The following is a 57,671-nucleotide window of genomic DNA, read 5'->3' on the forward strand; positions in this document are numbered from 1 at the left end:
GAGAAAAATATGCCGAGCTGATATTAAAATACTACGCCCCCACTACAAACCACATCGGTTTTCATTTTAAACCTTATGATAGTTTTATTTATTCCCCGGTTATCCGTAGCGAGATAAGAGACCTAAACCCACAAAACAAAGGTTATTATACCGTTTATTTACCCGCGGTTGATGATAAACTATTATTACAGTATTTGCATGCCATACCCAACGTAACATGGCAGATTTTTAGCAAACACCAAAAAACACCTTATACGTTTAAAAATGTTTTGGTTAAACCGATAGAAAATGAAAGTTTTAATAAAAGCTTAGAAAACTGTGCGGGCTTACTTACCGGAGGTGGTTTTGAAGGCCCTTCAGAGGCCTTGTACCTCGGTAAAAAAGTTTTGATGATCCCCATGAAAAATCAGTTTGAGCAAGAATGCAATGCAGAGGCAGCCAGGTTGTTGGGCGTTTCTGTTGTAAAAAAAATAGATTTAAACTTTGTAAACATTTTAAAAGATTGGATAAATAGCGATCAGAAGATAGCAATTGATTTCCCTAACCAAACCCAATTGATAGTAAACGATCTGATAGAAAAATTTGGCAAGGTTAAAAATCAATAGTCCAATTTAATAGATTATCGTTATAATTGTTGGTCTGCAAAACTTAGGCATGATCCAACAATTTAAAAATTTAAGTTTCTTTAACATCTTTATTTTATTTGCCTTATTGTTTGTATTAAGGTTGGGCATTTTTTGGCACCTGCCGGCCAATATAAATTCTGGTTTCAATATTTTCTTCAGCAGAATTCTTGTCCCTTTAGATTTTGATAAATTACTATCCCCCGCATTAAACATTTCTCTTGCGGCACTCGTTGTTTTAGGGCAGGCCTTAATTTTCAATAGGGTTATCAACAATTACAATATCCTAAACAAGGCCTCATTTTTACCTGCGCTGTTATTTGTGGTTTGTTCTAGCGTTTTTGAACCTTTCCTTATCCTTTCGCCCCCTTTGCTATCTAATTTTTTGGTATTGTTTATCTTTACCAAGGTTTTGAGAGAACACAAATCTGTAGATTCTGTGGCCGCTATGTTTGATCTTGGCTTGGCAGTTGCCATTGGTACTGTTTTATATTTCCCGATCGTACTTTTTGTACTTGTCTTATTTACGGCCCTAATTCTTTTTAAACCTTTCAATTGGCGAGAGTGGGCAAGCGTATTAGTGGGCTATATAACCATCGTGTTTTTTTTAGGCATTTATTATTATTACAACAATAGGCTTTTAGATTTTTATGAGATATGGAGGCCCTTATCAACAAAAATCCCCTTCTATATAAAAATCAACATAGCAGATTATATGGTGCTATTTCCAATTATCATCTGCTTAACGCTTGGTTTTATATCCCTCAGGGCCAACTTTTTTAAAAGCTTTGTTTTGGTTCGCAAATCTTTTCAGCTTTTGGCACTTGTTTTTTTGGTATCGATACTTTCCTTTTACCTTAAATCAGACTACAGGATCAATCATTTCCTTTTATGCGTGGTTCCCATATCCGTTACGCTATCCTATTACTTCATTAACGCCAAAAAGAAATGGGTATATGAATCTTTGTTTATCATGATGCTCATTTTTATCGTTTATTTCCAGTTTGTTTAACTTTTTTTAACAGAAATACAACCGTTTAACTGCTAAATTTTGATAGTTTTGTAGCCATTCTTTATCAATATCACAAAATTAAATATCATTAAAAATGAAAATTGGAGTAGTTGTTTTTCCGGGTTCTAATTGTGATCAAGATCTTATCTACGTTTTCGATAAAATAATGGGGCAAGAGGTTGTTCAGCTTTGGCACAAAGACCATGATTTGCAAGGGGTTGATTTTGTTGCCCTACCAGGAGGCTTTTCTTTTGGAGATTACTTACGCTCTGGCGCAATTGCTCGCTTTTCTCCAATTATGCAAGAAGTTATCTCTTTTGCAAATAAAGGCGGTTACGTAATGGGCATTTGTAACGGTTTTCAAATTTTAACAGAAGCGGGTTTGCTGCCAGGTGGCTTATTACACAATGCAAACAGAAAATTTATCTGTAAAAATATACATATTAAAGCCGCAACCAACAACAGTTTGGTAACCTCTAAAATAGATTTGGATAAAGCACTTAAAATTCCGTTAGCGCATGGCGAAGGTAATTTTTACGCCAGTGCAGATGAAATGAAAAAATTAAACGACAAAGATCAAGTACTGTTTAGATATTGTGACAAGGCCGGAAATATTACCACCGAAGCCAATCCTAACGGATCTTTAGAAAATATTGCTGGTGTTTGCAATGCCAACAGAAATGTTTTTGGTATGATGCCGCACCCAGAAAGAGCTGCAGACGCAATTTTAGGCAACCAAGACGGCCTAGCTTTATTTGAATCTATCTTATCAACCATTAACGCTTAAATGGCCAATTTGGTAATTGATGTTGGTAACAGCGCTAATAAGATAGCCGTTTTTGATAATGATGTGATCATCCATCAAGTTACCTCTCTGTTGCCTTTACAAAAAGATATAGAAAATTTAAAAGCTTTATTTCCCATTAAAAGCCTCATTATTTCTTCTGTTAAAAACGATAGTGATTTGATCGATGAAGACCTTACCACAGACTTTAACTACATCAAATTTAATAATGGCACAAAAATACCGATCAATAATCAGTACAAAAGCCCCAAAAGTTTAGGTTTGGATAGGTTAGCGGCAGTGATTGGTGCAAAAAGTATTTACCCCAACCAAAATGTTTTAACAATTGATGCCGGCACCTGTATCACTTATGATTTTATAGACGAAAAGGCAAATTATTACGGAGGGAGTATCTCACCGGGCATAAACATGAGGTTAAAAGCAATGAATCATTTTACGGCCAAACTGCCCCTAGTACATTTTGAGCCAACCTTTGATAAAGAATTTGGCGATGATAGCAATTCTTCTATGCTATCGGGGGTAATAAACGGCTTGCTTTATGAAGTAGAAGGTTTTATTAAAAATCACTTAAAAAAATACCCCACGTTAAAAATTATACTTTGCGGGGGCGATGCAACGTTTTTTGATACAAGATTTAAAAACAGCATCTTTGCACACTTAATTTTACACGAGCCTTTTTTGGTTCTAAAAGGTTTAAACACGGTTGTTAAATATCAGCATGATCATAATTAAAAAATATACGCTCGCATTATCGTTTATAATGGCTTTAGCTGGCGGTGCAATGGCACAATCCACTACCAGTTCTCCATATTCTAAATACGGCATAGGAAATTTGAAAGGGAGCTATCTTCCTCAAAACAAGGCAATGGGAAACTTAGCGTATGGCATAAGTAGTTTTGGCGGTTATCAAAACATAAATATATCTAACCCCGCATCTTACTCTAAGATAAGGCTTACCGTGTTTGATGTTGGTGCCAACGCCGATTTCCAAAATTTAAACAAGGGGAATGCTTCAGAAAAAAACTTTAACTCTTCTCTAAACCATCTCATATTTGGAGTACCGGTTACAAAAAAATCGGCTCTAAGCTTTGGCATTTTACCTTATAGCAACCTGGGATATGAATTTATAAACAAAACCACCGTAGATACTTTTGCGGTTAATCAAATTTATAGAGGAGAAGGCGGCTTAACAAAAGCTTACCTAGGCTATGGCTTTGATATTGGCAAACACCTAAGCTTAGGCGTTAACATGAGCTACCTTTTTGGTAATCTAAAACAAACAAGGGCGGCAGAATATACCAACTATGTAGGTTTTTTAAACTCCAAAACAGAAGAGAACAATGCGGTTGGCGGTCTCGATTTTGATTTTGGCGCACAGTACATAACCGTATTAGGTAAAAAAACCAGGTTAACCATTGGCTATACCGGTGGAGTAAAAACCCAACTCAAAACAAAATTTACCCAATTAACAAGCAGGTATAATTTAAACTCGGGTTCAGAAACACGGGTAGATAGTACCAATTTTAAAAATGAAGTTGGCGGAAAAATTACCCTGCCCGCCAACCATAACTTTGGTTTTAGTATAGAAAAGTATAATAAATGGTTAATTGGTGCCGATTTTAGAACTGCGCAATGGTCTCAATTTACCAAAAATGGTTCTGGCCAAGGGCTAAACAACACTTATGGTTTCTCTGTTGGCGGGCAGATCACACCTGATATCAATGCGGTAACCAATTACTTAAAATTGATAGATTATAGGTTTGGCATCAATTACGACAAAACGTATGTTAACATCAACAACACAAATATTGATGTAAAGTCTTTAAATTTTGGGTTTGGGTTTCCGCTAGTCTCCTCTAGGTCTGCTTTCTACAAAATAAATTTCACAACAGAGATCGGTAAAAGGGGCACATTGAACAACAATCTTGTTAAAGAGAATTTTTATAACTTTTCTATCGGGTTTACCATTAACGATAAGTGGTTCCAGAAATATAAATACGATTGATCCATTTGATGAAACCTTCTCTAAAACTTTTGCCAATTTCGCTTCTGCTGATGATTTTTGCAGCCTGTGAGAATGATTTAAGCAAAGTTAAGGAAATAGAACTCAAACAAAATAAAGGCGATGTAGAGGTAACAAAGGGGGCGCAGATCATCTATAGCGATTCTGCTTACGTAAAAGCAAAATTGAATACCCCCATTCTTTATCACTATAAAACCGCCGCACCTTATTATGAGATGCCTAAGGGTATCGAGGTGCTTTTTTTCGATAAAAACCTTAAGCAAACCACAAAAGTTACCTCTAATTATGCCATACAGAGAGAAAACCAAAAGATTATAGAACTTAAAAAACACGTGGTGGCAACCAACGCAGAAGGTAGTACTTTTGAGTCTGAAGAATTAATTTGGGACGAGAACACAAAAAAGTTTTATTCTAACTTACCGGTAACCATCACACTAAACAAAGGTTTGCCAACAGAAAAAGTAATTCATGGGCCTGCTTTTTGGGCAAATGAAGATTTTAGTTATTATGAAATTACCAAAGGCGCCGGGGTTTTCAATTTTAAAGGCGATGCCATTAATCAATAGCGACTAATATTTTTCTAAATTTTCTTTTAGATCGCTAATATTTTTTATCCCGAGTTTTTCTACCTGCTTTCTCCTCATCATAATTGCATAGGTATTATTAAAACCGATAGGTTTTAACCATTTAATGCGATAGTTTTTGTTAAACTCTTGTTGTACGTAATCATAAACTTTTTCTTTATCGCCCATTATACCAGCAAAAAGCTTCGGCTTTTGAGGGAGTATTACCAATAAACCCGTACCCGTATATTCTGGATAAAAATCAATCTGTTTGTTGGTTAGCGCATCAAAGCAAATTTTAGTGCCACCTAAACCCGTTTTGGTTTCAACCTGCAAATCAGAATTACCCTCAATTAGCATTTTATACATTTGTGCCAAAATATACTGCTCACCAAATATTTTAGAGCCAATTTTAATTGTTGCCCCATTTCCGTTTCTTGGAGATTTGTATAATCCTTTCTCTATCAAAAATTCTTTGGCAACTTGTTCGGGCAATTGGTGCAAATAATCAACTTTATAATTCAAACTAGTCATGGTGCTATCATCAATTTTATTTGATAGAAGATTTAAGATCCTTTCTAAAGTTGGATTTTTATCCAACACGTCTTGGTTAACTATTGGTGCGGCAAAATAAGGTGGAAAAATATTTTTATCGTCTTTTAAAGTAATTAAATCAAAAGCTTTTAACCGTCCATCGGTACTGTAACCACTAATTACATCCAGTTTCTTATCATAAGCAGCCTTGTACATTACCGCATCGCTAATCACAACCGTTCTTATTTTTAGACCATAAATTTTGCGCAAACCTATATCACCATCCTGCCTGCCCATAAATTCTGGGGTAAAACCCGCTAGCATTTTACCATCAAACGCAAGCGGTAAAAAATAAAAAGAAGAGCATAAAACAAAAAGAACGGGCAATAAAATTAAATGTGTTTTTAACTTTTTAAACCCGATACGTTGAACCTTAGATAATAAAAAATCGAAAGAAATAGCCAATAATGCCGCTGGTATTGCACCGGCCAAGATCATATTGGTGTTATTTAAGGCAATGCCGCCAAAAATAAACTCGCCTAAACCGCCTGCAGCAATATAAGCCGCCAATGTAGCCACACCTACATTTATTACGGTAGCGGTTCTTATTCCCGCCATGATCACAGGGAAAGCCAAAGGAAGTTCTACCTGCTTTAAAACTTGCCACTTATTCATCCCCATTGCTTTGGCTGCCTCCAAAACCTCTGGCTCTATGTTTTTAATACCCGTATAAGTATTTCTGATGATTGGGAGCAAAGCATATAAAAATAAGGCAACAATAGCTGGCTTTACGCCGATGCCTAAAATGGGGATCATCACGCCCAATAAAGCGATGCTTGGGATGGTTTGCAAGATGCCGGCAAAACCCAAAACCGAAGAAGCTAATTTCTGCCTTCTACTGATCCAAACGCCCAAAGGCAAGGCAATGATTATTGCAATGATCAAAGAGATGAAGGTAAGCCCAATATGAACCAAGGTTTGGTTCAAAAGCTTGTCTGATTCTTGACTGATAAATTGGAAAAAACTATTCTGTTGTTCCATTTTTAGTTGCTTTAAACTTTTCTATCGCTTCCATCAAACTACCATTGGTCGCTTTTTTAAGTTCCCCATTAATTTCTAGCCTGCAAAAAGGTTTTTCTGCTAGTATTTCTAAAATATCCCAAACAGACTGATGATCTATCGAAATAGCATCGTCATATCTATCAGCAGAAGGCTCTAAAAAAGGACTTAAATTCTTAACCTCAATGGCTTTTAAAGAAAGTTGCAATTTCTGGCCCCTAAAAAAATCTTTTACCAACCCGTTTCGGGGCTTTTCTAATAGCTCTGTAGGTTTTCCGATTTGGATCATTTCTCCGTTGCTCATTAAACAAATTCTGTCTCCCAATTCAAATGCTTCTTGTATATCATGGGTAACCATTACTATTGCTTTGTTTTGAAGCTCGTCTAAAGTCAAAAATTCTTTCTTGATACTTTCTTTGGTAATGGGATCTAATGCCCCAAAAGGTTCATCCATCAATAATATTGGAGGTTTAGCCATTAAGGCCCTTGCCAAGCCAACCCTTTGTTGCTGTCCACCGCTTAATTGGTTTGGATATTTATCTTTCAAATTTAATGGCAGATGAAGTTTATGGAGCATTTCCTCCATCCTGCTATCGGTTTTATCCTTTCCCCATCTTAATAGGTTAGGCACTATCGCAATGTTCTGCTCAATAGTGTAATGCGGCAATAAACCATGGTTTTGTAATACATAACCGATCCCTAGGCGTAGTTTTTCTTCGTTTATTTTTTTGATGTTTTCTCCATTGATAAAAATATCACCACTATCTGCCTTAATTAAACGATTGATCATTTTTAATGTGGTTGTTTTACCGCAACCGCTTGTCCCTAGCAAAACCAGTGTTTCGTCTTTTAATACACTAAAACTTATATTTTTTACAGCGTTTGTTTTATCAAAAGATTTACTGATATTTTTTAATTCTATCATAGAAATATTCCCATATCATGGTAATGATTGGTTACAGCAAGGTAAAGAATATTGGTTGGAATTTTTAAGGAGAAAATAGATTTGATGATTTTAGCTTAGGAAATTAAATCTAACAATTTTATGTATGTTTAATTACCAGTGATTTTATACTATTCTATGAATTAAATTCTCAAGATATAATTGTGCTTACCGTTTGGGATAAGCGCCAAAACCCAGAAAATTTAACTTTTTAAATAATTATATCCCCAACATTTCGCAGGTTTTCTCTGCGGCAATTTTTTCTGCATTCTTTTTATTGTAATCAACGCCGCTTGCCATTGCTTCGCCATCAATCAAAACCTGTACGCTAAAAAGCTTTTCACTATCGCCTTCGGCATTATCTATGGGCTCAAAAGAAATATCTTTTGCATGCTTTTGGCACCACTCTATAAGTTTACTCTTGAAATTGGTTTCGGTAAGTTCTAAGTGATGGATATCTATATGCGGCTTTATGATTCTTTGGGTAAGAAATTCTTTGGTAAAGCCATATCCCTTATCCAGATATACCGCCCCAACCAAAGCCTCAAACGCATCGCCTAAAAGCGAGCTGTATTTGGCACTAACATTAATGGCTTTAACATCAAATTCTATCAGTTGATCAAAGCCTAGCTTTCTGCCTAACTGGTTCAGGTTTGCCCTCCTAACAATTTTAGACCTCATTTCGGTTAAAAAACCTTCGTCTTTATAAGGATAAAGCTTAAAAAGTACTTCGGCAATTACAGAACCTAACACGGCATCTCCTAAAAATTCTAACCTTTCATTATTGTTTTTAGAGCCGTTCTTTAAAGTTAAAGCAGAAGATTTATGCCTAAAAGCCATTTTGTACAAGGATAGATTACCAGGTACAAAACCCAATATGTTTTTGAGTGCCTTCACGTATTTACGATCAGGAGATATATGGAGCTTATAGATCTTTGATAAAGGCATTATAGCAAAGCTTAAGGCTTAAAGCCGAAAGCAAAAAACTGAATTAAAAAATATAATATTCAATTTATAAAAATATTTATCAAACTGGCTTAAAAAAAGAGCCACTTAAGCAAATCAACCAATTAAATATAAAATATTAAATATTAAAAAAAGAGGCTTATTGAGGATAAACTATTCTTTGTATTTCTTAAAAATCACAGATGCGTTATGCCCGCCAAACCCAAACGTATTTGAAAGAGCGGCATTTATTTCTCTTTTTTGAGCTTTATTAAAAGTAAAATTCAATTTTGCATCAAAAGAAGGATCATCCGTAAAATGGTTGATTGTTGGGGGAACAATTCCATTTTTTATAGCAAGTATGCAAGCAATGGATTCAATTGCACCTGCGGCACCCAATAAATGCCCCGTCATGGATTTTGTAGAGCTGATGTTCAGTTTATAAGCATCCTCGCCAAACAGCGCACCAATGGCCATGGTTTCGCTAATATCGCCCAAAGGCGTAGAAGTGCCATGTACATTGATATAATCTATATCTGCGGTGGTCATTTCTGCATCATCCAAGGCAGACTGCATTACCAGTTTAGCGCCTAACCCTTCTGGGTGAGGTGCGGTAATATGGTTTGCATCGGCACTCATGCCTCCGCCCACAATTTCTGCATAAATTTTTGCTCCACGGGCTTTTGCGTGTTCTAGCTCTTCCAAAATAATTGTACCTGCACCCTCACCTGCAACAAAGCCATCCCTGTCTTTATCAAAAGGGCGGGAAGCTGTCTTAGGGTCGTCATTTCTGGTAGATAAGGCATGCATGGCATTAAAACCGCCAATCCCAGCTTCGTTTAATATCGCTTCTGAACCGCCAGAAACGATCATATCTGCTCTGCCCATTCTAATATAGGTAAAAGCGTCTATCAAAGCATTGGTAGATGATGCGCAGGCAGAAACGCAAGAAAAATTTGGCCCACGTAAACCATACTTCATAGAAATATGTCCCGGAGCAATGTCAATGATCATTTTTGGGATAAAGAACGGATTGAGCCTTGGTGTTCCGTCTCCCTTGGCAAAACTCATGATCTCATCCAAAAATGTTTTTAGCCCGCCGATTCCAGCTCCCCAAATCACACCAATTCTATTGGTATTTAATTTAGTGAAATCTAAACCGGCATCTTTAACGGCTTCTTCGGTAGCAACCAAAGCGTATTGAACAAATGGGTCTAGTTTTCGAGCTTCTTTTTTATCCAAATAATCTTCGGCAACAAAGTCTTTAACCTCGCAGGCAAACTTAGTCTTGAATTTTTCTGTATCAAAACGTGTCATGGGAGCGGCTCCGCTTACCCCATTAATCAAACCGTTCCAATATTCTGGAACAGTTTTACCTATGGGAGTAAGCGCCCCTAATCCTGTAACAACAACTCTTTTAAGCTCCATTTATTCAATTAAGCAATAATTACTTTACGTTTTTTTCCAAATATGAGATAGCTTGGCCAACAGTGCTGATGGTTTCTGCTTGATCATCTGGGATAGCCACATTAAATTCTTTCTCAAATTCCATGATCAACTCAACGGTGTCTAACGAGTCAGCACCTAGATCGTTTGTGAAAGACGCTTCTGGTGTTACTTCACCTTCGTCTACACCTAGTTTTTCAACGATAATTGCTTTTACTCTTGAAGCGATATCAGACATAATACTTATAATTAAGGGTTAAAAATTCTGTGCAAAGAAAAATAAATTCTATTAAATATCAAACCTTTTTGTTTTTGCTCTAATTTTGCAGCGTGTAACAAATGTTTTTAACTGGTTTTAATCACCGAAATTAAACTTTATTATCTTGATTAAAAAATTTTTAAAGCTAGAACTTGATTTCAATTTTATTTTATTGGCCATAACGTCTCAATTGAAGGATTACAGGCTATGTTACGCAATCAATAAATATACCGAAACAGCGTTTAGAAAAGATGAAGACCTTACTTTAGCTTTTAAAAATGCTCCTGTAAAGTATTTTTCCAAATATTTATATTGCCCAGAAGGCACAGAATGTGAGTTTTATCTGATAGCAAACAAAGGGAATGAAGGATATTTGATCCCCGAGATGAAGGAAACCGATTATTTTATCTTAATAAAAGAATTTATTGATGAAGAAGACCTTGACTTATTGATTTCACGGTTAAGGTTAGTTAATGAGATACAGGTGGTTATAGATATTGACCCAAGTAAATTAAAATCGAAGGAAAATTTGATTTTTTAAATGATATTTGAGTTAGTGTTAAAAATACACTACTTTTGAAAGTTAAGAAACCGATTTTTCTTAAAAATATAGACCAAAAGCATTAAAAATATATGAAAATTATCCAAAAAAAGACCAAGATAGTGGCAACGCTTGGCCCAGCCTCGTCAAATAAAGATGTTTTATTATCCATGATCAAAGCGGGCGTGGATGTTTGCCGTTTAAATTTCTCTCATGGAAAAGTAGAAGACCACCAAAAAGTAATAGATACCATAAGAGAGATCAATAAAAAATATAAAACCAACGTTGGGATATTGGCAGATTTGCAGGGCCCTAAAATAAGGATCGGTTTGGTAAAAGACGGCGGCATCAATTTAATAAACGGGAACCAGATTAAGTTTACCACTAAAGAATGTATTGGCGATGACAACCAAATTTACATGACTTATGATACTTTCCCCCAAGATGTTAAAGCGGGCGAGATCATTCTTTTAGATGATGGCAAATTGCAGCTAAAGGTTATTTCTACCGATAGAAAAGAGACCGTTATTTGTGAAGTAGTACATGGTGGTGTTTTAACCAGCCGTAAAGGCGTTAATTTACCAAACACCAAGGTTTCTATCCCATCTTTAACAGAAGAAGATTTGAGCAATTTGGAGTTTGCTTTAGAAAACGATGTTGAATGGATAGGGCTTTCTTTTGTACGTACAGCAGAAGATATCATCGATTTAAAAAGGATCATCAGCAGAAGCGGAAGATCTGCTAGAGTTATCGCAAAGATAGAAAAACCAGAGGCCATTGAAAACATTGATGCTATTATAGAAGTAACCGACGGTGTGATGGTTGCCCGTGGTGATTTGGGTGTTGAGATGCCTTTAGAAGAAGTGCCGGTTTTACAAAAAATGATCGCAAAAAAGTGTAATATCGCTTCTAAACCAGTAATTGTGGCCACACAGATGCTAGAGAGTATGATCACTACGCCACGCCCAACAAGGGCAGAGGTAAATGATGTTGCCAACTCGGTTTTAGACGGTGCAGATGCCGTGATGCTTAGCGGAGAAACATCTGTTGGCGAGTTTCCACTGATAGTTATTGAAACGATGAGCAAGATCGTTAAGCATGTTGAAGATACTTCTTACCCATACAACAAAGAGAAACAGTTAGATGAAACTTCTGCCACTTACATGGCAGATGCGGTTTGTAGTTCGGCAGTGTTTTTAGCAGAGAAAACCAATGCCGCGGGTATCGTTTCCATGACTTCCTCTGGTTACACCGCTTTCCAGATCTGTAGCCACAGACCAAAAGCAGGTACTTATATCTTTACTTCTAACCATAATTTATTGAACACTTTAAGTTTATTATGGGGCGTTAAAGGTTTCTATTATGATAAATTTGACAGTACCGATAAAACCATCAGCGAAGTAAATAAAGTTTTAAAAGCCGAAAAAATAGTAGAATCTGGCGATGTAGTGATCAATACCGCCGCCATCCCTATAGAGAAAAAAGGAAAAACGAATATGATTAAAGTGAGTGTGATCGAATAAAGCGATAAGCGTAAAGCTGAATGCCAAAAAAGCGTCGTGAAAATTAATTTTCACGACGCTTTTTTTGTTGGTGAATAGTTTATTCTTAGCCATCTCTTTTGCATTTTATTACTTACAACAGACGCAATTATTGTATTCAGTTGTTAATAGAGGCTTTGTATTTCTTAAATTACAACTCGTAAAATACAGGCATATGGTCACTTTTAACGATCCATTTATCATGCTTTCCAATAGATATTTGTTTGAGGGAATTAATTAATTCGCTGCTAGCAAAAATGTAATCTAAATGATAAGCCTTTACAAAATTTCTGTGCAAAAAAAATGTTGGTTGAAGTTCTTTTCCCGGCTCTTCTTTTTTGTAGTATCTATGATAAATACTTTCGATTTTTAATTCTTTAAGTTCTCTCACAACATCACTGTGGTTCCACCATCTGTCCCGTCTGTCCCAAATCACGTTGCTATTAAAGTCCCCGGCAATAACACACTTATCAAGCTTTGCCTTGTGTACCTGTAAATACTTCCAAAGTTGTCCGATATAACAAAAAGCAGGTAAGTTTGCTCCATAGCACCAAGTGCCAATTAAGCTGAAATCATTATTTACTTTGCAAGCAATAAAATATTTTAATCTGTTTGCTTCCCATTTTAGGTTTTCAATTTTAATTTTCTCAGTTGCAAAAATTCCAAGTCCTTTATTATTATTCTCACCCGTCCAGAGATAATTTTTTGCCCATTGCTTATACTTTATATCTTTTGCTACTAGTGGATTTTCGTATTCTTGGATTATAATAATGTCAGCATCGAAAGCTTGAAGGTATTCTAATTTTTTTTCGAAAAGCTCCGTTACAGTTCCAAGTCAATATTTTCATAAATTTGTATTCTTTTTAAAGCAAGTTAATTGTAGAGGTATTCTGAATAACGGTTTGCGAATTTGTGTTGTAATGGCTTAGAAAGCAAAAACTTGTCTGCCCGTATAAACTTATTAATTGCGATGAAATAACGTAAAGCAGTTCAGCCATTATAATACAAATTTGTGGTTACCACTAGTACTTTTTTTTCTAGAGTTCTATTGAAATGTTGACCTTTCCGCCCAGGCCTTTTTCAACGATGTCAAACAGAGTTTTTAGGGTCAGATTGCTTCCATTATTTTCAATTCTAGAAATATATTCACGTTTCCGGCTAACAAGTTCAGCCAGTTCGGATTGTGTTAAATGTTTGTCTTCCCTTGCTTTGCGCAAAAGCAAACCAATTTTGAAACTTTCAAAATCTCTTTCTAATTCGTCTCTTCGGTCGGTTCCCTTAATTCCGTAAATGTCGTTCTTGATTTTTTTCCAGCTTTTAGTTTCCATTTCTTCTTCCTTTTTGGTCGTGATATTCAGTCATTAATTTAAGAGCTTTTTCAATTTCATTCTTCGGAGTCTTCTGCGTTTTCTTCTGAAAGCCGTTCAGCAAAATAACAAGCTTGTCATTATCGAAAAAACAGAACACACGCCAAATATTAGAACCTAATTGAATTCTTGCTTCATAAAGTCCATTCGTTCCTACCAAAAATTTAAGATAGTTTGAAGGAACTCTTTCCAGAGTCTCAATAGCTTCGATTATCTTGAAAATTTTGTCTTGAACCTTTTGAGGTTGAGATTTCAAGAAACTTTCAAAATAATTTTTATAAGCTATAACTTCCCTGACTTTCATTAATCAAAGGTAACTTATAAGTTACTAAAAAACAAAATAAATTTTCAAGTTCCGTCGAGCGATTTTGTCGGTAAGTATTAGTGGTAACCAATATATTTACTCAACTCAGCATTAAACCCCAAACCGTATTATCCGTTTATATACGGATATAAATGTTTAACATCCGACTAAGTTTCTGCACTATCCCCACCTTTGTTCTGTCGGTTAGCCATGGTGGTTAGCTGTTCGTTAACAAGTATATACAATTTAATTTTTAAGACAATGACAAATTTAAAAAACAGCGTAAGGTTAATGGGTTTCTTAGGTGCAGCACCAGAAGTGAAAGAATACGCAAAAGGCAAAATCGTGGCAAAAGTAAATTTAGCAACAAAAGATGCTTACAAAAACCAAAAGGGAGAAAAAGTAGAGGAAACACAATGGCACCAATTGGTACTATGGGGAAGCCAAGCAGAGTTTGCTTCCAAATATTTAAACAAAGGAAGCGAGGTGGCCATAGAAGGGCGCTTGGTAACCAATACTTATGATGATAAGGATGGTATAAAACGTTACATTACACAGGTTGTGGTAAACGATATTGTGATTCTAGGCAGAAAGGTAGCTTAGTATTTGAATGCTAAAATTGAATTTTAGTTTTATAACCCAAAGGTTTGGAGTTCAAAACCTTTGGGTATTTTATTATTTGAATCTTTTTAAAAAATATTTATTGAGCATAATAAACAGCGAAATATTTACACAACCACACAATAAGAATTTAGATTTTAAATCTAAACCATATAATTCCAACCTTTTAAATCTTCTACTCTACCAAACTTAATATCATCTAAAGCTTTTCTCATTTTATTGGCGAAAACGCTTTCTGCTGGGTTTGGTAAAGTATAGGTTTTATCTTCATGCACAATTTCTGCAACTTGGGCAATTGTTGCGGCGGTTCCTGCACCAAAAGCATCTGTACAAGTTCCGCTATCTATGGCCTTTAAAACTTCCTCTACAGAAACTCTTCTTTCTTCTACCTGCATCCCAAAATCTTTGGCCAACTCTATGATGCTTTTTCTGGTAACCCCATCTAAAATTGTATCACGGGTTAAAGGGGTAATTAACTTTCCATCTATAACAAACATGGCATTTGCAGCACCCATTTCTTCAATATATTCATGGTTTTGGGCATCTGTCCAAATTAATTGATCAAACCCTTGTTCTGCTGCTCTTTTTGCTGGCAGTAAAGATCCGCCGTAATTACCTGCTGCTTTTGCGTAACCGTAACCACCTTCTGCTGCCCTGGTATATCCGGTTTCTATTTTTACTTTTAAGTTTTTAGAAAAATATGGGCCAGTTGGGCCCAACAACACCATAAATTTATAGGTTGTTGATGGTGCCACGCCTAAAAATGGATCGGTGGCAAACATAAACGGACGGATATATAGCGTGTAATTTTCTTTGCTTGGTACCCAATCCTTGTCCACTTTTACCAAGGCCAAAATACTTTCGATAAATAATTCTTCTGGCAGGGTTGGCATACACATCCTTTCTGCCGATTTATTGAAACGGGCCGCATTTTGATCGGGACGAAAAACAGTTATTTTACCATCTGCATGGCGATAGGCTTTTAATCCTTCAAAAAAAGTTTGCCCATAATGTAGCGCCGAAATCGCCGGACTAAATGCAATATCGCCGAAAGGCAAAATCTCAAAATTCCTCCATTCGCCATCTGCATAATCTGCGGTAAGCATATGATCGGTAAATGTTTTTCCGAAAGGTAAATTCTCTACATCTATCCCCGGCAATTTTGAAGTTGCCGCTTTTGTCACTTTTATATCCAATGTTGCTATCATGCTATTCTTCTTTAATAGTCTGGCAATTTACAAAATTGTTCAGTTATTCGCTATTGCACCAAATCAAAAATTATGTTGTAAACATAATTTATAACTTTGTACAAAAACGAGATATGCCAAGGATCATGTGTTTTGATTATGGGAACAAAAGAACGGGAATTGCCGTTACCGATCCATTACAGTTATTTGCAACAGGTTTAACCACCATTCATCCAAAAGATACGGTAGATTTCATAAAAAAATATTTATTATCAGAACAGGTAGAATCTTTTGTTGTGGGCCAACCTTTTCAAACGGACGGAACGCCTTCTGAAACTGCACAAAACGTAAAAGGATTTGTAACGATTTTGAAAAAGAGCTTTCCAGAAATCCCTATTTATTTGATGGATGAACGCTTTACCTCTAAAATGGCAAATGCCGCAATTGCACAAAGTGGTTTAAAAAAGTCGGCAAGGCAAAACAAGGATTTGGTTGATACCGTTGCTGCCGTAATCATTCTGCAATCTTATTTAGAGAGAAAGAGTTTGAATAACTAAACAACCTCTGATTATTTATTTTCGGTTATCTATTATTTATCAATTAATGAAATTTGAAAAACTAATAAACTCCATCAAAGATACCTCACAGCGTTTCCAATCAAATACTGTAAAAGCCATAAACCTCAACCTTACTTTGAGAAATTGGATGGTAGGTTATTATATTTTTGAATTTGAACAAAAGGGAGAAGACGGGGCAGAGTATGGAAGTAAGATTTTGCCTGCCATTGCCAAGAAAATAGACCTTAAAAGTTTGGCAGAAACAAACTTGAAAATATGTAGGCAGTTTTATATTTGCTATCCTTTACTATTAAAAATCGCTTTACAAAACAACAAAGAAATTTTACCCTCCTCAATTCGTCAGCCGCTGACTGACGAATTACAAATCAATAATAATCAATCACTTATAATTCGTCAGTCGCTGACTGACGAATTGAAAAATCAAGATGATAGTTATTTGTACAACCTGCTAATCACAACCTCATTTACACACTTTGTAGAAATAATTAGGATAGAAGATGCAACGAAAAGACGGTTTTTTGAACTACTCGTTTTAAAAACAACTCCATCCGTAAGAGAATTACAAAGACAAATAAATACACTAACTTATGAAAGGCTAGGGTTAACCAAAGACAGTTTAGAGGCTTTTGAACAACTAAAAAACAAAATTGAGCCAACTAATACCACTGATATTTTAAAGTCTCATTATTTTTTCGACTTTTTAAACCTAAACCAAACTCATTTAATAGAAGAAACAGAACTGGAACAAGCACTTTTACATCATTTACAAAAATTTATTTTAGAATTAGGAAATGGGTTTTGTTTTGGGGCTAGACAAAAGAGAATATTGATTGGGGATGAGTATTTTTTTATTGATTTAGTATTTTATCACAGGATTTTAAAATGCCATATCATTGTAGAACTAAAAACAGAAAAAGCAAATCACGAGCATATTGGCCAATTAAAAACATATCTACAGTTTTATAAGAAAAATATGATGCAGCCAACAGATAATCCGCCTGTTGGGTTGTTACTGGTAACCTCGCAAAATAAAACGTTAGTAGAATATGCGGTAGCAGATTCTGATAAAGAATTATTTGTAAGTCAATATTTACTACAATTACCTAAAAAAGAGCAATTGGTAGATTTCATCAATCAAGAGTTAAAATCGCTTTAAACAAATGCTCTCCCCAAACCAACTCCTAAAAAAATATTTTGGTTACGAAACTTTTCGCCCACAACAAGAAGAAATTATTGAAAAGATTTTAAGTGCTGCAGATGCTTTGGTTTTAATGCCCACGGGAGGAGGAAAATCTTTATGTTTCCAGATCCCTGCTTTGCTTTTACCGGGTACTGCAATTGTTGTTTCCCCGCTCATTTCTTTGATGAAAGACCAAGTAGATGCTTTGAGAGGCAACGGAATTTCTTCTGCTTTTTACAATAGTTCGCAAAGTTTTGAAGAGCAACAAGCAATATTGAATGCCTGCCATCATGGAGAAATAAAGCTGCTTTATATTTCGCCAGAAAAACTGCTTTCTGATACAGAAATAATTACCAAGACCTGTAAAATAAGTCTTTTTGCGATTGATGAAGCACATTGTGTTTCGGCTTGGGGGCATGATTTTAGGCCAGAATATACGCAAATGGGTTTCTTGAGGGAACGTTATCCTAACATCCCTTTTATTGCTTTAACCGCTACCGCCGATAAGCTTACGCGGAGAGATATTATTAAGCAACTCAAATTAAAAAAACCCCAAGTTTTCATCACTTCTTTTGATCGTAAGAATTTAAGCTTAGAAGTCAAAATCGGCGTAAAGCCAAAAGAAAAAATAAATGAAATTATAGCTTTTATACAACAGCGCAAAAACCAAAGTGGCATTATTTATTGTTTGAGCAGGAAAAAATGTGAAGAGGCTTACGAGGCTTTGCAAAACAACGGCATAAACGCCATGTTTTACCATGCCGGAATGGATGCCGCTGCCCGTTCTTCTGTACAAGAAAGGTTTATTAACGATGATTTGCAAGTGGTTTGCGCTACTATTGCTTTTGGGATGGGGATAGATAAATCTAACGTGAGGTGGGTTATCCATTATAATTTACCCAAAAATATTGAGGGCTATTACCAAGAAATTGGCCGAGCGGGCAGGGATGGCTTGCCCTCCGAAACCATACTTTATTACAATTACGCCGATTTGCAGCTACTAAACAAGTTTGCCGGTGAGGGAAATATGGCCGAGGTAAATTTAGAAAAGCTAAAACGGATGCAGCAGTATGCCGAGGCAGATAGTTGCAGAAGAAAGATATTACTGAATTATTTTTCTGAAAGCCCAGACCAAAATTGCGGCAATTGTGATGTTTGCAGAGACCCCCGCCAGCATTTTGATGGAACCGTTACGGTACAAAAAGCACTTTCTGCCGCTGCTAGGACAGGGGAAAAAGAGGGGCTAAGTATGCTTGTTGATATTTTGAGAGGTAGCAAAAGGCAAGAAATTATTTCTGCAGGATACGATAAAATAAAAACACATGGTGCCGGGGCAGAAATCCCAGCTTTTGATTGGCAACGTTACCTGATGCAAATGCTCAATCTGGGGATTTTAGAAATGGCTTATGATGAAAACTTTGCGCTAAAAATCACCCCATCTGGTAAAGATATTTTATTTGGAAAGAAAAAAATTGAATTAACCGTTTTAAACTCGATTAAACCAATAGAAAAAGCCCAAAGAAACAGGCAACCAAAAATTGTGAGCGATTATGAAGCATTATTTAACCACTTGAGAAAGGTAAGGAGAATTTTTGCCGAGGATGAGAATGTACCTGCCTATGTAATTTTCTCTGATGCTACTTTAGATGAAATGGTAAGGGAAAAACCAAGTACAGCAGAAGAACTATTGTCTATTTCTGGGGTTGGCGAGCATAAACTTTTTAAATACGGCGATGCTTTTTTAAATGTTATCCAAGGTTTTTCTTCTAGCCATGATACCAAAAGTACCTATCAAGAAACCCTAAAGATGTTGAGGCAAAACATCAGTATCGAAGAAATTGCGGCAATAAGAAACTTGGCCGAGACCACCGTTTACTCGCATATTGCGCAATTATATTTAAGCGGACAGGTGGATAGTTTATCAAAATATGTAAACGAAGACGAGATCAATAGCGTTAAGGAAGCAGTTAAAATAGTGGGCGATACCAAAATAATGAAACCAATATTTGAGCATTTGAAAGAAACCGTTCCTTATCATAAAATAAGAATGGCATTAGCTGTTTTAGAAAAACGAGGATGAATAAAACTGTCTGAACCATGATTTTCTTGATTTAAGGATTTTCTTGATTTCTCTACCACATTGCTCTGTGGACTTTGCGTCCTCCGCGGTTAAAAATTGTCTAGATCATGATTTCAAGATTGTTGGGTTTTCTACCACGCTGCTCTGTGCGCTTTGCGTCTTCTGCGGTTAACCTTCAACTTCGCTCAGGTTGACAGTAGTACTCCCTCTATTTAATTATGATTAAAATTACCTAGAATATGATTGTAGGATCGTATGGTTTTTTATTGCGCTATAAACCTTGTGTTCTCAGCAATTAAAAATCTACGGTTAAAATAATTATTTACGCTTCAACTCAATTACGGTAATCTCTGGCCAAATACCGATCCTACCAGAAAAACCCAAAAAACCAAAGCCGCGGTTAATGTATAAATACCTTCCAAATTCTTCCTTTAAACCAGCCCAATGCTTGTAACGATATTTTACAGGGCTCCATTTAATGCCAAAAACTTCAATCCCAAACTGCATACCGTGGGTATGCCCGCTCAAAGTGAGGTTTATTTTAGAAGGATGTATTTTTATTTGGGCATCAAAATGTGATGGATCGTGAGATAATAAAATTTTAAAATCAGCTTTATTTGTTCCTGTCAATGCTTTATTCAAATCTCCTCTTTCGCCAAAACCAACCCCCCAGTTTTCTACGCCGGCCAATATTATTTTCTGTTGTTCTTTTTCGATATCGATATGCTCATCCAATAACAATCTAAAACCTATTTCTTGATGATGCTTTTTAAGATTTTGGAGATTTTCCCTTTTTTCAACCTCGCTATTCCATTTAATATAATCGCCATAATCATGGTTTCCTAAAATCGAAAACTTGCCATAATCTGCTTTTATCTGCTTAAACAATGCAATCCAAGGAATTATTTCATCTGCTTTATTATTTACCAAATCGCCGGTAAAAACAAATAGATCAGATTTTTGGGCATTTATTAGATCAATTCCTTTTTGTACTGCCTTTTTATTATCGAAACTTCCAGAATGGACATCAGAAATTTGGGTAATGGTAAAACCATCAAAAGCTGCTGGTAAATCATCAAAAAATAAAGTTTTCTTAATTACCCGGTAAGCGTATTTTCCCCTTACTATTCCATCAATAAAAATCAGGATAACAATGATAAAAGCTATAAATGCAATTATAGAGAAGGTAACTATCCGTGTTGGCAAATAACCAACTGAAGAATGATTCCCTAAAAAAGCCAAAATTATTCTAGTAATATCTCCAATAAATAATATTAATGCGGCAACTATTTCGGCAACAAAAATGATGATAAAAGAATGCGTGGCAATCTTAAAGAAAACATCCATTCCGAAGCTTGGTATGCGTAGAATTGCTACAACAAATGAAACTGCTATTAATAAAAGCATAGCCGAGAAAACGGTTTGGAAAATGGTATCTGGAAACAATATTAGCAATCCGTTAGTAACATACCAATTTAATATTACCAATATTAAAGCGAAAACTATAATGGGTAAAAGGTTTATTTTTCTTTTCATTTATAAATTTCCTTAATCATATTATTCAAGATCCTAGTATTTTCAAGGTTTATAGCCCAGCTCTGTGAACTTTGCGCTCTCCATGGTTAAAAATTAACAAATTTACTGGCCTCTGTGTAAAATCTCCGTTAACCCTGTGTTCAAAAACCTAGTAACCATATTTAGCCCATAACCTCTTCAAGGTTTCCCTGATTTTATTTTCGGCGGTATTATTTTGTGGGTCATAAAGTTTTGTACCGCTCAATTGCTCTGGTAAAAATTCTTGATCGGTAAAATTATCTTTAAAAGCGTGGGCATATTTGTAATCTTTCCCATAATCCATATTCTTCATCAGCTTGGTTGGTGCATTTCTTAAATGAAGCGGCACCGGTAAATCGCCGGTTTGTTTTACTAAAGATTGCGCTTTTCCTATCGCTTCATAAGCAGCATTGCTTTTCGCCGATGAAGCCAAATAAGTTACCGCTTGTGAAAGTATGATCCTAGACTCGGGCCAACCGATTACATTAACCGCTTGGAAACAATTATTTGCCAACAAAAGCGCATTAGGATTTGCGTTTCCAATATCTTCTGAAGCCAAGATCAATAACCTACGGGCAATAAATTTGGGGTCTTCGCCTCCTTCGATCATTCTTGCCAACCAATAAACGGCACCATTTGGATCGCTGCCGCGGATAGATTTGATGAACGCAGAAATAATATCATAATGTTGTTCGCCGGTTTTATCGTACAGCGCCATATTCTGCTGAATGTGGCTCAAAACAAAATCATTGGTGATGGTAACCTTATCACTGTTTGCAGCATTTACCAAAAGTTCAAAAATATTTAAAAGCTTGCGCCCGTCGCCACCAGAAAGCCTGATCAGAGCTTCGGTTTCTTTTAATTCGATTTTTTTTTGTTGGAGGGTCTCATCCCCAGAAATGGCGTTATTTAAAAGCGATATCAACTCCTCTTCTGTCAAATTTTTAAGTACATAAACCTGGCATCGCGATAGCAAAGCAGAAATAACCTCAAAAGATGGATTTTCTGTAGTTGCGCCGATCAAAATGATTAAGCCTCGTTCTACAGCACCCAGTAAAGAATCTTGCTGAGATTTTGAAAAACGATGGATCTCATCGATAAAAAGAATAGGGACAATTCCGCCTTTTTTATAATGGGCAGCTTTCTCGATCATCTCCCTCACCTCTTTAACACCAGAATTTATCGCACTTAAAGAAAAAAACGGGCGGTCTAAATTCTGTGAAATGATAAAAGCCAAAGTAGTTTTACCAACCCCTGGCGGGCCCCAAAAAATCATGGATGGGATATGCCCGTTTTCAATCGCTTTGCGCAAAACGGCACCTTCGCCAACTAAATGTTGCTGCCCGGTATATTGCGCCAAACTTTTGGGGCGCATTCTTTCTGCTAAAGGGTCTGATAAAGCCAAATTGTTTTTATCTTTTAAAACTGAATTGTTTTTTGAATGGTATTGTTGTTAAACAAAGAGCTATTGCTTTTTATGTTCTCGGCAATGTCTCCGCTTGGTTTCTGCAAATAGAGTTCCACTAAATAAGTTTTGCCTTTTTTAAAGGAAGAATCTGGTGTAAACACGATGTTACTATCAATTATGGAATATTTCCCTTTAATTGATTTTTGCAGATCTTGTAGGTCATCGTTTGTAGCTTTTGGATATACCGCAATGGTTTGTGCCCAAACAGAATCTGCTAAACTATCGGCCGATAAATCTTTTAAAATATACTCATCGATATTTGAGAAAACCAAGGCCGTAGAATCTAGATTAATGGCTACTTTAATTTTATCGCCTAATAAATTTGATGATTTATTTTTGCAAGAAAAAAGGGCTAAAACAATAAAAAGGAAACAACATCTTTTTAGGTAAAACATTATTCGGCCAATAAATCGTCTATCAATTTATCAAACTCGTTCACAAATTCTACGTAATGGTTGCCCGTACCCGGGCCGCTAAAACCAGTATGTATTTTTCTTACTTTTCCTTTCTTATCAATGATGATCATGGTGGGGAAAGCCATTACGCTATTAAGCATGGGTAAACTTTTTGCGGCCTCTCCTTTTTCATTGGTAAAGCCGGTTACCAAAATATCGTAATTAACATTAAACCGTTTCTTAAGCCTTTCTAGGTTGACTTTAGATTTTTCAAAATCTTTTGTTCGCTCATAGGCCAAACCCAAAACCTCTACTCCTTTGCTATGGTATTTATCGTAAAAATTACTTAAAAAAGCAGTTTCATCCATACAATTAGGGCACCACGAACCCAACATCTGTAAAATTACCACTTTACCTTTAAACCTTGCATCGCTTAAAGAAATTTGCTTTTTCTCTAAATTTGGAAAAGTAAAGGCTATTTGTTTGGTGCTATCTTTTAAGAAAGTTAAGCTGTAAGCATCTGGCAATTTTGCTTTTTCGTTTCTTTTTGCCGTAAAATCATCAACAGAAGAAAAACCCGAATAAAACTTACCATCCGTCATGGTGCTATCCGGATTTATTGTAGCCGTAAATAAAAAAGCATGTGAACCATCAAAAGTAGAAAGCACCAATTTATTATCCTCAACCATGCCTTCTAAATACCTGTAATCTCCCGTAGATGTTAAAAACGTACCCGTAACTTTCGATTGATTTTGTACAAATTCGCCAACCGCTATTGTGGTATCAGATTTTGTAGTATCGGCTGTGTTTACACTCGTAAAAGTGGTTTCCCATCTCCCAGAAACATCTACAGTTGGTGCGCCAGCTTTTTCCTTTATTCTCCAAGGTGCATCTGCCTGGGCATAAAAAGTCATTTGGGTATCTTTGTTGGCCAAGTGTTTTGTCCAAGTGCCATCAATTTTGCCATCTATCAAGGTGCCGTTAATTTCAGAATCAAATAGCGGCATTTGTATATGTATCGAATCACCAACATGAGTAATTTCATCCACTTTAAACCTATCGGTACTGTTGATGATTTCTATATAATATTTGTTTGCGCTATCCACCACATCAAAATTAAAAGGGATTTCTGCACCAGACTCTGTAATTAAAGCCCCTCGCCAAATCCCGGGCTTTAATTTTTTAGAAGGTTTATCGCAAGAATTAAGAAAAACGATGGTAGATAAGGCAAAGAATAAATAGCTGACGGTAATTTTCATTTGAAGTTTTGAATGATGTTTAAAACATATAACGTTATTAAATATCGAAAAATATTTAGGATAAATTAACAAACTATTTATTTATCGAGATAATGTCATTTTGAAGACAAAATCAAGACAATTATCCGTACCTCATCTATTTTATAGATTAACCTATCTTTAAGGTTAATTTTTCTCGACCAATAACCAGATAATTTATGTTTGAGCTGTTCAGGATTTCCGACACCCGTTTTCGGGTGCTCTTGTAGCTCTTTAAAAATAGATTAAACCTTGTTTATATCGGCTTTATTGCCAGATTTATATAACTCTGCTAATTGTTTTTTAGTTACTTTCTCAACGTCTATAATATATCTGCCCATATATTTTCAACATCATTTATTCTTGTGGTATTTCCATTTTTGGCAGAAATATCCGCAGCTAAAATCTTTTTAACAAAATCTGGATTATAGCCTCCATCTTCTAAGCTTTCAATAGGAATCACCACAAAAGCTTTACCTTCTCCCCTATTCACAATCAATCTTTCTTCGCCGGCTATCTCAACATATTTTTTATGCTTTTTCTAAATTCACTTACGCTTACTGTTTTCATTTCTTTATATCTCTTTCAAAGATACTAAATACGTACCTATATATGTACATAGTAAAAATTTTTATAATTATGCTTTTCTACTTCCGCTTCAAGCTTTTTAATTATCTCAAAATTTCCCTAGAAATTACCACCTTTTGTATTTCAGATGTTCCCTCATAAATTTGGGTAATCTTTGCATCACGCATCAAACGCTCTACATGGTATTCTTTCACAAAACCGTACCCGCCATGGATTTGGACGGCTTCTACCGTAGCTTTCATGGCCACCTCAGACGCAAAAAGTTTTGCCATAGAACTTGCTTGGGCATAAGGCAAACCTTGGTCTTTTAACCAAGCAGCCTTTAAAACCAATAATCTTGCGGCTTCAATCTCAGTTGCCATATCTGCTAGTTTAAAAGCGATTGCCTGATGTTCTGAGATGGGTTTGCCAAAAGTTTTACGCTCTTTAGAATATTGTGTGGCCAGCTCAAAAGCTCCCGATGCAATACCCAAAGCTTGTGCCGCTATGCCAATTCTACCGCCTTCCAAAGTTTTCATCGCAAAGGCAAAACCGAAACCATCCTCGCCGATCCTGTTTTCTTTAGGTACTTTAACATCTGTAAACATCAAAGAATGGGTATCAGAACCTCTAATTCCCAATTTATTTTCTTTGGCACCAACCGTAAAGCCTTCCATCCCTTTTTCAACGATCAAGGCATTAATGCCATGGCTGCCTTTTTCTGGGTGCGTTTGTGCAATCACTAAATAGGTAGAGGCAGAATTTCCATTCGTAATCCAATTTTTAGTACCGTTCAGCAAGTAATAATCGCCCATATCTTTGGCGGTTGTATGTTGGGAGGTAGCGTCAGAACCTGCCTCGGGCTCCGAAAGACAAAATGCACCGATCTTTTCACCAGCGGCAAGCGGTTTCAAATATTTCTCTTTTTGGGCCTCATTTGCATAAGCCTCTAAACCATAACAAACCAACGAATTGTTTACAGAAACCACCACAGATGCCGAAGCGTCTATTTTAGAAAGTTCTTCCATTACCAAAACGTAAGAAATGGCATCCAAACCTGCACCGTTATATTTTGGATCTACCATCATCCCCATAAACCCCAACTCCCCAAGTTTTTTTACCTGCTCTGCCGGAAATTTTTGCTGCTCATCCCGTTCTATCACGCCCGGTTTTAATTCCGTTTGTGCAAAATCCCTTGCCGCCTGTTGTATCATCAAATGTTCTTCAGAAAATTGGAAATCCATAGTATTAAATTATAAGTGCAAACAGAATATTTTTTATTTATTTTTAAGTTGATCAGAGATATATGGGCGTTTCCCAAGCTTCGCAAGGGTCGGGCTTTCCGCTATATCTTTTTCTGTTACCCTTCCGCTCCGCTCAGGACAACAAAAAAAGGATTCCGCTTCAATCCCTAACGTAAAACTTATTTTATTTAGAAAACTAAAATCACCATAAAATCACTTTCTTATCTAGCTTCAAAAGTATCGGCTTCGTCATGTTGATCGGCCAACTGGCGGATCAACATGACTTTAAAAAGAAAAAACTGCTGATTTCTTTATAAAAAACCTCTGTGTGCTCTGCGGTTAAATCAACTCAATTTTCAAATATAATAAATATTATGCAAGCATAGCAAATTGAAAATTATTGATGCGCCTTCAATATTTTTTGCTCTATAGAAGATGTAGAGTAGCCTTCTAAAAATGAAATGGTTTTTACTTCGCCACCATTGGCCAAAACTTCTTTTGCACCAACGATCTGGTCTATGTTATAATCTGCACCCTTAACCAAAACATCGGGTAAAATACGGGAGATAAGGTTTATTGGGGTTTGTTCATCAAATAAAATAACGGCATCCACAAAGAAAAGGGCTGCTAATAACCCTGCCCTGGATTTCTGGTTGCATATTGGCCTGGTTGGCCCTTTTAGGTTTTTTGTAGAAGCATCAGAATTTAGGCCGACAATTAATTTTGTGCCCAGATCGGCGGCTTTAGAAAGATAATCTACATGGCCTAAGTGCATAATATCAAAGCATCCGTTGGTAAAAACCAACTGTTGCTTTTCTTTTTTCCAAATTTCTAACTGCGATTCAAAATCGTTTAAAGAAAAAAATATCTTTTGTTGGATGATGTTAAGGTTTTGTACCATTTAATTTTTTATGAGGTTGATAAGCCACCCCTATAACCAAGGCTAATGTACCAAAAACAATAACCACCAAGGTTTGGATAGCGTGTAAAATAGTGGCGTAAACTAAAGCTGCGCCAGCGTTGATGTTTAAAAACACCAAGCATTGCGAAACCATAAAATGAAATGCGCCGATACCGCCTTGTATTGGGGCAATCATCCCAAAACTGCCTGCAATAACGGTTAGTAAAGCATCAGAAAAATTAAGCATGGCAGTTTGATTCATCATTTTAAAGCCACAGTAAGACGATAATATATAAAAGAACCAAATAGCGATGGTATAAAAAACAAATAAATAGGGGCTTTTTATCCTTTTTAAGCTTAACAAGCCCTCCTTCAACTGCATCAAAAAACCTTTGATTTTAACAGCCATTTTATTTTGTGATGTAAATATCTTAAAAACCACAAAAGCCATCATCATTAAAAAAATTATTAAAGCTACCGCAAGATAAAGCTTTGCAAGAATTAAAGTTTTAAAATCTATACCTTTTATAAAGTGCAGGATAATTTCAAAATACAAGCCCAAACCGATCAAAACCATGATCACCAATACCAATAGGTCTATGATACGTTCGGTAATAACGGTTCCAATTAATGAGATGGTGCTAATTTCTTCTTTTTTTGAGAGCCATGCACACCTTAGCAATTCGCCCGCCCTTGGTAAAGCCAAATTTGCCAAGTACCCAATCATAATGGCATTAAAAGCATTTAAAGTTGATGTTGGCTTTTTTTGGATGGGCTGTAATAAGAGTTTCCACCTTAAGGCCCTAAAAAAATGAGGGATTAAACCCGTGATCGCGGTTAATAAAATCCAATCTTTATCGGCTTTGCCTAAATCTGCAATAAAATTAGAATGGTATTGGGTTTTGAAAAGATAATAAGTAATTGCCAAACCCAACAGCAAAAAAAAAGCGTATTTTAAAAATGCTATCGGGCTTACTCTCAATTTTATTTTATCAAACGGTTATTTTCATCGGGGAAAACCAAAACAGGCTTATACTTTTTTGCCTCTTCTATTTCTAGGTGGGCGTAAGACACAATAATTACAATATCTCCTATTTGCGCCAATCTTGCGCAAGATCCGTTTAAACAGATGGTACCGCTGCCGCGTTCTCCTTTTATGATATAGGTCTCAAATCTTGCACCATTATTATTGTTTACCACTTGCACTTTCTCGTTCGGGATCATGTTTGCGGCATCTATCAAATCTTCATCAATGGTAATGCTACCCACGTAATTTAACTCAGATTGAGTTACTTTAACCCTATGAATTTTTGATTTTAAAACTTCAATAATCATGCTGCAAATTTAAAAAATAGATTTTAATAGTATTGTTAAGAAAGCATCATATTATCTATTAGCCTGGTTTCGCCAACATAACAAGCAACAAGCGCAATCGCATCCTTCTTATCTTCTTCTTCGGTTATTTCTTTAAGCGAGTTTTTTTTACAGATCTTAAGATATTCTAGCTTAACATTGGGTATTTCTTTATAAAAACCCAAGGCATGGTTAACTAATTGTGGCAAAGGCAATACATGATAATTTTCTTTTAAAAAAGCCAAAGATCTGTTGATGGTTAACGCTTTGTTGCGCTCGTCTGCGTTGAGCCTGATGTTTCTAGAACTCATTGCCAGACCGTCTTTTTCGCGTACAATTGGGCAGGCAATAATTTCTACATCCAAATTAAAATCTTTTGCCATTTCTTTTATCACCAAGTATTGTTGATAATCTTTTTGCCCAAAAAAGGCAACATCGGGTTTAACCAAATTAAACAACTTATAAACTATCTGGGTAACGCCAATGTAATGCCCCGGCCTAAATTCTCCTTCTAATATTGCGTTTAAACCGCCAACCTCATAATCCCAAACCTCATCAGGGTTTTCATAAATCTCAGCCACTTCGGGGTTAAATAAAACATCGCACCCTGCTTCTTCAAGCATGGCTATATCTTGTTCAATGGGTTTGGGATATTTTAATAAATCGGCAAGATTGTTAAACTGGGTAGGGTTTACAAATATACTGGCAATGGTAAGATCACAAAGTTGCTTGCTTTTTTTTATCAAAGATAAATGCCCTTGGTGCAAAGCGCCCATAGTGGGCACCAAACCCATTTTGTTAGACACTTTTTTTAGAGTGCTTAAATAATTGGCAAGCTGAATTTGTGTCTTAAAAACTTTCAAAAATAGAAGGGTTTAATCAGCAAATGTGTGTAATTAGTTTTTAAAATACAAAGCATTTTGTTGCCTAATTGAAAATATCCCATATATTACTTATATTTGCACTTCATAAAATACTTCTTAACAAAAACTTAACGCAGATTAGGAGATGGGAAAAACCAAGCTTTTGTTTATCACGCATGAAATGTCGCCATTTCTTGAAATAACAAATATTTCTAAAATTACAAGAACATTACCACAAGCAATGCAAGAAAAAGGGTTCGAGATAAGGATCCTTATGCCCCGCTTTGGTAACATCAATGAAAGAAGAAACAGATTACATGAAGTAATTAGGCTCTCAGGTATGAACATTATCATTGATGAAACCGATAATCCTTTGATCATTAAGGTGGCTTCTATCCCTGCCGCAAGGATGCAGGTATATTTCTTGGATAATGAAGATTATTTCCACAGGAAGTATGTTTTTAATGATAATAAAGGCAAATTTTATGCGGATAATGATGAAAGGGCGATCTTCTTTTGTAAAGGCGCTTTAGAGACGGTTAAAAAATTAGGTTGGGCACCAGATGTGGTTCACTGCCATGGGTGGATGAGTTCTTTGATTCCGGCGTATTTAAAAACCAGCTATAAAGACGACCCTACCTTTAAAGAAGCAAAAATTGTTTATTCTCTTTATAATAGAAGTTTCGATAGTAATTTAGGGGCAGATTTTGCCAAAAAGGCTTTAATGAAAGGCATGGAAAGCAAAGACTTGGAAGATTATACAGAAGGCACCCATCCGGCACTTAATAAAGCAGCGATCAATTACGCCGATGCTATTGTTTTAGGCGATAATGCCATTGATGAAGAGGTGTTAAACTATGTTAAAAAATCAGAAAAACCGTTTTTAGATTATGATTCTACATTAGATTTGGAAAATTATTACAATTTTTACCAAGAAATTGCGTCTGATGTATTAATATCAGTTGCTTAAAGCTTTTTTAGAATTATATGAAATTTATCAAAACAGGCTTATTAACCATGTTAGTAGGTCTTTTTATTTTGGGCGGATGTAAAGATCCTTCAACCATTGGCTTAGATATAGACCCCAATATAGACATCAACTCTAAATTAATAGATACCTCTACCGTTATTGCTAAATTACTGAAGCAAGACAGCGTTGTTGCAAACGGGACCAATGTTAGTGTTTTAGGTTATTTTAAAGACCCCGTATTTGGTACAACTACAGCAGGTATGGCCTTGGCTTTCTCGCTTCCAAACGGTAGTATAAATTTTGGTACCAGCCCAGTTTTAGATTCTGCGGTTTTGGTTTTACCATTCAAAGGATTTTATGGGGATAGCACAAATACCAATTATACGGTAGAAGTAAGGCAATTGAATGAAAATTTATATGCAGAACCCACCCTGGCCTATTACAACAATAAAACATGGATAACCAAATCTACTTTGCTGGCCACTAAAAACTTTGGGGCTGCCTATAAAGATAGTTTAACCATTCAGGATATTGTTGTTGCCGGTAAAGACACCGTTAAAAGAGTTGCCCCTCAACTTAGGATAAAGATAAATTCTAGCTTTATTACCAACAATATAATAAATTTAGATTCTGCAACCTTATCTTCAAACAAAGCTTTTAATGCACTTTTTAAAGGATTGTATTTATCTATTAACAAGAACACAACCACAAATAATGGTGGATTATTCTCTTTTGATACCTATACAGCTGGAGCCGCAAGATTAGATTTGTTCTATAAAAACACCTCCTCTGCAAACGTTGTGGACACGGTTAGCAAAAGTTTAAATATCACGGGCAATGTGGGCAATGCAGTTACGGCCTTAAATTGGGATTTAAGCGGGACTGTTGTGAATACCGAACTCCAAAATACCGCTAAAAATAGTGATATACTTTATTTAAAAGGTTTAACGGGTACCCAATTGAAAGTTCAGTTCCCATACCTAAATCAAATAAAAAATCTTGGGACAAATATCGTAATCAACAAAGCAGAATTGGTTTTTAGTGTAATCTCTGGCACAGAGACCCCTTACGATCCTTTAAATAGGTTAAGGATATACAAATATGATATTGCCGAAAGGCCAACTTTTATCCCAGATGAAACACCATTTGATCCAAGGTTTATTGCGCCTCCTTTTTCTTTAGGTGGTTTTTATAACTCGGCACCTAAGGAGTACGCAATTAACATGACAGGTTACATACAAGATTTAATAAGCGGCAAAACGAAAGATTACGGAACTTTTATAACACCTAACGATTATATAGCAACAAATTCTAGTAATTACGAAATTTCAAAAGCTGCAAACGTATTTAGCAATTTAGGCAGATCTGTTGTTGGTGGCGTTAATACCCCTAACTTTAAAGTAAAACTAAGAATTTACTACACAGAGCAGAAGTAAAATTACAGATCATATATTTTAATTGAAACTATATTTTGTAGATTAGCGCAAATCTTCAAAATATAGTTTTTTTATGTGTGGAATTGTTGGCTACATCGGTTTTAGGGATGCTTATCCCATAGTTATCAAAGGTTTACAGCGCTTAGAATATCGTGGGTACGATAGTGCAGGAATCGCCTTATTAGACGCTGGTTCTCATCTCAACATTTATAAAAAAGCAGGTAAAGTTCAAGATTTAGAGAACTTTATTGGTGATCAAGATAAATCTGGAGTAATTGGGATGGGGCATACCCGCTGGGCCACCCATGGCGCACCAACAGACAGAAACTCACATCCCCACGAGTCTGGAAACCAGAGATTAGCGATTATCCATAATGGGATCATAGAAAATTATGGGCCTTTAAAAGAAGAATTGATCGCAAGGGGCCACGTTTTCAAGAGCGATACCGATACAGAGGTTTTGATCCATTTGATAGAGGATATACAAAATAAAGCAAACATAGGTTTACAACAGGCGGTTAGAGAGGCACTAAAGGAAGTTATCGGGGCTTATGCGATAGTGATCATGAGCAAAGAAGACCCAGAAATGCTCATTGCCGCAAGAAAAGGAAGCCCTTTAGTAATAGGTGTTGGAAAAAAGGAATATTTTATTGCCTCTGATGCAACCCCGATCGTAGAATATACAAAAAACGTAATTTATCTAAACGATAATGAAATAGCCTATCTAAAAACCGACGAGCTTACCATCAGAACGATAGACAATACCATTAAAACACCTTACGTACAGGAGCTGGAAATTAAGCTAGAGATGCTAGAAAAAGGTGGTTACGAACACTTTATGCTCAAAGAAATATATGAGCAGCCAAGATCCATTCGCGATTGTATGAGGGGGAGAATTTATCCTATGGAAGGTAAGATACAATTAGGCGGGATAAAGGAATATACCGAAAAGTTTAAAAATGCTCAAAGGATCATTATTGTTGCTTGTGGCACATCATGGCATGCTGGTTTGGTGGGCGAATATCTAATTGAAGAATACGCAAGGATACCCGTTGAGGTAGAATACGCTTCGGAATTTAGATATAGAAACCCAATAATCACAGAGAAAGACATCGTTATCGCTATTTCCCAATCTGGCGAAACAGCAGATACCATGGCAGCCATAGAAATGGCCAAAGAAAAAGGTGCAACTATTTTTGGGATTTGCAATGTGGTTGGTGCATCTATACCAAGGTTGTCTGACGCTGGAATTTATACCCATGCTGGCCCAGAGATTGGTGTAGCCTCTACAAAAGCGTTTACTGCACAAGTTACCGCCCTAACCTTAATGGCCTTTTACATGGCAGAAACTAAGGGTACGCTATCACAAAGTAAACTGATCTCTCTACTAACAGAATTGGAAAGAATACCAGAGCTGGTAGAAAAAGCTTTGCAAGCTGATAGCTATATTTTAGGAATTGCCGAGAAATTCAAAGACTCTAGAAATGCGTTATTCTTAGGTAGGGGAAGTGGTTTTCCGGTTGCTTTGGAGGGTGCTTTAAAGCTAAAGGAAATTTCATACATCCACGCAGAGGGTTACCCGGCGGCTGAAATGAAACATGGCCCAATCGCTTTGATTGATGAGGAAATGCCCGTAATTGTTATTGCTACCAAAAACTCATCTTATGAAAAAGTAATCTCTAACATACAAGAGGTTAAAGCCAGAAAAGGCGTGGTGATAGCCATAGTTACAGAAGGTGATACCGATGTTGTTAAAATGGCAGATTATTTTATAGAGATCCCATATACAGATGAGGCTTTTTTACCATTGATAGCTACTATTCCATTACAATTGCTTTCTTATCATATAGCGGTTTTAAGGGGTTGTAACGTGGATCAACCTAGAAACTTGGCTAAATCTGTAACGGTAGAATAAGTTTTAGATGTTTATGCAGAAGCCAGAAATTAATTACGCATTCTACGCTTCTAATATTCTTTGATTTAGGTTTTTAGCTTTGTGCATTTTGCTTATGGCCTTTATATAATTTTTGAATCGGCAGTACTTTGTGATATTGCCGATTTTTTTTAGCCTATATCTTAGCTTTCTTAGTAAGGTTTTGAATATCATTGATATCTTTTGGCCTGGATGTTGCATTTTTAGCTTTAATTAAATCATCAAATTGAATGCACTTAATTAAAAGTCCATCATCTTCAAAATCTACCGCTTTTAAAAAACAATCCTCAAACTCTAGCCCTTTAAGTTTAACCATAATATCAATGGCCGAAGGGGGAACGCCAAAAGTAAAAACATCCCAATTCGGATGTCCCAAAAAGTTTGCTTCGGTCATATCAAAAACGGGCATCCCGAAATTCAAAAATGCTTTTTTAATTTTTTGATAGTTTTCTGCACTTTTTCGTACCCAAATATCCATATCTCCAGTAGTTCTAGAATAACCATGCAAGATAACAGAAAACCCGCCAACCAAAATATAATTCACTTCAGCTCCGTTAAGAGCTTCCAAAAAATCTCTAAAATCTTGATTGAAAATATTACTCATCTTATTCTCTGCCCCTAGCTTTAAATTTGGTTCGGTCTAGCCTTGGTGGCCTATCTTCTGGGTAATTGTACGCTATGCTGTTCAAATAATTAGCTACCTTCAAACGTTGTTGCCATGTTAATGATTGATAATATCCAGAATGATCGGCAGCTTCTTCAAATGTTTGGCCTTTAAACTTTGTTCTATCTAATTTGAATGGAGACATATACAAACTTAATCATTTAGCGTTAAATAATTTATAATAGCTTTTACTGTATAGTTTGGCTTTAAAGGTATTTTGGGGCAACGTAATTCATCATTAAAAGAATAGGTTTAATTCAATTATTAAAAACCCTAAATCACCACCGGATCACGCATTTGCTCTAAGGCAAAAATGGCATCATCAATATTTTTGATATTTTCTATGGCGATGCGAAGCGTATTTTTAACCTCTTTTAAATTTACATTTCTTGGGTTTTGCTGTGCAAAACCCAAGATTTTACTAAACGCTTCAGTCTCAAAATATTTAGATTGTTTATCTGAGATAAAATAGCCTCGCAAAACGCCTTTCTTCCATGAGATTTTCTCCAATCCGATTTCTTTTCCGATCCACTGTAATTCTACGGTCCTTAATAAATCACGAACTTGCCTTGGGACGGGACCAAAACGATCATGCAGTTCTTTGGCGAAGGCATCTAATTGCGTTTGGTTTTCTATTTTAGAAAGCTCGGTATATAAGTTATAGCGTTCTTGGATATTGGTTACATATTCATCAGGGATCATCAATTCCATATCGGTATCTATCTGCGTAAAACTCACAAACGGCCGTGGTTTATCATCATTGAACAAACCTTTAAACTCATCTTCTTTTAATTCTTGTATAGCTTCATCCAAAATTTTATGGTACATATCAAAACCTATTTCGGCAATAAAACCGCTTTGTTCTGCACCCAAAAGGTTTCCGCTTCCGCGGATGTCCAAATCTCGCATGGCTACGTTAAAACCGCTCCCCAAATCAGAAAACTCTTCAATGGCACTCAATCTTTTTCTAGCTTCAGAAGTTAGGGTTGATAGAGGCGGGCTCAGTAAATAGCAAAAAGCCTTTTTATTTGACCTACCAACCCTGCCCCGCATTTGGTGCAGATCGCTTAAGCCAAACATATGGGCATGGTTGATGAGCATCGTATTTGCATTTGGTACATCCAAACCAGCTTCGATAATGGTAGTTGCCACTAAAACATCATATTTACCATCGATAAAATCTAACATGATATCTTCCAATTTATCGCCCTCCAACTGCCCATGGGCAATGGCTATTTTGGCCTTCGGCACCAATTTTTGTATCAAACCGCCCAACTGGCGTAGATCTGCAACCCGGTTATGGATAAAGAAAACTTGCCCGTCCCTATCCAACTCAAACTCTACGGCTTCTTTGATCAATTTATCGTTAAAAACATGTAGTTCTGTTTGTACGGCTTGGCGGTTTTGGGGCGGTGTTTGGATAATGGAAAGATCCCTTGCCCCCATCAATGAAAAATGTAAAGTACGAGGAATTGGCGTTGCCGTTAATGTCAGTGTATCTACGTTTGCCCTAAATTGTTTGAGTTTTTCTTTTACCGTTACGCCAAATTTTTGCTCTTCATCTATGATCAAAAGCCCTAGATCTTTAAACTTTACGTCTTTGCTCACCAACTTATGCGTACCGATGATAATATCTACCTTACCTTGCTTTAAGGCTTCTAAGGTGTCTTTAACCTGTTTACTTGTTTTAAAACGATTGATATAATCAGTACGTACGGGGAAATCTTTTAAACGCTCGTTAAAGGTTTTGTAATGCTGCATGGCCAAAATGGTTGTGGGCACTAAAATAGCCACTTGCTTACCATCTGTTGCGGCTTTAAATGCAGCCCTAATGGCAACCTCGGTTTTACCAAAGCCAACATCGCCACAAACCAAACGATCCATCGGGTGTGGCGATTCCATGTCCTTTTTCACATCGGCCGTGGCCTTTTCTTGATCTGGTGTATCCTCATATATAAAAGAAGCCTCCAATTCATTTTGCAGATAAGTATCTGGCGAGAACGACATTCCTTCTTGCGCCTTTCGTAAGGCATAGAGCTTGATCAGGTCGCGGGCAATGTCTTTAACTTTTTTTTTTGTGGTTTTTTTTAATTTATCCCAAGTTTCTGTACCCAGCTTGTTCATTTTAGGCTCGTGGCCATCTTTACCAGAGTATTTGGAGATACGGTTTAGCGAATTGATATTTACGTACAATAGGTCGTTATCGGCATAAACCAACCTGATCATTTCTTGCACTTTATCATTTACCTCTACTTTTTCTAAACCGGCATATTTGCCGATCCCATGATCAATATGGGTAATGTAATCTCCGGGTTTTAGGTCGCGGAGTTCTTTTAGGGTAATTGCTTGGGAACGGGCGTAACCTCGTTTCAATTTATACTTATAGTACCTATCAAAAATTTGATGATCGGTATAACAGGCCAATTTTTGCTGGTGATCAATAAAACCTTCTCTTATAGAAATGTTAACGGGTTGAAACTTTACGCCTTTCGCCCCTTTGTTGATATCATCAAAAATGGCAAATAAACGTTCTTGCTGTTTAGAAGAATCTGTTAAAATATAGTTATCTATCTTTTGATCTTCATTTTGTTTGATATTATGTATCAGCAGGTTAAAATCTTTATTAAAAGATGGTTGCGGGCGGGCATCAAAATTAATGACATCCGTTGCGTGGTAAAAAAACTGTTTACCAAACTCGATGACCGGAAAATCGTTCAACAGGTCTGCCATCATTTTATCATCGCTGAAAGCAAACTTAGGATCGATCCATTCTTGGTTCTGCTGCTTTTGCTCGGCACTTAAAGCTTTCCAAAGCTCTACCGATTTTTTATAGCCGGTTTTAATAATATCTAGTGTAAACTGAACATCTTTAAACCAAATTACGGCATCGCTATCAATAAATTCTAACAAAGAAATATTGCTTTCCGTTAAAAATTTAGCCTGTACGTTGGGTACAATGGTAATAGATTTCACCTGCTCAACAGAAAGTTGGCTTTCTATCTCGAAGGTACGGATAGACTCTATATGATCGCCAAAAAACTCGATACGGTAAGGTAGATCATGTGAGAAAGAAAAAATATCTACAATGCCACCACGTACCGAAAACTGCCCAGGTTCATAAACGAAATCGGTGCGCTCAAAATCATAATCGATCAAAAATTCATTTATAAAATCGATGCTGAGCTTGTTATTTATGGCTATTTCTAAAGTATTTTTGATGAGCGCATTCCTATCTATTACCTTTTCTGCTATTGCTTCTGGGTAGGTTACGATCAAATTCCCAAATTCAGATGCGTGGTTTAGTTCATTTAATACTTCTGCCCTCATCAAAACATTGGCAGAGTCTGTTTGTGTAAAATCGAAGGATTTACGGTAGGAAGACGGGAAAACCAAAACCTCCTTTTGCACCAAGTTTTCTAGATCGGCCTGAAAGAAATTGGCATCTTCCCTATCTGGCAGCACAAAAACCATGTTTCTGTGGGTTAAGAAATAATTGGCCGCAGCTACAAAAGCATCTAAAGAGCCTATCAATCCTTTTAATTGTACCCTTGCTTTTTTATTTTGAGCGGCTTTTGTTAAATCCAAAACCCGTTCATCGGTTTTATATCTCTCTAATATTTCTTTAATATTCATCTAATATTGCAAATATAACTAATGCTGCATAAACTAAGGGAAATTAAATAGGTTGCCGAAAACCGATAAATAATTTATATTTAAGATCCAATTGGATAAACATACATGAAAAACGCACTGGTTTCTGGCTCTATAATAGGTTTGTTTTCTTTTATTTGGATATTTGCGGCTCAAAAAATGGGCTTTTACCCTAGTGCAATCATTCAAAACGGTAAAGAGTGGATAAATTACACGGCCCTGATTATCCCTTTTTTAGGTCTTTATTTTGGTTTAAAGAGCTTTAAGAGCAAGAGTAAAAACAGGTTTTGCTTTGCCACGGCCGTGTTTCAAGGTTTTAAAATACTAGCAGTAGGGGGGCTTTTAGCCGCTATATTTAGCATTATATATTTGCAGTCTCAGGATCATCCAAACACCATAGATTATATGGAATTTATGCTTTTAGCAATAGGGATTGGTTTGCTTTTTACCTTAATTAATGCCTTTTTATTGATGGATATTAAAAAGAAGTACTGATGCCCTTAAGGTTAAGAATGTATGGTTTAGAAATTATATTCTTTGCAGTTGCATTAATTGCCCTTTATTGCATGGATACCAGCAAAAACCATGTAAGCCTTTGCCCATTTGCCAATTTTGGTTTTAAGTTTTGCCCCGGTTGTGGTTTGGGGCATTCTTTAAATTACTTGATGCACTTCCAGGCCTTAAAATCGTGGAGAGCCCATCCGCTGGGAATTTTTACGTTTTTTGTAATAATTTACAGACTTTGCACTCTAATCATAAAAACCATAACAACATGAACGATCAATACTTATACTCTTTTTCTAACATTACCACAGAAGAGATGATGTTTATTAAAGAAATTACCCAAAACCTAGATCCAGAAACAAAAAACAGGTTTATGCTGATTTACGGAGGTAAAAGACGGGATCCCCAACATATTTTAATTACCGGGCTTTTAGGCTTTGTTGGCGTGGCGGGTGTTCAAAGATTTTTAACCAACCAAATTGCAATGGGTATCATTTACTTTTTTACTGCCGGTTTTTGCTTTATAGGGACTATTATAGATTTAGTGAACTATAAAAACTTGGCAAACGAGTTTAACCACAAGATGGCATTGGAAAGTAGGTCTTTTATAGAACTGGCAAGGCATTAATCTTTGGTCATGGAGTTGATCTGCGATAGGGTTTCGTCTAAACTCTTGGCTTCGCTCTCTATCAAACCAAAGAACTCGTCTTTATTGGTTTCAAAGCTAGCAACATGGATCAATCCTAAAATATTGGCCATGTGTTTTCTCACTCTGTGAGAATTAAAATAAGCCACTTCTTTTAGTTTGGCGTTCTTTTGAGTGATAATGAGCGTTCTCTTTTCTACCAATTGCTCTAAGTTGGCATTTTGCTTTAATATGAGCTGGTTGGCCTCGTCTAATTTTTTATAGGCTTTGTTTTTATTTCGGTAATTGATAAAGGCTATAAGCACCAGAAAAGCGGCTATAGAAATTCCCCCAAACAATATAATATTGGTTTTCTTTTGTTGCCTTAACTCATTTTGATCATATTTAGATTGCAATCTTAATTCTTCGTTTTCTTTATCTTTTTGGTCGGTAATAATTTTATTTAAAGAACTGTTAATGCTCCCCGAGGTATTAAAACCCATTAGTTCATTTCTCAAAGAATCCTTTTTAGATAAATAGTTTACAACAGCATTTAGATCATTCATTTGAGAAGAGATCTTGCTTAAATACTCATATACATAAAGCAACTGTATCTCTGCGCTGGTTTTTTTAGCAATCTTTAGTGCTTTCATCAACAAGGCCTTGCTTTCTTTAAATTGCCTACTTTCAGATTTAATTGCCGCCAAACCTGTATAAGCATTGATCAATTGATCGGGTTCGGCATTTTTAAAACCAAGCGTTAGATTAAATTCTTTTTGTGCCTTTTGCAAATTACCACTAAGCAAATGGATTTTGCCCATTTTAACATTGTAAAAACCAGCATCAAAGATTTCAGTATCGTCTTTTTTAAGGTTCCTTGCTTTCTCTAAATAATATAACGCCTTGGTATAATCTTTCTGGGCCAAGTATATATCAGACATTAAGCTTAAAGAAATAGCCGCCGAGTTAAGGTTTTTATATTTAACATTGATATTATATGCCTCGACAACATATTTTTTGGCACTCTTGATATTACCTATCGTAATCAATACATCTGCAATGTTATTGAGGTTTTTAGCGGTTTCTTTTTCTATGCCAGCATCTTTATTGGCTTTTAACGCATTAAGGTAATTTTTAAGTGCTAGATCCAGCTTGCCAATTGCCGCATAAGCCAAACCTAAAAAATTGTATGATTTTGCGATACCTGCCTTATAATTAATTTTCTTGGCCATTTGCAGGGCACTATCGGCGTATAAAACACTTTTATAAGAATCTTGATATTGGTACATATAAGATATGCGGCCCATCGTACTTATTTTTTGGATGGTATCTGTTTGCTGGTAAAGTTCTTTGATCGCGTTCTGTAAACCAATATCTTGAGAAAAACAAGGGAAGCCCCAGAAAAGAAAAGATAAAAGAATTAACCTTTTTAAAATCATTAAGAATTAGGTGTGGTTGTTTGATGATGCAAAGTAGCAATTTATTTATGCAATAATAAGTCCTACTTAAAATTGTTATCGTTAGAAAACTTATTTTTACAATTATGCAGATAAAAGACCTAACAAAGTTTTTAGAAAGTGTTGCGCCCTTGGGCTATCAAGAAAGTTATGATAATTCTGGGTTGATCGTTGGCAATCCCGAAAAGGAAATCAACAAAGCTCTAATAAGTTTAGATTGTACCGAAGCAATTGTGGATGAAGCTATTGAGTACAATTGCGACATGATCATTTCTCATCATCCCATCGTTTTTAAAGGTTTGAAGAAACTTAACGGCAGCAATTATGTAGAACGCGTGATCATTAAAGCCATTGAGCATAAAATTGCCATTTATGCCATACATACCAATTTAGATGCTGTTAAAAATGGTGTTAATGCAAAAATTTGTGAAAAGATAGGTCTGCAAAACTGTTCTATTTTATATCCAAAAAGCAATTTCTTAAAAAAGTTGGTGTTTTTTGTTCCGTTGGCTAACGCCGATGCTGTGCGAACGGCTATATTTGATGCGGGAGCTGGCCAGATAGGCAATTACTCTCACGCTAGTTTTAATATAGATGGAACTGGCACTTTTAAGCCCAATGAATTTGCAGATCCGTTTAGCGGCGAAAAAGGAAAGATCCACCAAGAAAAAGAAACACGCATAGAAATTATTTATCCTGCCCAGATAGAAAGAAAAATCATCGCAGCTTTATTAAATAACCATCCTTATGAAGAAGTAGCTTATGATCTATATACTTTAGAGAACAACTTTAGAGAAGTTGGCTCTGGTATGGTTGGCCAATTAGAAGAAGAAATGGATGGTTTAGCGTTTTTAAACCAACTGAAAGATAAAATGGATCTGGAGGTAATTAGGCATACCCAGATTTTACCTAAAAAAATAAAACGGGTTGCCGTTTGTGGTGGCTCTGGAAGTTTTCTTTTAAAAAATGCCATTGCCGCAAATGCAGATGTTTTTATAACCGCAGATTTTAAATACCACGAGTTTTTTGATGCCGAAGAGAAAATCATCATCGCAGATATCGGACATTTTGAAAGTGAGCAATTTACCCAACATTTGCTATTGGATATTATTACGAAAAAATTTCCTAACTTTGCAATCCGTTTAACAGAAAATAATACAAACCCAATAAAATATTTGTAGTAATGGAACAAACCGTAGAACAAAAGCTTGAAGCTTTATACGAGCTACAGACCATCCACACCAAAGTTGATAAAATCCGTCAAACCCGTGGAGAGCTTCCAATGGAAGTAGCAGATTTAGAAGACGACGTTGCCGGATTAGAAACCCGTATCCAAAAGATCAAGGCAGATTTAGATGATACCGAAGATGCCATCGTAAATCGTAAAAACATGATTAAAGAGTCTTTAGCTTTAGTCAAAAAATACGAAACGCAACAAAACAACGTAAAAAACAACCGTGAATTTGAGGCAATTGCCAAAGAAATCGAAATTCAAGGTTTAGATGTTCAAGTTTCTGAAAAGAAGATCAAAGAACTTCAGTATGATATCACTAACAAAACCGAGGTGTATGAGAAAGCCTTGGCAGATCTAGAGGATAGAAAAAAAGACCTGGAAAGCAAAAAAGCAGAGCTAGAGAACATCACTTCAGAAACCCAAAAAGAAGAAGAGGCTTTGGTTAAAGAGGCCAACAAAGCAGAAGAAAAGATTGATGAACGTTTAAAAATTGCCTACAACCGTTTAAGGGGAAACTTTAAAAATGGTTTGGCCGTTGTTACGATAGAGCGTGATTCTTGTTCTGGTTGTTTTAACCAAATACCTCCACAACGCCAATCGGATATTCGCCAGCGTAAAAAAATCATCGTTTGCGAGCATTGCGGCAGGATCTTGGTTGATGAAACCATGGCAGAAGAAATAAAAGCCGAAATAGTATAATTTTTGGTATTTTTATTGTTATTAAGGGAAACATCTTGAAATTTCAAGATGTTTTTCTTTTTTTAACATACCTCAAAATCAAAAATGATCAAAAAATTAGCCCTCGTTTTTTTTCTCTTTTTAGGCACCAGTTTAAAGTCCAAAGCCAATTTCGATTTTAACGATAATTGCATCAACGCTTATCAGGCCATATTTGATCTTCGTTTAAACGATGCAAGGGAATTGATCCAAAAAGAAAAGAACCAAAACCCAAATAACGGGATCACCATACTTTTAGATAATTACATAGATTATTTTACGCTGCTTACCACAGAAAAAAAATCTGATTATGAGCGGCTAAAGAACCTAAAATCAGGCCGGCTAGATGCGCTTGAAAATCAGGATAAAAACTCGCCCTATTATCTTTTTGCCCAAGCAGAGGTCTATTTACAATGGGGAATGTTAAAGAGCCGTTTCCAAGATTATTTTTCTTCTGGTTTAGATATTAAAAAAGCAGATAACCTTTTAGATGAAAACGCCAAAAAATACCCTTCCTTTTTGCCCAATAAAAAAAGTAGTGGCTTAATAGATGTCATTTTGGGTTCGATCCCATCAAATATAAAAGGCATACTCTCTACTTTTGGCTTTAAAGGAAACGTTGATAACGGAATTAAAACTTTAGAATACTTAAGCACAGCATTGCCCAAAACCTCTTATGGCTTTTACAAAGACGAAGTGGTATTCTTTTTATGTTATATAGAAACAGACCTGGTACATAACAAAGCCAGTTACAGTAAAATAATAGGTTTAACCAACTCTATGGATAACACCAGTTTGTTAAAAGCTTATTTGCAGGGTTATGTATCTGCCAGAAATGCAAAAAATGATAGTGCCATTGCTTATTTGTTAAAGAGGCCCAAAGGAAGCGCTTATACAGATTTTCCGACGGTAAATTATTTATTGGGCAACGCAAAATTGAACCGAATGGATTCTGATGCAAACGTTTACCTCATTAACTATCTAAAAGATTACAAGGGCATCAACTACGTAAAAGACGCTTACCTTAAATTGGCCTATTATTACTATTTAAGGGGCGATAACAATCGTTATAACGCATTTATTAAGATGGTAAAATCTCAAGGCGATACTTATGACGAAAAAGATAAACAAGCCTTAAAAGAAGCAAACGATGCTGCTCCGGATATGAACTTATTAAAAGCCCGTTTATATTTTGATGGCGGATATTACCCTAAGGCTTTGGCACAATTGAACGGGAAAGGCGCCGACGATTTTAGGCTACAAAGAGACCAAATAGAATTATATTACCGCTTAGGCAGAATTTACGATGAATTAGGTAGGGATGCCGATGCCGTAAATAATTATCAAAGAGCAATTAATTTAGGCAAAAGCACTACTTACTACTTTGCCGCAAATGCTGCTCTATTAACCGGCGATATTTATGCCCATAGAAACGACAAGGCTAAAGCTGCCTATTTTTATAAACAAGCCATTGCCATGAAAAACCATGAATATGAAAACAGCATAGAAACCAAAGCAAAAGATGGCTTAAAGAATATTGGGTATTAATTAAGCTTAAAGCCAATCTGCAGAGTTTATCATTGTCTGCATCATGATTTTCTGGATTATTTATCGCTTAGCTTTTTGATAGCGGTAAGGCAACCGAACGGTTCTGCAAAATCGATAGGATTTAAAATCCTCAACTTTATTCGTAAATTCATCCTTATATTAAGGAGAAATGAAGCAAAGGGTTTACATAGACACTTCGGTGGTTGGAGGATATTTTGACAAAGAATTTTCAAAAGAAACAATACCTTTTTTTGAAAGTGTGAAAAACGGGGAATTGATAATAATAGTTTCTGATATTCTTGAAGCCGAACTATTTAGAGCCCCCGGATTTATAAAAGAGCTTATTACATACATTCCAACAGAATTTAAAGAATCGGTCAGACTTTCAGCTGAAGCAACACAACTTGCCGATAAATATATTGAGGCGAAAGTTGTTGGAAAGACAAGCAGAGCAGACTGTCAACATATCGCAATAGCGACCCTTGCAAATGCAGACGTTTTAGTAAGCTGGAACTTTAAGCATATTGTAAATCTCGACAGAATAAGAGGTTATAATGGAATCAATTATCAGAACGGGCACAAAATGATCGAAATAAGAACTCCCAAAGAAATAATTAAATATGGAAACGACGATTAAAAAAACTAAAAAACAATTCGACGCAATAAAAGTTATGCGTGAAATAAGGGATAAAATGAGCCTTGAGATCATGAACATGAGTTATGAGCAAGAGAGAGAATATTTGGACAAAATCTTATTGCAAGGCAAATGTAATGTGGCAAAATAATGCCCTATTGCTAACAGCAAATTCAAAAATGACGACTGATGGTTTAGGTAAACTCACCTTCGTTTATTTAATTTAGTATGGTACGACAATGGTTCTGCAAGTAATGCCATTTCCGCACAAATTAGCAACTCCGAGACCTTTTGCGGTTCTTTGATTGTGCTAAGGTTCACAAATATTTCTCTGCTGTCTTTGTGAAAAATCTTTGTGCGCTTGGTGGGTAAAAACCCAAAAAGATTTCTCATATTAATCCTCATGAATACCAACATTCAAAAAACCATAGATTTTGTTAAGAAAGAGCTTCAAGGTGCAGAAGCGGGACATGATTGGTGGCATATAGAACGTGTTTATAAATCGGCGGTAGCCATAGCAAAAGAAGAAAACGTAAACCTAGAAATTGTGGAGTTTGCCGCTTTGCTGCATGATATTGCCGATGCGAAGTTTTATGACGGTAATGAAGAAATAGGCCCGCACAAAGCAGGGGAATTTTTAAAATCTATTGCTGTTGAGGAAAAAACCATTATCCACGTTCAGCAGATCATCAGAAATATGTCGTTTAAAAACAGCTTGGGAGAAATTAAATTTACCTCGCCAGAAATGTTGGTGGTGCAAGATGCGGATAGGCTAGATGCTATTGGCGCAATTGGCATTGCAAGGGCATTTACTTATGGCGGTTATAAAAACAGAGAGTTATACAACCCCGCCGTTAAACCAAAGGTAAAACAAACCAAAGAAGCTTATAAAAATACTACCGCCCCAACGATCAATCATTTTTACGAAAAGCTGTTGCTCTTAAAAGATAAAATGAATACCACAACAGGGAAACGGATCGCCAAACAAAGGCATGAATTTATGGAGCAATATTTGAGCAGGTTTTTTGCTGAATGGGAAGGACTAAAATAGATGGAAAATAGTTTTTTGTATTTCGGATATGGTAGTAGCCTTAACCCAGCAATGGTGGAGTTTAGGATCAACGAAAGAGTAGAAGTTGTTTGCAAGGGCGAACTGAAACATTATTCGCTTGGTTTTAACCGTAAAAACCCTGACGGGAGCGCAAGAGGAAACCTTGTCTCGAATATTGATGGCTTTACTTTGGGCTTGGTTTACCAGATCAACAAAAACAGATTTGAGCAATTGGCCCAAACCGAACCAGAATATCATTTAAAAGAATTTGACATTATCACAGAAAAAGGAAAGGTAAAAGCATTTGCCTTTATCTGTGATTATTGCCACTCTGGCATTGTACCGAATGAAAAATATATCAACGGGATCATTGCCGATGCCATTTCACATTCTTTCCCAGAAGAGTATATTCTAAAAATCAAGAAACACCTGCCAAATAAGTAAAATAAATTAGCATAGTAATGCCGCTTATCAATGTCATGCGCATGGTATTGGTAAAGTTTGCCTGGTTATTGTCTTTTATTACCTTAAAAAACCACCAAACAAAATAGATCACAATGGGCAAGCCCATTATTGCAAAAACATAAAAATTGGTCAAATTGCCTTTAAGTTCCCAATACAAAAACATCAGGCTTAGGCCGATAAAAAAAACCAGGCCAGAGAAAACAAAAGAACCTTTGTAGCCCAATAAAATACTCAATGTTTGATCTCCTCTTTTTCCATCTTCATGATGTTGATAGATTTGTGTTAATGGGTAAGAAGCCCCAATTAAACAAGAACAGATTAATGCGGCCAAATATTCATCGGCTGTAAAGCCAGAAAAATAATTTGAAAATGCGGCATAACATAGCAGGTAAATAAACCCTCCCTGAAAAACAAATACCACCAAAAAACTGATGATAGGATATTTTTTTAGCCTTACAGAAGGGTGGCTATAAGCTTTAGATAGCGAATTGAAGATAATAACGCCTATACAAAACTGAACGTTAACCAAAAAAGCCAACGCAACACCAATCCATTCTAAACAAATAGACGTAATATATAAAGAGCTGCTTACCTTTGGAGGGTTTTTAACAAGTGCGATACTTTCTTCATCCTTATCGAAAAAACTGTTATAGCCATTGCTTGCAGGATAAATGAATAAATGCAAGATGATAAAAACCACAAGGGCATGGCTATTGTTAAATTTGGGAACGGTGCTTATGGCAAATAGATAAACGGGTAAAAGTAATAGCGAAAAAGGAAGCCGAAGGTGCAATAAGACAGATTTTGCGCTTTTAAAATTCATTTTGAAGTTAATAATCAATAAAAATATAAAAATAGATTAAATGGGTAGCATCATTTCGGCAATTGGGACAAGCAACCCTACAAATAAATTCTCTCAAGAGCAGATTTTTAGCTTTATGAAAGACGCACATCAGCTAGATACCCAGAATTCTAGGCGGTTAGAATCTTTATACAAAGGTTCTGGGATAGATTTTAGACATTCGGTTTTAAATGATTTTGGGAAAGAGCGGGGAGACTTTAATTTCTTTGGTAACGATTTAGGCCTGGAGCCTTTCCCCACAACTTCTAAAAGAGGGGATGTTTTTCAATCTAATGCCTTAAATTTAAGCCTTACGGCGATTGAGGACTGCACAAAAAACCTTAAGAATTTTGATAAAAGCAGCATCACACATTTAATAACCGTAAGTTGTACCGGAATGTATGCACCAGGTTTGGATATTGAAATTGTAGAAAAACTGGGTTTAAATGTTTCCGTTGAGCGTACTTGCATCAACTTTATGGGCTGTTACGGTGCTTTTAACGCTTTAAAAGTTTCTGATTATATATGTAGGGCGCAGCCGAAAGCAACAGTTCTAATAGTAGATGTAGAGCTTTGCACCCTGCATTTCCAACGTGAGAATACCTTGGACAATTGGCTGGCAAACTCGCTTTTTGCGGATGGCGCATCGGCAGTCATCGTAAAAAACGAAGAATTTACCGACGAAAAATTATTTAAGATCAGCTCTTTTTACACCGAAGTAGTTACCGAAGCAAGAAATGAAATGGCTTGGAAAATTGGCAACCATGGCTTTGAGATGCAGCTGACCAATAAAGTCTCTAAACAAATAAAATCGGGTATTAGGAACATAGCCGATAAATTATTGCGCAAGGCCAATTTAGCAATGGATGAAATTGGTTCTTTTGCCATACACCCAGGGGGGAGAAAGATTTTGGAGGTTTGTGATGAGGTTTTTAAACTTTCTGCTTTACAAAACGAACCGGCTTACACGGTATTAAAAAACTTTGGAAACATGTCTTCTACCACTGTAATTTTTGTTTTGGCAGAGTTGAGCAAGAGACTAAAAATCAATAAATCTGAAGAGCAGATCATGAGTTTTGCATTTGGCCCGGGCTTAACTTTTGAAAGCATGATCTTAAAATATGCCTGATTTTAGCAAACGCAGCACCGAGCTAGAAATTATGGATAATTTCGCTTTAGATCATCAAGAAATTGACCCTGTTTTAGCAGAATTAGAGACCATCAATAAGCTATTGGGTGGTTTTTCTGTCTTTTACGATGCTTTTAAAAAGATTAAGCTTGTTGATGGGGATACTATTTGTGATTGGGGCTGCGGCGGTGGCGATAGCTTAAAAGTATTGGATAAATATTTTAAAAAACGGGGTTTAAAACTCAATTTTATTGGAGTTGATGCTACCGAATCTGCGGTAGAATACGCAACGGAAACCAATAAAGAATTTAGTGATCTAAGTTTTAGACTGGCAGATGTATTAAAAGAACCTTTTAAAGAAAACGAGTTTGATGTAGTGATCAGTAGCTTGTTTACCCATCATTTTGATGATGAAACTTGGGTTTTACTGATCAAGAAAATGCTTTCAGCTTCAAAAAAAGCGGTCATTATCAATGATTTACACCGTCATCCTTTTGCATACCATGCTATTGGCTTGCTTACCCGATTATTCTCCAAATCGCCCATGGTAAAATATGACAGCAAACTTTCTGTGTTGAGAAGCTTCCGTAAGAAAGAATTAGAGGTTTTATTAAAAAAAGCAGGTGCCATCAATTATTCTATCAAATGGATGTGGGCTTTTAGATGGCAAGTTGTTATTTGGAAGTGATCAAGAAGCTTTTAAATTATATTCTCTAATTAAATACTTTATCGGAATCCTCAATAGCTCGCTAAATTTTCTGATCATATTTAAAGACATTGATTGTTTGTAGTTTAAAACTTTACTTGCTGTACCTTTATCTCCGTAAGCAATAGCTAAATCTGCTGATTTATAACCAAAATCTTCCATCCTGATTTTAATCATTTCTATAGGGTCAAGATCTGGCAAAGTAGAGCTATCATGGTTGAGGTTTTAAAAGCAAAAAGTCTATGATTTCCGCCCAAGTACAAACATAATTGATTTACAGAATAGGCGCATAAAATACTTCGCCCGGGCATAGGTTAAACCTGCTGTTATGCCTCTTTTTTCTTTTTCGTTCGGGTTCTTATCCATTCCAGAATCTCGTCAAACCTGATATTTCCAGTGCTTGCCGAAATCACCATCTCGTATTTTTCATTCTTGTCTGCAGCAATGTCGAGTCCATTTTCTAGTAGGATAAGCCTCATGAGAACATATGCTGTTCTCTTGTTGCCATCAACGAAAGGATGATTTATCAGAATACTTTCAAGGATAGCCGCTGCTTTTTGTTCAGGAGATTCATAGAGTTCTAAATTGTCGAAAGTTGCAAATGGTCTGTTGATGGCAGATTCAAGCAATCCATGGTCTCTAACTCCCTTGCTTCCACCAAATTTGTCTATTAAGATATTGTGGATGTTCAGTACATCCTTTATTTCAATCATTGTGCAAGTCTTTCAAGGAGTTCCTTGTCCTCTGCAAGTATCTGTCTTAGGTTATTGGTCAGCTTAATCTTGTCTGCTGGCTGATCCCGAAGTTCCTTTAGGAAATCAAGAACGTCCTGCAACACATTTTCGGGAACTTTCTCAAGAACCCTTTGGATCTCTGATTGAATTTGTGCCTTTGTCATAACTCAAATATAAACAAATATATCTTCGATTTTGACGGTCTAAAATGAGGCATATCTGATTTATTTTGTAAATAAATGCAAATACTTCATTTATTTACTTTTACCCATCTTAATACAATACCCTAAACTTTATCGTATTCTCAATCTTTCTCAACTCTTTTAATAATTCCTTGTCATAACTGGTATTAGTATCCGTAATTACATAACCAATTTGGGCGTTGGTCATTAAAAACTGGCCTAAAATATTAATCTCATGCTTGGCCAAAACCTTTGTGATCTTGGCCATAATACCCGGAACGTTTCTATGGATGTGTATTAAACGATAAGACCCTGCAATTTTTGGCAATTGCAAATTTGGGAAATTGGTGCTTCTAAAGGTTGTCCCGGTATTGATAAAATCTGCCATTCTTTTGGCTATCAAAGTCTTATTATTAGGGCTTTTTAAGGTATCGAATACAACCATTCCCATTTCGGTACAAATAGAAAGGTTGATCTTATCTTTGGCATTGCCAACATAACCTAAAGTTTTCAATTTTACTGCTTTTTTCAATTTCTCGTCAGAAACAGATTCTCCTTCGCCCAATAAAAGCATCCCCACATCTTTTACATATTTTTCTTCAAAAGTGGTTTTATGACGGATAGAAAAACCATCTTTTTTTAAATAATCTATACTTTCTTGTGGCACATCGCCAACCAAAAGGCAAAGGATACGGTTTTTTGGGTAAGAAATAGATTGAGGTAAATTGCTTACATATAAAAACTCATCAAAACTTGGAGCAACATGGTCTGCTTTCTCGGCAACGGTTTTGCGCTCTATATTTTCTGTAAAAGCGAAAAACTTTTTTATCATCCCAAATTCCTTCAACTGAAAATCAGAATGCCCATCACCAATGCCATAAATATCGCCCTCTAAGGGCATTTGCCTCAAAAGTTTTACTTTTCCGTTTTCTTGGGATAATGGATTTTGGTCGTCATAACCAACAATATTGTCATCCTTATCAAACACAAAAGTATTGGCGTAAATATTTTTCTTTTTGATGTGGAACGGCGTAACAACGGGCGTAATAAACTCTTTAAAACCACCAGAAACTATTAAAACTTCGTTGGCATGTTTCTTAAAAAAAGCTTTGTTTCTGGTAAACGAAGCGGAAACCTTTTTCTTTAAATGCTTTACCAATAAATCGAGATGAGATTTTTTAGCGTTTAAAAGTGTAACCCTACCGGCCAAGCTTTCAGAAAAAGAAAGCTTGCCTTCCATGGCCAAATTGGTCAGATCTTCAATCTTTTGGTAAATGGCTTCCCTATCTGGATGATGTTTTAAAGAAATACGGGCCAACTCGTCTAAAGCTTCTACTTGCGTAAAAGTACTATCAAAATCTATGATGAAATATGGTTTCAAAGCAATTATGTTTAAGCCCTAAAATTGCATAAATCATTTAGAAATAGCTAAATTTTTTGCAATTAAGCAGTTTTTAGACTATTTGCGATTTTGGTAATGGAGTCTGAAAGTGGAATAAATTTGTAATTTAATAAAGATTTTATCTTATCATTACTATATGCACTTTGCCTGGTCGCATTTTCTGCGGTGGCTTTATTTAACCCTCCCTTTTCTCCTAAAATATAATTTTTAAATGCTGTAAAACGCCACGCCATAGAAAGCATCCATGGTTTAGCTTCCTTTTTTGGTATGGGCAAACCAAACTCTTTTGCCGTTTTTGCAAATAAATCTTTATAGCTGATGTTCTCTGCGTTCAGGATAAAACGCTCATTTACCACTTGGCTTTCCATCAACAAAATCATGATTTTGGCCACATCTTTCACATCAACAAAACCGGTTCCGCCTTTGGTATAATATTTAAACCCGGTTCTTATATTCTCAAAAATTGCCCCGCTCCCTTCTTTGCCGGCATCTTCCCCAATAATAACCGATGGATTTACGATTACCGCATTTAAACCTTCGTTGATCCCACGCCAAACTTCCATTTCTCCCCTATATTTAGAAACGGCATAGCCATCGTGTGTTTCAAACCCTTCCCAAAACACTTTTTCATCAATCAATTCATTTTCTTTTGCCTCTCCCAAAGCAGCAATAGAACTTACGTGAATTAGTTTTTCGATGTTGTTTTCTATACAAAGATTTACCACATTGGCAGTTCCATCGGCATTTACAGCAAGCATTTTGTCTTTTAAGTCGGTTTCAAAAGAAACCAAAGCAGCACAATGATAAACTTGGGAAACACCTGTAAAAGCATCGGTCAAATCAGATAGATCTAAAATATCGGCGTTTATCCATGCTATGTTTTGGGCAAAAGCTTTTAGTTTTTCTGGGATTTTAGAATGTGCCCTTTTTAAACATTTAATAGATTTCTCTTTTTGCAAAAGCTGAAAAACCAATTCTGCACCTAAAAAACCCGTTGCGCCTGTTACTAAAATCATTTTAAAGGTGTATTTTAATTTGATGATTATTGATGCCCAAAGTTAAAAGAATAAAAAAATTAAATCTTATCCCTCAATTAATATAAAAAATAGATATTTGAAAGAATTGTTTTAATATGTCTTTAGCCGATTTTTTTTCTCCCATAAATGTTTCTAAAATTACCCCAAAAGATGGTTTTTACGCCAGCCATTTAGGGGTTAAGATAGCGGTTCATGAAAATCGATTCCCTGATATTGAGGAAGGTAATTATGACCTTGCCATTTTTGGGGTTTTGGATGATAGGGGGGCGGTAAATAACCAAGGTTGTGCATTAGCGCCCGATTATGTGAGGGAAAAACTTTATGTTTTAAACGAGGGAAGCTTTAAATCTAGGATCGTTGATTTAGGGAACATCAAAGCCGGAGAGAAAATTTCTGATACTTACATTGCTTTAAAAATGGTAGTTGCAGAATTGATCAAGCTGCAAATCCTGCCTATCATCATCGGCGGAAGCCAAGACCTAACCTACGCCCAGTACATGGCTTATGAAGAGCTAGAGCAAAAAGTAGATCTAGTGGCCATTGATTCTCATTTCGATTTAGACGAATCTGCCGAGGATACCATTGTGACAAACTCTATCTCTTATCTAAATAAAATATTTTTGCACCAACCCAATTACCTCTTCAATTTTAGCAATTTAGGTTACCAAACTTATTATGTTAACCAAGATAGCATCAGGGTGATGGATAAGCTGTTTTTTGATGCGCAAAGATTGGGCGAAATTAGCGGTGCGATACATATTGCAGAGCCTGTAATTAGAAATGCGGATATGATCAGTTTTGATATTTCTAGTGTTAGAGCGTCTGATGCAATGGCAAATGGAAATGTTGGCCCAAACGGTTTTTATGGCGAAGAAGCTTGTCAGTTAGCAAGATATGCCGGTTATAGCGATAAGTTGAGTTCTATTGGTTTTTATGAATTTAACCCGGCTTACGATCAAAACGGACAAACGGCCATGTTGCTTGCGCAAATGGTTTGGTGCTTTTTGGATGGTTTTTACAATCGTAAAAAAGATATTCCTTTACAACCAAAGTCTGATTATACCATCTACAAAACAAGTTTACAACATGATGAACATGAGCTTGTTTTTATAAAAAGTAAAAAAACCGACCGTTGGTGGATGCAGGTCCCATACCCAACAATGGGTTCAAAAAACGAGCGTTTCCATTTGGTGCCTTGTTTATATGCCGATTATCAACTAGCCGTGGCTGGGGAAATGCCCGATCTATGGTGGCGCACTTATCAAAAATTAAATTAAATGAAGAATTTTCTATTAGCACTTACTTTTATTTCTGCCTTATCGGCGAAAGCACAAACGTCTTTTAACCTTAACGGCGATGTTAAAAATCTAAGCTCTGATAAAACTATTTATATGGTCCATGTTGTAAACGGGACAGAGAAATTAGATACCACTAAGGTCATAAACGGAAAATTTGGTTTCAGTTTTGATCTAAAAGAACCATCTATCGCAATTTTGGTGTTAGACCATAGCGGCAACGATTTGAAAGACAAGAATGGTAAAAAAGATATTTTTCGGTTTTTCATAGAGCCCGGTAAAGCAACGCTAACCGCTAATGATTCTATCTCTAAAGCAAAAATAAACGGGTTACCTATTTTTGAAGCTTCGGAAAAACTGAATGAAAGCACCACCCAAATTGAAGCGAAACTTATTGCTTTAAATAAAGAGTTTAACGATTTACCACCCTATAAAAAAGGAAAGGAAGATGTTTTAAAAGGTTTTCAAGAAAGATACAAGGCACTATTAATAGATAGAAAATCTGCAATTGCAGATTTTATTGCTAAAAACCCCAGTTCTTACGTGAGCCTATATGCCTTAAATACAGATTTAGCTACCGATGATATGGATATTGCCCAGGTAGAAAAGGCTTATGAAGGCTTATCTACCAGTTTAAAAGAAAATGTTTTGGCAGAAACCATCAATTCTAAATTAGAGTTAGCAAAAAAAACGGGTATAGGCGTACAAGCACCAGATTTTGAAGAGAAAACGGCAGAACAAATTGCTGTTAAGCTATCCAGTTTTAAAGGCCAGTATGTTTTGTTAGATTTTTGGGCATCTTGGTGCGGCCCATGCAGGCAAGAAAACCCTAATGTTGTAAATGCTTACGAAACTTTTAAAGACAAAAATTTTACTGTTTTAGGCATCTCGATAGACACCAAAGAAGATGCTTGGACAAAAGCCGTAAAACATGATGGCTTAGTTTGGACACAGCTATTAGACCGTTCACAAAAAATTGCCGAGATGTACGGCATTAATGCGATCCCAAAAAACTTTTTAATTGATCCCACCGGAAAAATTATAGCTAAAAATTTAAGGGGAAGAGATTTAGAAGATAAATTGAAAGAAGTGTTGGGCAAGAAATAACATAACTTCTTGTTTTAAACTAAGAAAGCCTCAAAATCTAAAATTTTGAGGCTTCCTCGTTACATCTTAAACAGAAAATTATCCTTTAATAAATTCGGCGTTGAAGAATTCCCTATTCATCCTAGCGATATTTGTAACCTTAATTTCTTTAGGGCATTGTGCTTCACAAGCGTAAGTATTGGTGCAACTACCAAAGCCTTCATCGTCCATTTGTAAAACCATTGCCTCTGCCCTTGCATAACGTTCTGGTTGCCCTTGGGGTAACATGGCATATTGAGAGATCTTTGCAGAAACAAATAACATTGCAGAAGCATTTTTACAGGCTGCAACACAAGCACCACAACCAATACACGTGGCAGAGTTAAATGCCTCATCAGCAATTACCTTTGGGATTGCAATCTCATTAGCATCCGGCACACCGCCAGTACCGATAGAAACATAGCCACCAGCCTGTTGTATTCTATCAAATGCAGAACGATCTACCGCTAAATCTTTAACTACCGGAAAAGCTGCCGCCCTCCAAGGTTCTATTACAATGGTATCCCCATCTTTAAAAGACCTCATGTGCAACTGGCAAGTGGTTGTTGCTCTTTTTGGCCCGTGGGGTTCTCCGTTAATAACCAAAGAACACATACCGCAAATCCCTTCACGACAGTCATGGTCAAATTGGATAGGATCCTCGCTTTTCTTAACCAGGTCTTCATTAACTACATCAAGCATCTCTAAAAAAGACATATCCGGAGAAATACCCGGTGCTTTGTAAGTAACAAATTTACCCGATGTGCTGCTATTTTTTTGACGCCATACTTTCAACGTCAAGTTCATGTTTCCACTCATTCTTATTTTTATTTGAGATGTTAGATTTGAGATTTGAGACTTTGCTAATTCTAGCCTCTCACGTCTCATATATCACATCTTACTTATAACTACGTTGTGTTAATTTAACATTTTCAAACTCCAAATTCTCTTTATGCAATTCTTCTGGCATATTGTCTCCTTTATAAGCCCAGGCTGCTACATACGCAAACTCGTCGTCGTTTCTTAAAGCTTCGCCCTCTGGGGTTTGGTACTCTTCCCTAAAGTGCCCACCGCAAGATTCGTCCCTGTTTAAAGCATCATCTATCATTAATTCGCCTAGCTCTAAGAAATCGGCAACCCTTCCCGCTTTTTCTAAGGATTGATTTACCTCTTCGTTTTCGCCTAAAACGATTACGTTCTTCCAAAAATCTGCCCTCAACTCGCTTACCATACCTTTTGCCTTTTTAAGCCCTTCGGCATCACGAGACATTCCGCAGTACTCCCACATGATCTTCCCTAAATCACGATGGTATTCATCTACGGTTTTGTTTCCTTTTAAAGAGAGCAAAGTTTTCACTTTCTCCATTACCTCTTTTTTTGTTTTATCAAACTCGGGGCGGTTGGCATCAATTGGTGCGGGCCCAATTTTAGCCAAGTAATCTCCCAAAGTGTAAGGGATCACAAAATAGCCATCGGCCAAGCCCTGCATTAATGCGGAAGCGCCTAAACGGTTTGCGCCATGATCAGAGAAATTAGCTTCACCCAGGGCATACAATCCGGGTACAGATGTCATCAAGTTATAATCAACCCAAAGCCCGCCCATGGTATAATGTACCGCAGGATAAATCCTCATCGGCACTTTATAAGGGTTTTCGTCAGTAATTTGTTGGTACATATCGAAAAGATTACCATATTTGGCCGCAACGGTATCTTCTCCCAATCTATTGATAGAATCGGCAAAATCTAAATAAACCGCTAGGCCAGATTTTCCAACGCCACGCCCTTCATCACAAACTTGTTTTGCGTTTCTTGAGGCCACATCACGTGGAACCAAATTGCCAAAAGATGGATACTTGCGCTCTAGGTAATAATCTCTATCTTCTTCTTTGATATCTATTGCCTTAATCTCCCCTTTTCTTAACCTTTCTGATAATTCTTTGGTTTTAGGGACCCAAACTCTACCATCATTTCTCAGCGACTCTGACATCAGCGTAAGCTTAGACTGATGATCCCCAGAAACAGGGATACAAGTTGGATGTATTTGAGTATAGCATGGATTTGCCATATAAGCACCACGTTTGTGGGCTCTCCAAGCAGCCGTTACGTTACTGCCCATGGCATTTGTAGAAAGATAAAAAACGTTGCCGTATCCGCCGGTACATAAAAGGACCGCATGGCCCGTATGGGTTTCTATTTTGCCATCAATCAAATTCCTGGTAACTATTCCTTGCGCTTTCCCATCAACCGTAACCAGATCTAACATTTCTGAGCGAGTGTACATTTTCACTTTGCCCAAATTTATTTGACGGTTTAAGGCAGAATAAGCACCTAATAATAATTGTTGCCCGGTTTGGCCCCTAGCATAAAAAGTTCTGGAAACCTGCGCCCCACCAAAAGAACGGTTATCTAACAAACCACCATATTCGCGGGCAAAAGGAACGCCTTGGGCAACGCATTGATCAATAATATTTACAGAAACTTCTGCCAAACGATAAACGTTACCTTCCCTTGATCTATAATCGCCACCTTTAATAGTATCATAAAACAAGCGAAAAACAGAATCGCCATCGTTTGGATAATTTTTAGCGGCGTTAATTCCGCCTTGAGCGGCAATAGAGTGCGCTCTTCTTGGGCTATCTTGAAAACAAAATGCTTTTACATTATAGCCCAATTCTGCCAATGATGCTGCTGCAGATGCGCCAGCTAATCCGGTTCCAACAACGATAACATCATACTTTCGTTTATTAGATGGGTTAACCAATTTAAGATTGAATTTGTGTTTGTTCCACTTTTCGGCCAACGGGCCTTCAGGGATTTTAGCATCTAATGTCATCTTTGTTATATATTTTAATGTTTAACAAACCCTTGATAGGATTGTTTTTAACATGGTTTTAAGGCTTATTTGAATAAAAATAAATATATCGGCATTGCTGCGAAGCCAAGAGGTATCCCAATAGAGAACACCCAAAGGCCTATAAACTTTATCAAAGGGCGGTATTTATGATGGTTCCATCCTAAAGTTTGGAAGGCGCTTTGAAAGCCATGCACTAAATGGAAAGCCAATGCCGCCATTGCCAATACATAAAATATAACCAGCC

General features: G+C 36.4%; 61 protein-coding genes and 1 pseudogene (2 of these 62 cut by a window edge). 29 read left to right on the forward strand and 33 right to left on the reverse strand.

Translation table 11 applies throughout. The features are described 5' to 3' along the window. The 6 genes from I5M32_RS04360 to lptC all read left to right on the forward strand — a co-directional run. On the forward strand, positions 1–605 hold the 3' portion of the coding sequence (locus I5M32_RS04360) for a glycosyltransferase family protein (protein ID WP_200584966.1). It extends 397 nt beyond the left edge of the window; the window shows 605 of its 1,002 coding nt (coding positions 398–1,002); its start codon lies beyond the left edge, outside the window; the stop codon is at positions 603–605. Between the two features lie 49 nt (positions 606–654). Beyond that, the gene (locus I5M32_RS04365) at positions 655–1,635 is read left to right on the forward strand and encodes a DUF6427 family protein (protein WP_200584967.1); all 981 of its coding nucleotides are present in this window, start codon (positions 655–657) and stop codon (positions 1,633–1,635) included. 94 nt (positions 1,636–1,729) lie between these two features. Further along, complete coding sequence (purQ, locus tag I5M32_RS04370; RefSeq protein WP_200584968.1) at positions 1,730–2,422, forward strand: phosphoribosylformylglycinamidine synthase subunit PurQ; 693 nt, start codon at positions 1,730–1,732, stop codon at positions 2,420–2,422. Then, positions 2,423–3,172 carry a type III pantothenate kinase gene (locus I5M32_RS04375; RefSeq protein WP_200584969.1) on the forward strand — a complete coding sequence of 250 codons (750 nt, stop codon included), beginning with the start codon at positions 2,423–2,425 and terminating at the stop codon, positions 3,170–3,172. Further along, a complete protein-coding gene (locus I5M32_RS04380) occupies positions 3,159–4,445 on the forward strand; it encodes a porin family protein (protein WP_200584970.1) in 1,287 nt (428 codons plus the stop codon). The genes I5M32_RS04375 and I5M32_RS04380 overlap by 14 nt, the downstream gene beginning before the upstream one ends. A gap of 8 nt (positions 4,446–4,453) precedes the next feature. Next, on the forward strand, positions 4,454–5,029 hold the full coding sequence (gene lptC, locus I5M32_RS04385; protein ID WP_200584971.1) for an LPS export ABC transporter periplasmic protein LptC: 576 nt from the start codon (positions 4,454–4,456) through the stop codon (positions 5,027–5,029). A 3-nt stretch (positions 5,030–5,032) separates the two neighbouring features. Here the strand turns inward: lptC and I5M32_RS04390 are convergent, their stop codons facing one another. The 5 genes from I5M32_RS04390 to I5M32_RS04410 all read right to left on the reverse strand — a co-directional run bounded on the left by I5M32_RS04390 (position 5,033) and on the right by I5M32_RS04410 (position 10,191). Continuing rightward, positions 5,033–6,601 (reverse strand): ABC transporter permease/substrate-binding protein, encoded by a 1,569-nt coding sequence (locus I5M32_RS04390; protein WP_200584972.1) that lies wholly within the window; start codon positions 6,599–6,601, stop codon positions 5,033–5,035. Next, positions 6,585–7,544 (reverse strand): ABC transporter ATP-binding protein, encoded by a 960-nt coding sequence (locus I5M32_RS04395; protein WP_200584973.1) that lies wholly within the window; start codon positions 7,542–7,544, stop codon positions 6,585–6,587. The genes I5M32_RS04390 and I5M32_RS04395 overlap by 17 nt, the downstream gene beginning before the upstream one ends. A gap of 237 nt (positions 7,545–7,781) precedes the next feature. After that, positions 7,782–8,510: a ribonuclease III gene (gene rnc / locus I5M32_RS04400; protein ID WP_200584974.1), complete on the reverse strand. Its 729-nt coding sequence runs from the start codon at positions 8,508–8,510 to the stop codon at positions 7,782–7,784. 171 nt (positions 8,511–8,681) lie between these two features. Next, complete coding sequence (gene fabF / locus I5M32_RS04405) at positions 8,682–9,935, reverse strand: beta-ketoacyl-ACP synthase II (RefSeq protein WP_200584975.1); 1,254 nt, start codon at positions 9,933–9,935, stop codon at positions 8,682–8,684. A gap of 19 nt (positions 9,936–9,954) precedes the next feature. Next, positions 9,955–10,191 (reverse strand): acyl carrier protein, encoded by a 237-nt coding sequence (locus I5M32_RS04410; RefSeq protein ID WP_068823284.1) that lies wholly within the window; start codon positions 10,189–10,191, stop codon positions 9,955–9,957. Between the two features lie 145 nt (positions 10,192–10,336). Here I5M32_RS04410 and I5M32_RS04415 point away from each other — a divergent pair, with 145 nt between their 5' ends. Together I5M32_RS04415 and pyk are read left to right on the forward strand one after the other, a co-directional pair. Further along, positions 10,337–10,753 (forward strand): IPExxxVDY family protein, encoded by a 417-nt coding sequence (locus I5M32_RS04415; RefSeq protein ID WP_200584976.1) that lies wholly within the window; start codon positions 10,337–10,339, stop codon positions 10,751–10,753. Between the two features lie 92 nt (positions 10,754–10,845). Beyond that, on the forward strand, positions 10,846–12,276 hold the full coding sequence (gene pyk, locus I5M32_RS04420; protein ID WP_200584977.1) for a pyruvate kinase: 1,431 nt from the start codon (positions 10,846–10,848) through the stop codon (positions 12,274–12,276). Between the two features lie 169 nt (positions 12,277–12,445). Here pyk and I5M32_RS16975 read toward each other — a convergent pair. The 3 genes and pseudogenes from I5M32_RS16975 to I5M32_RS04430 all read right to left on the reverse strand — a co-directional run. Continuing rightward, positions 12,446–13,081, reverse strand: a pseudogene (locus I5M32_RS16975) (endonuclease/exonuclease/phosphatase family protein); the annotation flags it as partial. Between the two features lie 250 nt (positions 13,082–13,331). Continuing rightward, positions 13,332–13,622, reverse strand: coding sequence for a helix-turn-helix domain-containing protein (locus I5M32_RS04425; RefSeq protein WP_200584978.1), 291 nt, complete (start codon positions 13,620–13,622; stop codon positions 13,332–13,334). Next, a complete protein-coding gene (locus tag I5M32_RS04430) occupies positions 13,612–13,965 on the reverse strand; it encodes a type II toxin-antitoxin system RelE/ParE family toxin (protein WP_200584979.1) in 354 nt (117 codons plus the stop codon). The genes I5M32_RS04425 and I5M32_RS04430 overlap by 11 nt, the downstream gene beginning before the upstream one ends. A 261-nt stretch (positions 13,966–14,226) precedes the next feature. Between I5M32_RS04430 and I5M32_RS04435 the strand changes: the two genes are divergently transcribed. Then, positions 14,227–14,568, forward strand: a complete 342-nt coding sequence (locus I5M32_RS04435) for a single-stranded DNA-binding protein (protein WP_200584980.1) — start codon at positions 14,227–14,229, stop codon at positions 14,566–14,568. A gap of 161 nt (positions 14,569–14,729) precedes the next feature. Here the strand turns inward: I5M32_RS04435 and I5M32_RS04440 are convergent, their stop codons facing one another. Then, a complete protein-coding gene (locus I5M32_RS04440) occupies positions 14,730–15,794 on the reverse strand; it encodes a branched-chain amino acid aminotransferase (RefSeq protein WP_200584981.1) in 1,065 nt (354 codons plus the stop codon). A gap of 113 nt (positions 15,795–15,907) precedes the next feature. On the opposite strand from I5M32_RS04440, the gene ruvX reads away from it, so the two are divergent. Genes ruvX through recQ form a run of 3 tightly spaced genes read left to right on the forward strand, consistent with a single transcriptional unit; the run spans position 15,908 to position 19,611 of the window. Further along, the gene (gene ruvX, locus I5M32_RS04445; protein ID WP_200584982.1) at positions 15,908–16,330 is read left to right on the forward strand and encodes a Holliday junction resolvase RuvX; all 423 of its coding nucleotides are present in this window, start codon (positions 15,908–15,910) and stop codon (positions 16,328–16,330) included. A gap of 46 nt (positions 16,331–16,376) precedes the next feature. Further along, the gene (locus I5M32_RS04450; protein ID WP_200584983.1) at positions 16,377–17,507 is read left to right on the forward strand and encodes a PDDEXK nuclease domain-containing protein; all 1,131 of its coding nucleotides are present in this window, start codon (positions 16,377–16,379) and stop codon (positions 17,505–17,507) included. 4 nt (positions 17,508–17,511) lie between these two features. Next, on the forward strand, positions 17,512–19,611 hold the full coding sequence (gene recQ, locus I5M32_RS04455; protein WP_200584984.1) for a DNA helicase RecQ: 2,100 nt from the start codon (positions 17,512–17,514) through the stop codon (positions 19,609–19,611). Between the two features lie 318 nt (positions 19,612–19,929). Here recQ and I5M32_RS04460 read toward each other — a convergent pair whose 3' ends face one another. From I5M32_RS04460 to panC, 11 genes are all read right to left on the reverse strand, one after another. Further along, positions 19,930–21,147, reverse strand: coding sequence for a metallophosphoesterase (locus I5M32_RS04460; protein ID WP_200584985.1), 1,218 nt, complete (start codon positions 21,145–21,147; stop codon positions 19,930–19,932). 148 nt (positions 21,148–21,295) lie between these two features. After that, on the reverse strand, positions 21,296–22,570 hold the full coding sequence (locus I5M32_RS04465) for a replication-associated recombination protein A (protein WP_200584986.1): 1,275 nt from the start codon (positions 22,568–22,570) through the stop codon (positions 21,296–21,298). A 14-nt stretch (positions 22,571–22,584) separates the two neighbouring features. Continuing rightward, positions 22,585–23,028, reverse strand: coding sequence for a hypothetical protein (locus I5M32_RS04470; RefSeq protein WP_200584987.1), 444 nt, complete (start codon positions 23,026–23,028; stop codon positions 22,585–22,587). Continuing rightward, entirely contained in the window at positions 23,028–24,287 is a 1,260-nt protein-coding gene (locus I5M32_RS04475) for a peroxiredoxin family protein (RefSeq protein ID WP_200584988.1), read from the reverse strand. The genes I5M32_RS04470 and I5M32_RS04475 overlap by 1 nt, the downstream gene beginning before the upstream one ends. A 95-nt stretch (positions 24,288–24,382) precedes the next feature. Next, positions 24,383–24,547: a type II toxin-antitoxin system YoeB family toxin gene (locus tag I5M32_RS16670; protein WP_317193098.1), complete on the reverse strand. Its 165-nt coding sequence runs from the start codon at positions 24,545–24,547 to the stop codon at positions 24,383–24,385. 80 nt (positions 24,548–24,627) lie between these two features. Next, positions 24,628–24,798 carry a DUF2683 family protein gene (locus tag I5M32_RS04485; protein ID WP_200584989.1) on the reverse strand — a complete coding sequence of 57 codons (171 nt, stop codon included), beginning with the start codon at positions 24,796–24,798 and terminating at the stop codon, positions 24,628–24,630. Positions 24,799–24,976: 178 nt separating this feature from the next. Next, positions 24,977–26,116 carry an acyl-CoA dehydrogenase family protein gene (locus I5M32_RS04490; protein ID WP_200584990.1) on the reverse strand — a complete coding sequence of 380 codons (1,140 nt, stop codon included), beginning with the start codon at positions 26,114–26,116 and terminating at the stop codon, positions 24,977–24,979. Positions 26,117–26,513: 397 nt separating this feature from the next. Further along, the gene (gene rfaE2, locus I5M32_RS04495) at positions 26,514–27,017 is read right to left on the reverse strand and encodes a D-glycero-beta-D-manno-heptose 1-phosphate adenylyltransferase (protein WP_200584991.1); all 504 of its coding nucleotides are present in this window, start codon (positions 27,015–27,017) and stop codon (positions 26,514–26,516) included. Beyond that, positions 27,001–27,999: a lysylphosphatidylglycerol synthase transmembrane domain-containing protein gene (locus I5M32_RS04500; protein ID WP_200584992.1), complete on the reverse strand. Its 999-nt coding sequence runs from the start codon at positions 27,997–27,999 to the stop codon at positions 27,001–27,003. The genes rfaE2 and I5M32_RS04500 overlap by 17 nt, the downstream gene beginning before the upstream one ends. A 2-nt stretch (positions 28,000–28,001) precedes the next feature. Continuing rightward, positions 28,002–28,352 (reverse strand): aspartate 1-decarboxylase, encoded by a 351-nt coding sequence (panD, locus tag I5M32_RS04505; protein WP_200584993.1) that lies wholly within the window; start codon positions 28,350–28,352, stop codon positions 28,002–28,004. A gap of 35 nt (positions 28,353–28,387) precedes the next feature. Beyond that, on the reverse strand, positions 28,388–29,233 hold the full coding sequence (panC, locus tag I5M32_RS04510; protein WP_200584994.1) for a pantoate--beta-alanine ligase: 846 nt from the start codon (positions 29,231–29,233) through the stop codon (positions 28,388–28,390). 145 nt (positions 29,234–29,378) lie between these two features. Between panC and I5M32_RS04515 the strand changes: the two genes are divergently transcribed. The 3 genes from I5M32_RS04515 to glmS all read left to right on the forward strand — a co-directional run bounded on the left by I5M32_RS04515 (position 29,379) and on the right by glmS (position 33,554). Further along, positions 29,379–30,203 carry a glycogen/starch synthase gene (locus tag I5M32_RS04515; RefSeq protein WP_200584995.1) on the forward strand — a complete coding sequence of 275 codons (825 nt, stop codon included), beginning with the start codon at positions 29,379–29,381 and terminating at the stop codon, positions 30,201–30,203. Between the two features lie 17 nt (positions 30,204–30,220). Then, positions 30,221–31,639: a DUF4270 domain-containing protein gene (locus I5M32_RS04520; RefSeq protein WP_200584996.1), complete on the forward strand. Its 1,419-nt coding sequence runs from the start codon at positions 30,221–30,223 to the stop codon at positions 31,637–31,639. A 73-nt stretch (positions 31,640–31,712) separates the two neighbouring features. Then, on the forward strand, positions 31,713–33,554 hold the full coding sequence (gene glmS / locus I5M32_RS04525) for a glutamine--fructose-6-phosphate transaminase (isomerizing) (RefSeq protein WP_200584997.1): 1,842 nt from the start codon (positions 31,713–31,715) through the stop codon (positions 33,552–33,554). A gap of 154 nt (positions 33,555–33,708) precedes the next feature. Here the strand turns inward: glmS and I5M32_RS04530 are convergent, their stop codons facing one another. The 3 genes from I5M32_RS04530 to mfd form a co-directional block, all read right to left on the reverse strand. Then, a complete protein-coding gene (locus I5M32_RS04530) occupies positions 33,709–34,176 on the reverse strand; it encodes a DUF6036 family nucleotidyltransferase (RefSeq protein ID WP_200584998.1) in 468 nt (155 codons plus the stop codon). Position 34,177: 1 nt separating this feature from the next. Further along, entirely contained in the window at positions 34,178–34,381 is a 204-nt protein-coding gene (locus I5M32_RS04535) for a hypothetical protein (protein WP_200584999.1), read from the reverse strand. Positions 34,382–34,509: 128 nt separating this feature from the next. Continuing rightward, positions 34,510–37,869 carry a transcription-repair coupling factor gene (mfd, locus tag I5M32_RS04540; RefSeq protein ID WP_200585000.1) on the reverse strand — a complete coding sequence of 1,120 codons (3,360 nt, stop codon included), beginning with the start codon at positions 37,867–37,869 and terminating at the stop codon, positions 34,510–34,512. A gap of 105 nt (positions 37,870–37,974) precedes the next feature. Here mfd and I5M32_RS04545 point away from each other — a divergent pair, with 105 nt between their 5' ends. The 3 genes from I5M32_RS04545 to I5M32_RS04555 all read left to right on the forward strand — a co-directional run bounded on the left by I5M32_RS04545 (position 37,975) and on the right by I5M32_RS04555 (position 39,019). After that, entirely contained in the window at positions 37,975–38,382 is a 408-nt protein-coding gene (locus tag I5M32_RS04545; protein ID WP_200585001.1) for a DUF4199 family protein, read from the forward strand. Positions 38,383–38,528: 146 nt separating this feature from the next. Next, positions 38,529–38,663 carry a DUF2752 domain-containing protein gene (locus I5M32_RS16675; RefSeq protein WP_234461862.1) on the forward strand — a complete coding sequence of 45 codons (135 nt, stop codon included), beginning with the start codon at positions 38,529–38,531 and terminating at the stop codon, positions 38,661–38,663. Next, positions 38,660–39,019 (forward strand): TM2 domain-containing protein, encoded by a 360-nt coding sequence (locus I5M32_RS04555; protein WP_200585002.1) that lies wholly within the window; start codon positions 38,660–38,662, stop codon positions 39,017–39,019. Before I5M32_RS16675 ends, I5M32_RS04555 begins: the two co-directional genes overlap by 4 nt. On the opposite strand, the gene I5M32_RS04560 is transcribed toward I5M32_RS04555, so the two are convergent. Continuing rightward, positions 39,016–40,455 (reverse strand): tetratricopeptide repeat protein, encoded by a 1,440-nt coding sequence (locus I5M32_RS04560; protein WP_200585003.1) that lies wholly within the window; start codon positions 40,453–40,455, stop codon positions 39,016–39,018. The genes I5M32_RS04555 and I5M32_RS04560 overlap by 4 nt on opposite strands. 104 nt (positions 40,456–40,559) lie before the next feature. On the opposite strand from I5M32_RS04560, the gene I5M32_RS04565 reads away from it, so the two are divergent. The 7 genes from I5M32_RS04565 (at position 40,560) to I5M32_RS04595 (ending at position 46,101) form a co-directional block, all read left to right on the forward strand. Continuing rightward, on the forward strand, positions 40,560–41,654 hold the full coding sequence (locus tag I5M32_RS04565) for a Nif3-like dinuclear metal center hexameric protein (protein WP_200585004.1): 1,095 nt from the start codon (positions 40,560–40,562) through the stop codon (positions 41,652–41,654). 2 nt (positions 41,655–41,656) lie between these two features. Further along, entirely contained in the window at positions 41,657–42,406 is a 750-nt protein-coding gene (locus I5M32_RS04570; RefSeq protein WP_200585005.1) for a zinc ribbon domain-containing protein, read from the forward strand. A gap of 84 nt (positions 42,407–42,490) precedes the next feature. Then, positions 42,491–43,972 (forward strand): tetratricopeptide repeat protein, encoded by a 1,482-nt coding sequence (locus I5M32_RS04575; protein ID WP_200585006.1) that lies wholly within the window; start codon positions 42,491–42,493, stop codon positions 43,970–43,972. A 169-nt stretch (positions 43,973–44,141) separates the two neighbouring features. Then, the gene (locus I5M32_RS04580; RefSeq protein ID WP_200585007.1) at positions 44,142–44,609 is read left to right on the forward strand and encodes a PIN domain-containing protein; all 468 of its coding nucleotides are present in this window, start codon (positions 44,142–44,144) and stop codon (positions 44,607–44,609) included. Beyond that, a complete protein-coding gene (locus I5M32_RS04585) occupies positions 44,593–44,757 on the forward strand; it encodes a hypothetical protein (protein ID WP_200585008.1) in 165 nt (54 codons plus the stop codon). The genes I5M32_RS04580 and I5M32_RS04585 overlap by 17 nt, the downstream gene beginning before the upstream one ends. A gap of 252 nt (positions 44,758–45,009) precedes the next feature. Then, entirely contained in the window at positions 45,010–45,657 is a 648-nt protein-coding gene (locus I5M32_RS04590; protein ID WP_200585009.1) for an HD domain-containing protein, read from the forward strand. Beyond that, entirely contained in the window at positions 45,658–46,101 is a 444-nt protein-coding gene (locus tag I5M32_RS04595) for a gamma-glutamylcyclotransferase family protein (protein WP_200585010.1), read from the forward strand. Here I5M32_RS04595 and I5M32_RS04600 read toward each other — a convergent pair. Continuing rightward, the gene (locus I5M32_RS04600) at positions 46,076–46,945 is read right to left on the reverse strand and encodes a UbiA family prenyltransferase (RefSeq protein WP_200585011.1); all 870 of its coding nucleotides are present in this window, start codon (positions 46,943–46,945) and stop codon (positions 46,076–46,078) included. The genes I5M32_RS04595 and I5M32_RS04600 overlap by 26 nt on opposite strands. Positions 46,946–46,985: 40 nt before the next feature. Here I5M32_RS04600 and I5M32_RS04605 point away from each other — a divergent pair, with 40 nt between their 5' ends. Both I5M32_RS04605 and I5M32_RS04610 read left to right on the forward strand, forming a co-directional pair. Continuing rightward, positions 46,986–48,092, forward strand: coding sequence for a type III polyketide synthase (locus tag I5M32_RS04605; RefSeq protein WP_200585012.1), 1,107 nt, complete (start codon positions 46,986–46,988; stop codon positions 48,090–48,092). Continuing rightward, positions 48,085–48,780, forward strand: a complete 696-nt coding sequence (locus tag I5M32_RS04610; RefSeq protein ID WP_200585013.1) for a methyltransferase domain-containing protein — start codon at positions 48,085–48,087, stop codon at positions 48,778–48,780. Before I5M32_RS04605 ends, I5M32_RS04610 begins: the two co-directional genes overlap by 8 nt. On the opposite strand, the gene I5M32_RS04615 is transcribed toward I5M32_RS04610, so the two are convergent. The 5 genes from I5M32_RS04615 to I5M32_RS04635 form a co-directional block, all read right to left on the reverse strand. Next, positions 48,781–48,975, reverse strand: a complete 195-nt coding sequence (locus tag I5M32_RS04615; RefSeq protein ID WP_200585014.1) for a hypothetical protein — start codon at positions 48,973–48,975, stop codon at positions 48,781–48,783. 149 nt (positions 48,976–49,124) lie between these two features. Further along, positions 49,125–49,511 (reverse strand): type II toxin-antitoxin system death-on-curing family toxin, encoded by a 387-nt coding sequence (locus I5M32_RS04620; RefSeq protein WP_200585015.1) that lies wholly within the window; start codon positions 49,509–49,511, stop codon positions 49,125–49,127. Beyond that, positions 49,508–49,696, reverse strand: coding sequence for a hypothetical protein (locus I5M32_RS04625; RefSeq protein WP_200585016.1), 189 nt, complete (start codon positions 49,694–49,696; stop codon positions 49,508–49,510). Before I5M32_RS04625 ends, I5M32_RS04620 begins: the two co-directional genes overlap by 4 nt. Before the next feature lie 109 nt (positions 49,697–49,805). Then, the gene (locus I5M32_RS04630) at positions 49,806–51,095 is read right to left on the reverse strand and encodes an HAD-IB family phosphatase (protein ID WP_200585017.1); all 1,290 of its coding nucleotides are present in this window, start codon (positions 51,093–51,095) and stop codon (positions 49,806–49,808) included. A 62-nt stretch (positions 51,096–51,157) separates the two neighbouring features. Continuing rightward, positions 51,158–52,132: an NAD-dependent epimerase/dehydratase family protein gene (locus I5M32_RS04635; RefSeq protein ID WP_200585018.1), complete on the reverse strand. Its 975-nt coding sequence runs from the start codon at positions 52,130–52,132 to the stop codon at positions 51,158–51,160. Between the two features lie 116 nt (positions 52,133–52,248). On the opposite strand from I5M32_RS04635, the gene I5M32_RS04640 reads away from it, so the two are divergent. Both I5M32_RS04640 and I5M32_RS04645 read left to right on the forward strand, forming a co-directional pair. Then, a complete protein-coding gene (locus I5M32_RS04640; protein WP_200585019.1) occupies positions 52,249–53,430 on the forward strand; it encodes a formimidoylglutamase in 1,182 nt (393 codons plus the stop codon). After that, complete coding sequence (locus I5M32_RS04645) at positions 53,431–54,555, forward strand: TlpA disulfide reductase family protein (protein WP_200585020.1); 1,125 nt, start codon at positions 53,431–53,433, stop codon at positions 54,553–54,555. Positions 54,556–54,633: 78 nt separating this feature from the next. Here I5M32_RS04645 and I5M32_RS04650 read toward each other — a convergent pair whose 3' ends face one another. The 3 genes from I5M32_RS04650 to I5M32_RS04660 all read right to left on the reverse strand — a co-directional run. Next, entirely contained in the window at positions 54,634–55,392 is a 759-nt protein-coding gene (locus I5M32_RS04650) for a succinate dehydrogenase/fumarate reductase iron-sulfur subunit (protein ID WP_200585021.1), read from the reverse strand. A gap of 79 nt (positions 55,393–55,471) precedes the next feature. Beyond that, positions 55,472–57,406, reverse strand: coding sequence for a fumarate reductase/succinate dehydrogenase flavoprotein subunit (locus I5M32_RS04655; protein WP_200585022.1), 1,935 nt, complete (start codon positions 57,404–57,406; stop codon positions 55,472–55,474). A gap of 65 nt (positions 57,407–57,471) precedes the next feature. After that, positions 57,472–57,671 carry the 3' portion of a succinate dehydrogenase cytochrome b subunit gene (locus tag I5M32_RS04660; protein ID WP_200585023.1) on the reverse strand. It continues 571 nt past the right edge of the window, so only the last 200 of its 771 coding nucleotides appear in the window; its start codon lies beyond the right edge, outside the window; its stop codon occupies positions 57,472–57,474.

The sequence above is a fragment of the Pedobacter segetis genome (assembly GCF_016623585.1).
In the GTDB taxonomy this organism is placed as follows: Bacteria; Bacteroidota; Bacteroidia; order Sphingobacteriales; family Sphingobacteriaceae; genus Pseudopedobacter; species Pseudopedobacter segetis.

Coding starts and splice junctions, on each gene's coding strand:
- I5M32_RS04365 (WP_200584967.1), top strand. CDS start 655: ATGATCCAACAATTTAAAAATTTAAGTTTCTTTAACATCTTTATTTTA.
- purQ (WP_200584968.1), top strand. CDS start 1,730: ATGAAAATTGGAGTAGTTGTTTTTCCGGGTTCTAATTGTGATCAAGAT.
- I5M32_RS04375 (WP_200584969.1), top strand. CDS start 2,423: ATGGCCAATTTGGTAATTGATGTTGGTAACAGCGCTAATAAGATAGCC.
- I5M32_RS04380 (WP_200584970.1), top strand. CDS start 3,159: ATGATCATAATTAAAAAATATACGCTCGCATTATCGTTTATAATGGCT.
- lptC (WP_200584971.1), top strand. CDS start 4,454: ATGAAACCTTCTCTAAAACTTTTGCCAATTTCGCTTCTGCTGATGATT.
- I5M32_RS04390 (WP_200584972.1), bottom strand. CDS start 6,601: ATGGAACAACAGAATAGTTTTTTCCAATTTATCAGTCAAGAATCAGAC.
- I5M32_RS04395 (WP_200584973.1), bottom strand. CDS start 7,544: ATGATAGAATTAAAAAATATCAGTAAATCTTTTGATAAAACAAACGCT.
- rnc (WP_200584974.1), bottom strand. CDS start 8,510: ATGCCTTTATCAAAGATCTATAAGCTCCATATATCTCCTGATCGTAAA.
- fabF (WP_200584975.1), bottom strand. CDS start 9,935: ATGGAGCTTAAAAGAGTTGTTGTTACAGGATTAGGGGCGCTTACTCCC.
- I5M32_RS04410 (WP_068823284.1), bottom strand. CDS start 10,191: ATGTCTGATATCGCTTCAAGAGTAAAAGCAATTATCGTTGAAAAACTA.
- pyk (WP_200584977.1), top strand. CDS start 10,846: ATGAAAATTATCCAAAAAAAGACCAAGATAGTGGCAACGCTTGGCCCA.
- I5M32_RS04425 (WP_200584978.1), bottom strand. CDS start 13,622: ATGGAAACTAAAAGCTGGAAAAAAATCAAGAACGACATTTACGGAATT.
- I5M32_RS04430 (WP_200584979.1), bottom strand. CDS start 13,965: ATGAAAGTCAGGGAAGTTATAGCTTATAAAAATTATTTTGAAAGTTTC.
- I5M32_RS04435 (WP_200584980.1), top strand. CDS start 14,227: ATGACAAATTTAAAAAACAGCGTAAGGTTAATGGGTTTCTTAGGTGCA.
- I5M32_RS04440 (WP_200584981.1), bottom strand. CDS start 15,794: ATGATAGCAACATTGGATATAAAAGTGACAAAAGCGGCAACTTCAAAA.
- ruvX (WP_200584982.1), top strand. CDS start 15,908: ATGCCAAGGATCATGTGTTTTGATTATGGGAACAAAAGAACGGGAATT.
- I5M32_RS04450 (WP_200584983.1), top strand. CDS start 16,377: ATGAAATTTGAAAAACTAATAAACTCCATCAAAGATACCTCACAGCGT.
- recQ (WP_200584984.1), top strand. CDS start 17,512: ATGCTCTCCCCAAACCAACTCCTAAAAAAATATTTTGGTTACGAAACT.
- I5M32_RS04460 (WP_200584985.1), bottom strand. CDS start 21,147: ATGAAAAGAAAAATAAACCTTTTACCCATTATAGTTTTCGCTTTAATA.
- I5M32_RS04470 (WP_200584987.1), bottom strand. CDS start 23,028: ATGTTTTACCTAAAAAGATGTTGTTTCCTTTTTATTGTTTTAGCCCTT.
- I5M32_RS04475 (WP_200584988.1), bottom strand. CDS start 24,287: ATGAAAATTACCGTCAGCTATTTATTCTTTGCCTTATCTACCATCGTT.
- I5M32_RS04490 (WP_200584990.1), bottom strand. CDS start 26,116: ATGGATTTCCAATTTTCTGAAGAACATTTGATGATACAACAGGCGGCA.
- rfaE2 (WP_200584991.1), bottom strand. CDS start 27,017: ATGGTACAAAACCTTAACATCATCCAACAAAAGATATTTTTTTCTTTA.
- panD (WP_200584993.1), bottom strand. CDS start 28,352: ATGATTATTGAAGTTTTAAAATCAAAAATTCATAGGGTTAAAGTAACT.
- I5M32_RS04515 (WP_200584995.1), top strand. CDS start 29,379: ATGGGAAAAACCAAGCTTTTGTTTATCACGCATGAAATGTCGCCATTT.
- I5M32_RS04520 (WP_200584996.1), top strand. CDS start 30,221: ATGAAATTTATCAAAACAGGCTTATTAACCATGTTAGTAGGTCTTTTT.
- glmS (WP_200584997.1), top strand. CDS start 31,713: ATGTGTGGAATTGTTGGCTACATCGGTTTTAGGGATGCTTATCCCATA.
- I5M32_RS04530 (WP_200584998.1), bottom strand. CDS start 34,176: ATGAGTAATATTTTCAATCAAGATTTTAGAGATTTTTTGGAAGCTCTT.
- I5M32_RS04535 (WP_200584999.1), bottom strand. CDS start 34,381: ATGTCTCCATTCAAATTAGATAGAACAAAGTTTAAAGGCCAAACATTT.
- mfd (WP_200585000.1), bottom strand. CDS start 37,869: ATGAATATTAAAGAAATATTAGAGAGATATAAAACCGATGAACGGGTT.
- I5M32_RS04545 (WP_200585001.1), top strand. CDS start 37,975: ATGAAAAACGCACTGGTTTCTGGCTCTATAATAGGTTTGTTTTCTTTT.
- I5M32_RS04555 (WP_200585002.1), top strand. CDS start 38,660: ATGAACGATCAATACTTATACTCTTTTTCTAACATTACCACAGAAGAG.
- I5M32_RS04560 (WP_200585003.1), bottom strand. CDS start 40,455: ATGATTTTAAAAAGGTTAATTCTTTTATCTTTTCTTTTCTGGGGCTTC.
- I5M32_RS04565 (WP_200585004.1), top strand. CDS start 40,560: ATGCAGATAAAAGACCTAACAAAGTTTTTAGAAAGTGTTGCGCCCTTG.
- I5M32_RS04570 (WP_200585005.1), top strand. CDS start 41,657: ATGGAACAAACCGTAGAACAAAAGCTTGAAGCTTTATACGAGCTACAG.
- I5M32_RS04575 (WP_200585006.1), top strand. CDS start 42,491: ATGATCAAAAAATTAGCCCTCGTTTTTTTTCTCTTTTTAGGCACCAGT.
- I5M32_RS04580 (WP_200585007.1), top strand. CDS start 44,142: ATGAAGCAAAGGGTTTACATAGACACTTCGGTGGTTGGAGGATATTTT.
- I5M32_RS04585 (WP_200585008.1), top strand. CDS start 44,593: ATGGAAACGACGATTAAAAAAACTAAAAAACAATTCGACGCAATAAAA.
- I5M32_RS04590 (WP_200585009.1), top strand. CDS start 45,010: ATGAATACCAACATTCAAAAAACCATAGATTTTGTTAAGAAAGAGCTT.
- I5M32_RS04595 (WP_200585010.1), top strand. CDS start 45,658: ATGGAAAATAGTTTTTTGTATTTCGGATATGGTAGTAGCCTTAACCCA.
- I5M32_RS04600 (WP_200585011.1), bottom strand. CDS start 46,945: ATGAATTTTAAAAGCGCAAAATCTGTCTTATTGCACCTTCGGCTTCCT.
- I5M32_RS04605 (WP_200585012.1), top strand. CDS start 46,986: ATGGGTAGCATCATTTCGGCAATTGGGACAAGCAACCCTACAAATAAA.
- I5M32_RS04610 (WP_200585013.1), top strand. CDS start 48,085: ATGCCTGATTTTAGCAAACGCAGCACCGAGCTAGAAATTATGGATAAT.
- I5M32_RS04615 (WP_200585014.1), bottom strand. CDS start 48,975: ATGATTAAAATCAGGATGGAAGATTTTGGTTATAAATCAGCAGATTTA.
- I5M32_RS04620 (WP_200585015.1), bottom strand. CDS start 49,511: ATGATTGAAATAAAGGATGTACTGAACATCCACAATATCTTAATAGAC.
- I5M32_RS04625 (WP_200585016.1), bottom strand. CDS start 49,696: ATGACAAAGGCACAAATTCAATCAGAGATCCAAAGGGTTCTTGAGAAA.
- I5M32_RS04635 (WP_200585018.1), bottom strand. CDS start 52,132: ATGATTTTAGTAACAGGCGCAACGGGTTTTTTAGGTGCAGAATTGGTT.
- I5M32_RS04640 (WP_200585019.1), top strand. CDS start 52,249: ATGTCTTTAGCCGATTTTTTTTCTCCCATAAATGTTTCTAAAATTACC.
- I5M32_RS04645 (WP_200585020.1), top strand. CDS start 53,431: ATGAAGAATTTTCTATTAGCACTTACTTTTATTTCTGCCTTATCGGCG.
- I5M32_RS04650 (WP_200585021.1), bottom strand. CDS start 55,392: ATGAGTGGAAACATGAACTTGACGTTGAAAGTATGGCGTCAAAAAAAT.
- I5M32_RS04655 (WP_200585022.1), bottom strand. CDS start 57,406: ATGACATTAGATGCTAAAATCCCTGAAGGCCCGTTGGCCGAAAAGTGG.